The organism is Lutibacter citreus (assembly GCF_003260195.1).
GTDB classification, from domain to species: Bacteria; Bacteroidota; Bacteroidia; order Flavobacteriales; family Flavobacteriaceae; genus Lutibacter; species Lutibacter citreus.
Map to the genome: position 1 here is coordinate 173014 of NZ_QEIH01000005.1, position 57671 is coordinate 230684.

The following is a 57671-nucleotide window of genomic DNA, read 5'->3' on the forward strand; positions in this document are numbered from 1 at the left end:
GTATTGGAGAGTTTATGAAAACTTTAAAAGAAGAAGGTGTTTTAGAAAATACATTAATTGTTTTTTCAAGCGATAATGGACCAGTTTTGCAAGATGGTTATTTTGATGATGCTATTGAAAAATTAGGAAAACATGCACCTGCAGGAAAATTACGTGGAGGTAAATACAGTTTGTTTGATGCTGGTACTCGTGTACCTTTTATGGTATATTGGAAAGGGACTATTAAACCAAAAGAATCAAAAGCTTTAGTTTGTCAGGTTGATTTATTGGCTTCTTTTGCAAAATTGGTTAATGAGAAAGCAGATATGAGTGATAGCGAAAATATGCTACCAGCTTTATTAGGGAAAAGTAAAAAAGGGCGTGAGAATATTGTACTTGAAGCAGGAGGTAAAACTTCTTACAGAAAAGGAGATTGGGTATTAATTCCTCCTTATAAAGGGGAGAAATTGAGCTGGCATTCTTTAGTGGAAACAGGAGTTGACAGAGAATTTCAATTGTATAATTTAAAGAAAGATGTTGGTCAAACTAACAATTTAGCACCATCTAATCCTAAAATGGTGAAAAAATTATTGGCTGAATTTGAAGCAATTAGAGGAAAAGACTATTCAAATATTAAAAAATAAAATTTTCTTCAACCTAAACTTGTTTCAGGTTCTCATAGTGATTAGTAACCAGTATGATGAAATTCTGAAACAAGTTCAGAAAGACGCCTTTTACAGTGATAAGGACTCTAGATTGAATAAAAAACAAGACTTAAATGAAATTTTCAAAAACAATATCATTCATAATATTAACTTCATTTTTAGCGTGTAACACGGTTAAAAATAAAGTTACTGAAATTGCCAAACCAATACCATTTTCTACTTCAGAAATTGATTCTAAAGTAGAATCTATAATGTCTAAAATGACAATGGATGAAAAATTAGCTCAAATACAAGGAACACGTATTAGAGATATTATGGTTGATGGAAAAATTTCATTAGAAAAGTTTAAAGAACATATTCCATATGGAATTGGGCATTTTTGTCAGTTTTCTTCGGGTCAAGATCTAGAACCAAATGAATTAAGAGATTTAGTTCGTGAAATTCAACACTTATTAGTTACAGAAACAAGATTGAAAATTCCTGCAATTTTTCATGAAGAAGCAATTACAGGTTTTGCAACAAAAGGAGCTACTACGTTTCCTCAACAAATTGGTGTTGGTTGTACTTGGAATCCGGATTTGGTTAGTAAAAACACTGCTTCAACTGCTAAAAGTATGAGGGCTGCAGGAGCAACATTTGCGCTATCACCAATGCTTGACATTAGTAGATCTGCACATTTTAATAGACATCAAGAAAGTTATGGGGAAGATGCATATTTAACTTCAATAATGGGGGTGTCTTTTGTTAAAGGATTGCAAGGGAGTGATTTAAAAACGGGTGTGGCAGCAACTGTAAAACATTTTGCAGGTTATGGAACAGCTAACAATAATTCGAAAGAATTATATGAAGAATATTTAATGCCTCATGAAGCTTGTATTAAAATTGGTGGAGCTAAAAGTGTAATGCCGTCTTACGGTGTTTATAAAACAATTCCGGTAGTTGCTAATCAAATTATGTTGGAGCAAATGCTTCGCAGAGAAATTGGTTTTGACGGATTAATTGTTAGTGATTATGGATCAATTAATATGCTTTATAAAAAATATAAAGTTGCAAAAGATTCAGTTATGGCAGGAGCAATGGCTTTAAATGCTGGTGTTGATATTGAATTGTCTTCACCAACCATGTATCCAAAATTAGATATAGCATTAGAGCAAGGACACGTTACGGCAGAGCAGATTAATACAGCTGTAAAACGTTCTTTAATAATGAAAGCACGTTTAGGTTTATTAGATGAAAATCCTATTTTCGGAAAAGATGGGGAATTAGATTTTGATGCTCCTGAGAATAGAAAATTAGCATATCAAACAGCAAGTCAGTCTATTGTTCTTCTTAAAAATAATGGAATTCTACCATTAAAAAAAGATATAAAAAAAATAGCTTTAGTTGGTCCAAATGCTGCTTCTGTTCATGGTTTGTTAGGTGATTATACCTATCAAGGAATGCGTGCTTTTTGGAAACAATCAGAGTTTGACGTTAACAATCCAAAATTAGTTACACTTAAAGAAGGCTTAGAAAGTAAATTGGGTAAAAATGTTCAATTGTCTTATGAGCGCGGATGTGATTGGAGTGCGGAATTGGAAGCAAAAATAGATACCAAGAGTTTTGGTGATAGTAGAATTGAAAAATTAAAACTTTTAACCATTAAAGGACAGCCTCAACCAGATTTACAGAATGCATTAAAAATTACCAAAGAAAGCGATGTAATTATCGCGGCAATGGGTGAAAATTTGTATTTAAATGGAGAAGGAAGATGGAGAAAAGGTATTGCTTTACCTGGTCAACAAGAAGCTTTTGTTGAAAAACTAATTGCAACAGGAAAGCCAGTTATTTTGGTTATGTTAAGTGGAAGACAAGAAGTTATAAGTAAGTTAGAAGGAAGATGTGCAGCTATTATTCAAGCTTGGTTTCCGGGTGAAGAAGGTGGAAATGCAATTACTGATATATTGTTAGGAAATGTAAACCCTTCAGGGAAACTATGTGTTTCTTATCCAAAAACTGAAGAAAAAGTTGAAATCAATTATAAAGATGGCTATCAAAATGAAGAATTGATTCAATATCCGTTTGGATATGGATTGTCATATTCAACTTTTGAATACTCAAATTTTAAAATGAAATCTAAAATTTCAATATTAGATAATCGTTTTTCTATTTCATTAAATGTTAAAAATACAAGTGAAATTGATGGAGATGAAATTGTACAATTGTATATGTCTCCAGTTAATTTAAATTCAGTAATGAAACCAATTCAATTAAAAGGTTTTCAACGAATTTCATTAAAAGCAGGAGAAGTAAAAAGGTTAATCTTTAATTTTTCGCCTCAGCAATTAGCACAATACAAAAACAATAAATGGATTGTTGAAAAGGGTAATTACGAATTTAAAATTGGTGCTTCTTGTACTGATATTAGATTAAAAGGAAACATTGAATTGAAAGGAGAGAATATATTTCTTGAGAATGGAAGACAAGTTTTCTTTACAAAAAATGAAATAGAATAACATCAAAAATAGATTTAAAATGAAACTACCAATTAAACAAATTTCAATTCTAGCACTTATTATAATTGTACTTATAAGTTGTTCCGAAGTTCAAAAAAAGAAAGAAGTAGTTGCTTCAATAAAAAAACATGAACCAATAAAAGTTGATGTAATTGTTCCTGAACATGGTATGGCAGATCCACATGCTTGGGTTGAAAATGATAGAGTTTATATAATATGTGGTCACGATAAATCTTGGGATGCAACCTCTTCATTTCCAATGGATAGATGGGAACTTTGGTCTACTTCAGATTTAGTTAATTGGGAATTTCATAGAAATTTATTGCCTCAAGATACTTATATAGGAGATAAGCCAAATTGTTGGGCTGGTGATATTTGCGAAAGAGATGGGAAATATTATTGGTTCTTTTCTAACAGAAATATTGATACAGGTGTAATGGTTGCCAATGAAATAACGGGAGAATATAAAGATTTATTAGGGAAACCTTTATTACCTAAAGGAATTGTGCCTGTTCATCCTTACGATCCTGAAATATTTATTGAAAATGATGTGTATACTATATGTTTTGGTGTAAATACTTACTATATGGCAACGTTGGCAAAAGACATGAAGTCTTTAGATTCTGAACCAAAGGAAATTATTATAAAAGATAAAAAAGGAAATAAATTAAAAGCTGAAGACAAGCCTACATTGTTTAAGCGTAATGATTGGTATTATTTAGTTTATGGAAGTAGATATTCAATGTCTAAAAATTTATATGGTCCATATGAATTTCAAGGAGCTTTTTTAAGAGGTGGACACACCAGTTTTTTTGATTGGAAAGGACAAAAATATGTTTTACAAGAAAATCATGATATAAGTGCTTTTTATCGTGGAGCTAGTTTAAAACCTGTTGATTTTAATGAAGATGGAACTATTATAATTCCTAATGATGATAGAATGTACCCAGAGCCAGGAAGACCATTTGAGTTTAAAAATAGTACAATGGGCTGGAAAGCTTTAAATGGAACTTCAGCTGAATTTAAAGATGGAAAATTAACAGGAACTATTTCAGCAAAAAATGCTGTTATAAGAAGTGCTCCTTGGTTATATACAGATACTAGATTATGTTCTAAGGTTACTTTTAAAGTTAAAAATAAAAGTGCTGCCAAAGAAATGAAATTCTCAATATATACCAGAGACGAAAAAGAAGATGGTTTTTGGACTGTTGGTACAAAGCCAGTTAATTGGGCAAAACAACAATGGATAACTACTCCTATTTCTTCAAATGATACAGAATTTAAAACATACACTATTGAATTAAATCAGTTTAAAGAAATAAATAATAGATTAATGCAAATTGCATTGGAGCCAGCTTCTGATGTTGCTTCAGGTTCTTGGGAAATAGAAGAAATTAGAGTAGAATAAAAAACAAAGTCATGTTTAGAAACATATTTTTAAGTTGTATTATTTTAGTTCAGTTAACTGCTTGTAAAGCAAAGGAGATTGAAAAAACGGAACAAAAAGCACCCAACGTAATTTTAGTACTTACTGATGATTTAGGAATTGGTGATTTAGGTTGCCACGGAAATCCTTGGTTAAAAACACCAAATATTGATTCTTTTTATAATGAATCCGTTCGAATGACTGATTTTCATGTTAGTCCGCTTTGCACACCAACCAGAGGTGCTATTATGACGGGCAGATACCCTATTAATAATGGAGCTTGGTCAACGTTTAAAGGTAGAGATGCTTTAACTAGAAATACACAAACAATGGCCAATGTATTCAAAAATAATGGATACAAAACGGCTTTATTTGGTAAATGGCATTTGGGTGATAATTACCCTGTACGTCCAACGGATTGCGGTTTTGATACTGCAATTCATCATTTAGCTGGAGGTGTTGGTGAACTATCAGATTATTGGGGGAATAGTTATTTTGATGATGTATATTATGTAAATAATGTGCCACAACAATTTGAAGGTTATTGTACAGATGTATGGTTTAAGGAAACAATGAAGTATATTGATAAAAACAAAGATGCTGATCAACCATTTTTTGTTTATTTGCCTACAAATGCACCTCACGATCCATTGATAGTTGCTGAAAAATATGCAGAACCATACAAGCAGTTTGAAGGTAAAGATATAATTAGCGCAAATCTTTATGGTATGATTGCCAATATTGATGAGAATTTCGGGAAACTGAATGCTTTTTTAGAAGAGAAAAATCTATCTAAAAATACCATTGTAATTTTTATGAGTGATAATGGAACTCGTTATGGTTATAGTGCCGATGGAAAGTTAGGATACAATAGAGGTTACAGAGGTATTAAAGGAAGTAAGTTAGAGGGAGGTCATATTGCACCATTTTTTATTCGCTGGCCAAATGGAGAAATTGAAGGAGGAAAAGATATAAATACGCTAGCTGCTCATGTTGATTTAGTTCCAACATTGGCAAAGTTATGTGGACTTACAATTCCTGAACAAATGAAATTAGATGGTGTTGATTTTTCTTCATTATTAAAATCTCAAAAAGGAGGAATTGATGAGCGTACAGTTTTTGTACATAACCGTCAAGATTGGAGACCACCAATGGATGAAGATGAAACGTGTATTTTAAAAAATCAATGGCGTTTGGTTAATGGTAAACAATTGTATGATATTATAAAAGATCCAAAACAAAAACATAATATTGCTTCTGAACATCAAGAATTAGTAAAGAAATTACTTGCTGATAATTCAGAATTTTTAAAATCAACAAAACTAAGTCCAATTTATAAAGAATTCCCTGTTTATGTTGTTGGAAATAAGGCTCAAGAAGAAATTAAATTAACTATTCAACATGCAATTGGAGAAGGTGGAGGAATTTGGAAACCAGAGCAAGTTTCCGAAGGGATGAAAAATATAAATAATATGCACTCTTTGGAAATTGAAAAAGCAGGTATTTATGAAATTTCTTGTAGAAGATGGCCAAAAGAATGTCCAGGTCCAATTTGGGGAATTCCTCAAAAAAATCCTAAAAATTTATATAATTACAAATCCATCCATCCAACAAAAGCAAAAATTAAAATTGCAAATCAGATTCTTGAAAAAGAAATAAATGAGAATGATGAAGAAGTTCTTTTTAAAGTAAAATTAGAAAAAGGAAAAACCTTATTGGTAAACGATTTTATAGAAGGTAATGAAACGTATGGAGTTTACTATTCATATATAAAACCAATAAAAAATTAGAGAAATGAAAAAAAGACTAGAACTACTATTGTTTACATTGGTATTTACGTTTACATTTTATGCGCAAAACCAACCTAATGTATTATGGATTATTACAGATGACCATCGCCCAGATGCATTAGAGTGTTATAACCAAGCTACATTGGGAAAGAGTGAGAGCACACTTGGTTATGTGTCTTCACCCAACATAGATAAATTGGCAAGTGAAGGAGTTATGTTTGTAAATGCATACAATAATTCACCTGCTTGTGGACCTTCAAGAGGTTCATTAATTAGTGGTAGATATCCTTTTAGAAATGGACATTATGCTTTTGAATTAAGCCATCAAGAACCAGATTTTGTAAAACCTTCATTTCTTCAAACACTTCAAAAAGAAGGATATGTTACAGCGTTGTTTGGAAAAGGAGATTCTTATATTTTTAAATGGGGACCTGGTCAAGGATATATTGATGCGGGACACTATAATTATAAAGTTCATTTTAAGCATGATTTACAAAAAAATGATGTTGGTGATATGTGGAAGCAACCTTTTTATGAAAAAGGAAATTGGAAAACTGCAGGTGATGAAGAAAGAGTTAGGTTACCAGATGGAACTATTGAGAAGTACATTGTAAAAAAGAAAAAAGGTGAAATAAGCGATGCTGACATTAAGAAAAAGAAAGAAATAGAGGATAGGTTTGATATTTTAAGAGCTTATACTAGATATAATAAAACTTTAATTTTTGGAGGTGAAAACCCAATGCCTGCAGGACAAACTGTTGATGGTAAAATTGTAGAAGAGTTTAAGTTATATTTAGCGAATCAGAATGTAGATTTTAAAACAACTTGGGGCGCAAAACATAAAGGAGCAAATTCAAATAAACCTTTACTAATTAATTTAGGTTTTCATTTGCCACATACTCCGGTATTACCTCCAAAAGAATTTAGAGATAAGTTTAAAACTAAAAAATACAAAGTTCCAGAGTTTGGTAAAGAGAACTTAGATAAACTTCCTCCTCAATTGGTTAAGTTATACAATAATTTAAATATGAGTAGAATGAATGATGCTGATAAGCAACAAGCTATTCAAGATTATTATGCTTTTTGTGCTTATGGAGACTCATTAATTGGTGATGCAGTAAAGGCTTTTAAAGATTATTGTAACAAAAACAAACAAGAGTATTTAATAATTTTTGCAGTTGGAGATCACGGTTGGCATTTAGGGGAACAAGGAATTGAAGCTAAATTCGGTCCATGGCAACAATCTTTAAACAATGCTGTAATTTTAGTTTCTTCAGATAAAAATAAAGTACCTGTAAATAAAATTAAGCGTCAAATGATTGAGTATGTAGATATTGCACCTACAATTCTTTCAGCAAGTGGTGTTGATATTAATAATGAGAAATATAACTACTTAGATGGAATGAACCTTTTTGATTTTTTGAAAAATGATAAAGAAAAAAGAGAATATATAGTTGGTGAAATTAGTTTAGTTGCTGGTCCAAGAGCATATTTAAGATCAAAGGAATTTTCATTTTCTATGAGAACTAGATCTATTAAAAAAGGTTTACCAAATGAAAATATTAAATGGGCATTGGAATGTCCTGTTGAGAAAGCTGAATTGGCCTTATATGATTTAAGAAATGATCCGTTTGAATTAAACAATTTGGCTAATGAAAAGCAATATAAAGATTTAGCTCAGTGGTTTAGAGAAAAACTTGGAAATATAGTTTTAGGAGATGGGCGTGTAGAATGCGATTGGTCTAAGGCAAACACTTATAAAATTAGCAATTTTGCGAAAGGAGCGCATGATGGTAAGTTAAATATTCCATCACGGATTATTCCTAAAGTTTAATAAACATTACAATTAAAAAATATATTTATGAAATGTAGAAGTCAGCTATTTTACGTATTGATAATTCTAATTTGTAATACAGTTTTTGCGCAACCCAGTGCTCCAAAAGGATATAAGTGGGAAGTGGTTGAAGCATTAACAGATGAGTTTAAAGAGTTTGACACTTCAAAATGGAGTTATTCTCTTTGGAATTATCCACCACCAAATATTATGATGAAAAGTCAGGTTTCAGTAAAAAATGGAAAACTAACTATTAAAGCTGAAAAAAATTCAGATTCGGTTAGATGGATGAGAACGGGTAGAATAATGTCTAAAGCACAAATTGGCTATCCAATGTATACTGAATGTAGCATGAAAGCATCCGATATTTCGGCATACAATACCTATTGGTTAAATAATGGAAATTCTGAAAATAGGAATGAGATAGATATTTGTGAGAACAATGCAAACCCTACCAACCCGAAAACAAAACAAACCATTGAAGATTTTCCGTTTATAATGCAATCTAATATTCATCATGCAGTAAATGGAAAAAACTTGCGTAGTCCTAGTTATGCTTCAACAAAATTTCTTTCAGAAAAAAATAAAAATAGAAACAAAAATTTTACAGAAACCTACCACACAATGGGATTGTATTGGGAAGATGATCGTAAATGTCATTGGTTTTTAGATGGTGAATATGTTGGGTTTTCATCAGCTCAAAGAAAATTTACGTTGGAGTTGAATCTATATTTCGGATTATGGTCAAACACTTGGGATGGATTTGCAACAAAAGAAAGTTTAAACGATGATTCTAGAAATACAATGTACGTAGATTGGATTCACACATATAAATTGGTTAAAAATTAATAGCACATATTTCAAAATAATAAAACAATGAAAAAAATAGTATTCTTTACAGTTATAGTTGCGCTACTAAGTTGTAACGTTATTAAAGCACAGGCTATAAAAACTAAAAAACCAAATGTTCTTATCATTTTAGCAGATGATTTAGGTTGGGGAGATGTTGGTTTTAATGGTTGTACAGATATTCCAACCCCTACGTTAGACGATCTGGCAAACCAAGGAGTTGTTTTTAGCGCAGGTTACAGTTCTCACCCATATTGTGGTCCAAGCCGTTCTGGTTTGATGGCTGGTAGATATCAACAAAGATTTGGCTGTGAGAATAATATAGGCAAAGATTTTGATGGTCCGGTACCAGGTGTTCCTTTAGGTGAAAAAATGATTTCAGAAGTTTTAAAAGATAATGGTTATCAAACTTGTGCAATTGGGAAGTGGCATTTAGGAAATGTAGCTGAGTATTGGCCAAATAATAGAGGATTTGATGATTGGTTTGGGTTTTCTGGTGGTTCTCGTAACTATTGGGGTAAATCTTGGGAGGAAAACTTTTCAAACTGGCATAGAATTATGCGAGATGGAAAACCAGAACCTCGTGAGAATTTAAGCTACCTAACTGATGATTTTACAGATGCTGCAGTAGAATATATTAATGAATATAGCAAAAACGATAAACCATTTTTCATGTATTTGGCGTACAACGCTCCTCACGCACCTATTCAAGCTACAAGTGAATACTTGAAATTAACTGACCATATTGAGGACGGTAAAAGAGCTGCTTATGGAGCAATGGTTGCAGGAATGGATGTTGGTATTGGGAAAGTAATTGAAAAATTAAAACAAAGTGGAGAGTATGAAAATACGCTAATCTTTTTTTATAGCGATAATGGAGGACATGGAAATGGTACTTCGCAAGAACCTTATAGAGGACAAAAAGGAATGTTGTTTGAAGGTGGTATTCGTGTTCCTTTCTTAATGTCTTGGCCAAATAAACTTAAAAATGGTGTGCAATATGATGAGCCAGTAATTGCTTATGATATTTTTACTACCATTTTAAAAGCGGCAGATGTTAGTTGTGAAAAAGAAAATTTATTGGACGGGGTTAATTTACTTCCTTTTGTGAAAGAGGAAAAATCAAATAAAGTTCCGCATGAAAAACTTTTTTGGAGATATAGCGATGGTGAGGGTTATGCAGTGCGTAAAGGAGATTACAAATTGATAAAAGAAGTTGTTAGAGATGACCTTTTTCTATTTAATATAAAAAATGATTCATTGGAACATCATAATTTAGTTGAAGCGATGCCAGTAAAAGTAAAGGAGTTGCAAGCTGAATATGATAAATGGAATAAAGACAATGTAGAAAACCATTGGCCAGATAAGCATATTCCTAATGTTTTAAAAACTAAGAAAACACGAGAAGAAATCATTTCTAAAACAAGCGGAGGAGAAAGGAACTATAAATAAATTATTTAAAGAACAAAAATAAAAGATAAACAGATGATTAAAAGACTATTAGTTATACTCGTAATAATACTGAGTTATAGCGGATACGCACAGACTGAAAGAAGCCAAGATTTTAACTTTGATTGGAAATTTACCTTAGTTGAAGAAACAGAGAAGCCAACTCAATTACCGTTAAATGATGCTGATTGGCGAGATGTTAGATTACCACATGATTGGAGTGTTGAAGCTTCTTTTGGAGAAAATTTAGAAGGTTGTACTGGTTATTTACCTGGTGGAGTTGGTGTTTACCAAAAACACTTTAAAACACCTTCAAATACTTCAGAAAAAAACATTTTTGTGTTATTTGATGGAGTTTATAACAATGCTACTTTTTGGTTAAATGGTAAATTGTTAGGTGAAAATCCTTATGGATATTCACCAACATATTTTGAATTAACAAAATATTTAAAAACTGATGGTTCAGAAAATATTATTACAGTTCATGTAGATCATTCTCGTTATGCAGATAGCCGTTGGTATACGGGTAGTGGTATTTATAGAAATGTAAAATTAATTTCTGTAAATAAATTACACATTCCTATTTGGGGAACTTTTGTAACTACTCCTGAAATTACAAATGAAAAAGCAGTAGTTAGTATTGAAACTAAAGTTAAAAATAGTGATAGAAAAACAAAGAAATTTGTGTTAACAAATGAAATTTTAGACGGTAAAGGAAGTAGTGTTTCAATTCAGAAAAAAGAATTAAAAGTTTCTGCAGGTAAAAATTTGGTTAACACGCAATTATTATCTGTTTCTAACCCTAAATTATGGAATACTGATACACCTAATATGTATACTGTAGTTTCAACAATTACTTTAAAAGGAAAGGTTGTTGATACGTATACAACTCCGTTTGGTATTCGCAGTTTAGAAACAAATGATCAAGGGTTCTTTTTAAATGGAAAATCTACCTATGTAAAAGGTGTTTGTATTCATCATGATGGTGGTTTAGTAGGTTCAGCTGTTCCAAAAGGAGTTTGGAGACGCAGATTAGCTTCATTAAAAGAAGGTGGTTGTAATGCTATTAGAACTTCACATAATCCATTTTCTAAAGAATTTTTAGACTTATGTGATGAAATGGGATTCTTGGTTCAAAATGAAATTTTTGACGAAATGGATAACCCAAAAGACAAACAATTTAATTTAAATGAAAGAAGTGTAAAATATATAACTCGCGGTTATACGGAGCATTTTCAAAAGTGGGGAGAAAGTGATTTAACAAGAACCATTTTAAGAGATAGAAATCACCCTTCTGTATTTCAGTGGAGTATTGGTAATGAAATTGAATGGACTTATCCAGATTATAAACATGTAAGTGGTTTATGGGATCCAGAGGTAAAAGGAGGTTATTGGAATAAGATTCCCCAATTAACAGCAGCTGAAATGCAGGCTCGTTACAAAGCATTACCAGATAGAAAATACAAACTTGCTGAAACTGCAAAAAGACTTTCCAGATGGGTGAAAAAATTAGATACAACTCGACCGGTAACTGCAAATTTAATTATTCCTGTAGCAAGTTTAGCTTCTGGTTATGCGGATGCTTTAGATGTGGTTGGGTTTAGCTACCAAACAAATCAGTACAATTGGAGCAAAAAGAATTATCCTAATAAATTATTCACAGGTTCAGAAAATTCTGGTAGTTGGCAAGATTGGAATTCAATTATAGAAAATCCAATGGTGTTTAGTATGTATATGTGGACCGGAATTGATTATTTGGGTGAAGCAAATGAGAAATGGCCACAAAAAGGTTGGGATGGAGATATGTTAGATTTTGCTGGGTTTAAAAAAACTGGGTGGAATTATTTTAAAAGTATTTGGGTGAATAAGCCTCATGTTTCTATAGCTACATTACCTATAAATGAAACGGATTTTACAGTAGATGCATTAAGCGGAAAACCAGTTGCTAAATCTAAGAAAGCGTTAAGTTGGAACACTTTTACTTCAAAGGAACATTGGAATTATAAAAAAGGTGATACCGTTTTAGTTGAAGTTTCTTCAAATCATCACATTGTTGAATTATTCTTAAATGGAAAATCTTTAGGAAGTAAAAGTATGAGCGAATGCCAGGATAGAGTTTTCCGTTGGGCTGTTCCTTTTGAAGTAGGAGTTTTAACTGCTAAAGCAGGTTTTGATGGTGCTGAGGTTATTTCAGAATTAAAAACAACTTCTGAGCCAGTAAGTATTAAATTAACTACAGATAAAACAACATTAACTGCAGATGGTTATGATGTTGCTCATATTATAGCACAACTAGTAGATAAAGATGGGAATGCTGTAAAAACATCAGAAGCTAATTTAACTTTTGAAGTTGAAGGTAATGCTAAAGTTTTGGGTGTAGATAACGGCTCAAATAAGAGCATACAAGATTTTCAATCTAATAAATTAAAAACTTCTCAAGGTAGAGGGTTACTATTAATACAATCGTTACAAAAAGGAGGGGAAGTATTGGTTAAAGCCACTTCAGCTTCATTGTATAGTAAAAGTATACATATAAAAATTCAATAAACTGTATAGATTAAATATGGTAAGAATAAATATAAACTTGCCATATTTTTTCAAATTTCAAACACAAATATTATAACATTAAAATAATCTAAAACAAGAAAGCAAGTTAGGAAAACATATCTTGCTTCAGTTAAAATACAGTAATTATGAGAACAAAAAGACTAATTTTATTTTTCGCATTAAGTTTCGTTTTTTCATCTGTGTTATTCGCGCAGAAGAAAACAAATATTGTATTCCTATTTGCAGATGATGCAGGTTACCACGATTTTGGTTTCCAAGGAAGTAAAACATTTAAAACACCAAATTTAGACAAGTTAGCTACTGAAGGAGTTGTAATGAAGCAAGCCTATACAACTGCAGCTGTTTGTGGACCTTCAAGAGCAGGTTTGTTAACAGGAATGTACCAACAACGTTTTGGAATTGAAGAAAACAATGTTCCTGGTTATATGAGCCATTCTTCAAAATTAATGGGTGATGAAATGGGGTTGCCATTACATTTAAAAACCATTGCCGATTATTTAAAACCATTAGGTTATAAGTCGCAAATATTAGGAAAATGGCATTTAGGAAACGCAGATAGATACCATCCTTTAAAAAGAGGATTTGATGAGTTTTATGGTTTTAGAGGAGGAGCAAGAAGTTTTTGGCCATTAACACAAACAGAAGCTGCTGAAAGACCTGAAAATAGATTGGAAATTGGGTATCAAAAATATGAAGAACCATCTAAATATTTAACAGATGCTATTGCGGATGAAGCTTGTAACTTTATGGAGAGAAATAAAAAGAAACCATTTTTCATGTATGTTTCTTTTAATGCCGTTCACACCCCAATGCAAGCTACAAAAGAAGATTTGGCTAAAGTAAAGGGTTTAACAGGGAAACGTAAAACATTGGCTGCTATGACAATTGCCTTAGATAGAGCTTGTGGTCAAATATTAGAAAAATTGAAAGAATTAGGTTTAGAAGAAAACACACTTGTAGTGTTTTCAAATGATAATGGTGGTCCTGATGGTTCTATGACTTGTAATTACCCATTAAGTGGTTGTAAATCTAATAACCTTGAGGGTGGAATTCGTGTTCCTTGTATACTAAAATTACCAAATGTAATTAAACCTGGAACAACTTATAATAAACCTGTAAGTATGTTAGATATGTTACCAACATTTGTAAATGCAGGTGCTGGAGATGCGTCTAAAATTAAAAATATTGATGGAGTTGATTTAATACCTTACATCACTGGTGAAAATAAAGCGGCACCTCACGAAATGTTATTTTGGAAAAAAGAAAATAGAGGTATTATTCGTATGGGAGATTGGAAAATGTTGAGGTTTCCAGATAGACCTGCTGAATTATACAATATAGAAAAGGACCAAGAGGAGAATAACAACTTAGCCTATAAACATCCTGAAAAAGTAAAAGAAATGTTTACTCATTTATGGAATTGGGAATGTGAATTAGAGCGTCCACTTTGGATGTTAAAACGTGTTTATGAAGAAAACGCAATGAAGCGTATGGACGATAAAAGAACTCCAGTTTTAGATTAAAAAATTAAGAAGAGAATACTTCTAATTATAATGCATCCGGGATATTTCAATTATAAAAATTGAATATTTTGGATGCATTTTTATTAGTTAATGGTTTTGAAATTGGAAGATAAAGTAGTTTCTAACTTTTATAATACTCTCTTTTTTATTTAGAAATGATGGTGTTTAAACACTATACAAACAATATACAAATAACTGTTTTTAGAATATATACGCATAAAAAAACATACGTTTTAGTTTTAGACACATATAGCTGTCCACTCAATTTAACTTTGTTTTAAATTGCATAAACAAATTGAAATAGGTTTTATTATGAAAATAAAAAATATAGCTTTAATTTTTTCAAAGCTATTATTAGTGAAAATAAATATTTCTATTGCTCAACAAATACAGCAACCAAATATATTTTGGGTTTCAAGTGAAGACAATTAGAAGAAGTTGTATTGGTTGTTATAGAAATACAATTTATAAATAGACATCAATCAACTATATAAACATATTATGAAAAAAATCATTCTTCTTTTAGGAATTACAATCTTATTTTATTCTTGTAAAACAGCTACTAATTCAAAAAAAGTTGAAAATATCATAACCTATGATACCCCATTAACTTCAGATTTTTCTAAAGTTGAGATGAAGACACCTCCAAACATACCTAATATGTCTGGTGTTTCACCTAAAGGCGATAAAATTACAGTGAATAGTGAATATTTAACGTTAAATGATAAGCCTTGGATTCCTTCTTATGGTGAATTTCACTATCAACGTTACCCAGCTAATCAATGGGAAGATGCTCTTTTGAAGATGAAAGCTCAGGGTTTTGATGGTGTTTCGGCTTATGTTTTATGGATTATGCACGAAGAAATTGAAGGTGAATGGAATTTTTCTGGAAATAATGATTTAAGACGTTTTATTAAATTGTGTCAAAAACACGATCTTAAATTTTTTGCACGAATTGGTCCTTGGGTAAATGGAGAATGTAGAAATGGAGGTCACCCAGATTGGCTAGTATCTAGATTAGGAGATCCTAAAAATCCATTTGGGAACAGTGGTAGAGGAGGAAAATTACGTACAATGGATCCAGAATATTTAGCTTCGGTTGATATTTTATACCAAAAGTTAGCAGAACAAATGGAGGGTTTGTATTGGAAAGATGGAGGTCCAATTTATGCTATTCAATTAGATAATGAGTTTTCGCATCACGTTTCAAAAGGAAGTCCTGCTTTAATGGACTGGGAAAAAGAAACGGCAATAAAATACGGAATGGATGTTCCATTATATTCTGTAACAGGATGGGCAGACGCTCCTTTCACACAAGACAACACCATTCCTTCATATGGTTCATATACCGACTATTTTTGGATTCCTGCAGATGCAAAACATGTAACTGAGGCATTTAGTTTTAGTATTTATAGGGCCTCAAATGATGTTAATACTGAATTAAGTGATGGAGCCAAAGAAACTGAAGGTGTCCAAACTTCTTATAATTCAAATCCATATTTAACCTGTGAAACTGGAATTGGAATGGATATGGCATATCACAGAAGAACGAATCTTAATTATTTAGATAACGGAGCACTTTCACTAGTAGAGTTTGGAAGTGGAGCGAATGGCATAGGATATTTTATGAATGTTGGAGGGAACAATCCTAAAGGAAAATTAACCTATATGAATCGTGATATTGAACAAGGAGCAAATGATAACGGTGTTATTAGCCGTGATTTTCAGGCTGCTATTGGGGAATTTGGACAAGTGCGTAAAAGTTTTCACGAATTTCCTGTTCAATTAAATTTTATGACAGATTTTGGGCAGTATGTAGCTCCTTGTAAAACATTTGTTCCTAGTGAGTTAGATGAACTGAAAGGACATAAAATTAGCGATACCAAAAAGCTTCAAAGAGCAATTAGAACTGATGGTAAAACAGGATTTATTTTTGTGAATAACCATGTGAAATTAGACACGGCTTATCAATTTAACAATATTCAATTTGAAATAAAGTTAAAAAATGAAACATTGAAAATTCCAGAAAAAGCAATCAATATTCCTATTGACTCCTACTTTTATTGGCCTTTTAATTTAACACTTCAAGAAACTACTATAAAATATGCTTCAGCACAACCAGTACTTTCATTAAAAGAAAGTAATACCTATGTTTTCTTTGAAAATGAAGGAATTGACGCTGAATTTTTATTAGATAATACAAATCTTGAAGCTGTAACAGCTAACAATGCTAAAGTTTCAAAATTAAAAGAAACAATTAAAATTTCAATTACTGAGGCTGGATTGAATTGCTACTTTGATGTAAAACAAAAAAATGGAGAATTAATTCGTTTTATAGTTTTATCGCAAAAACAAGCAAAGCAGCTTTATAAAAATGAAGATAAACTATACTTGTCTAATGCAGAGGTGATTACATTTAACAATGTGAATAATACCATTAAAGTGATAAGTGAGAATACTAATAATTCAGTTTGGGTATATTCTTCAAACAATATTGAAAATGTAACCACTACAAAAGATGGCTTATTTGATAAAATTGAAGTAAATTTTGAAAAACAAGAAGTTCCAATTACCATTAAAGAAACTCAAAATGGTAAGAATTTGAGTTTTAAAAATCGTTCAAATAATCAGAAGAAAAACAACAAAATTGCACGTCCTTTAGATTCAGTTTGGCATAAAGGAACTGTTGTTGAATTTAGCTTTCCTAAAGGTATACCTTCAAACCTAAATGATGTTAGAGTTCTTGTTGATTATGAAGCAAGTGCTTTACGTTTTTACAAAAACGGAGAATTTAAATACGATAATTATTATAACGGTAATGTATGGGATTTTAGCACTAAACATTTATTGTCTGATTATTCTTCTGATATGAAATTGGAATTAAAGTTCATTCCACTTCAACCTAATGATGCAATTTATATTGATGGGGTTTATTGGCCAGAACTAAATAAAAATGAGAATGTTTTAAAAATTAATAGTATAAAAACAAAACCGATATATAATAAAAGTTTTAAATTAAAATAATCAAAATGAAAAAATTAAAGTATTTAATCTTAATTATTATAACTGTACTTATTTCAAGTAAATCTGTTCTAGCACAGCAAAAAAAACAACCAAATGTACTTTGGGTTTTAACAGATGATCATCGTTATGATGCTGTTCGTTCATTCAATAAAATGTTAACAGGAAAAGAAGAAAGTGCATTAGGTTATGTAGAATCTCCAAATATTGACCGTTTAGCCAGTATGGGTACAACATTTGTAAATACCTATTGTCAGGCTCAAGGTTGTGCGCCTTCAAGAGCATCAATGCACTATGGACGTTATCCTTTCCGCTCCGGAGTATATGAGTTTGAGTATCATAATAATAACACAGAAAATTCATATCCACATTTACCAGAACAGATGGAAAAATTGGGATATCAAACACTTCACATAGGAAAGTTAGGCGTAAGATTAAGAACAATTAAAAATGGTAAGGCAGTCTCTCCTAATATGTACCAAATAGATATTGATTCAAAAACACTTGCAAATGAAGGTTTTGCAGAATGGGGTAAGATATCTTTATTGAAAGAAATTGATGGTCAGAAATTGGTAAAACCTTTTAAAAATATTAAGTACTTAAAAACTGAAGATGGCAAATACTATTTTTTCAGTAAAGAGTTGGAAAAACAAAACCCTCAATTTGCGGGTATGGCAAAAGAAATTTATGATAAGTTAGATTTGTTGCGTAAGCACACTAACAAAAAACCAGAAACTGAATTTAATGATGGTATATTGGGAGGTATAAGTCCAAGACCAGCAGGTAAAACACGTGATGGATATTATACTACTTCTTTTAAAGAATTTTTAACTAGCGAAAACAAGGAATTTAAATTAGGTAAATTATCATTCAATGGTGTAGATACTTCTAAGCCTTTGTTTTGTCATATTGGTTACGATTTTCCTCATACTCCAGTACTTCCACCATTAGAATATCGTGAGCGTTTTCAAAAACACACCTACAAATTACCTGAATTAAGTAAGGAAGAATGGGCTAAAATGCCAAAGCAACTTAAAAAGCAGGTAAACAATGCTTATTCTAATGATTTTACAGATGAGCAAAAACAAAAAATGATTCAAGATTATTATGCTTTTTGTGCATATGGAGATGATTTAGTTGGACAATCTGTAGATGCTTTTATTGATTACAGTAAAAAGAAAAAACAACCTTGGTTAGTTGTTTATGTGAATGGAGATCACGGTTGGAAATTGAATGAACATGGTGCATATTCAAAATTTACACCTTGGGACATTGATGCTCATAACCCAATAGTAGTAGTTTCTTCGGATAAAAATAAATTCCCAGAAGGTAAAGTGGTAAAGGATTATACTGAATTTATGGACATTGCTCCTACAATTATTGCTGCAGCAGGAGCCAATATTGAAACTGAAAAATTTAATTATTTAGACGGAATGAACTTAGCGAATGTAGTTTCAGGAAAAGCAGTAAAAAGAGATTATGTAGTTGGTGAAAGTCATGCCGTTACAGGCCCAAGAGCATTTATAAGAACTAAAGACTATGCATTTTCTATGCAAACAAGACCCAATAAAAAACGAGGAGAAAATATGAACTGGGCATTAAATACTTCTTATAAAGATTTAGATCCTGCATTGTATGATATGGAAAAAGACCCACATGAGATTAACAATTTGGCTTTCAATAAAAAGTATGAAAAAGTAGCAAAAGCTATGAAGGAAAAGTTGATAAATATTGTTTTAGGAGATAATAGAGCAGAAATAAATTGGGGTAAAGGAATGAAAGCTATTAATACCAAGGTGTATCATAGTAATTTTGCTCCTGGAGCACACGATTATAAGTTAAAATTAGAAAAAATTAAGTAAAATGAAAATTAAAATATTTTTTGCATTATTTCTTTTAGCAACAACAATTAAATTTGGTTTTGCTCAAACACAACAACCAAACATTCTTTGGGTGTTAACAGATGATTATCGATATGATGCGGTTCGTTCATTCAATAAAATGCTTACAGGTAATGAAATGAGTGAATTAGGTTATGTTGAATCTCCAAATATTGATCGTTTGGCCAGTATGGGAACAACATTTATAAATACCTATTGTCAGGCTCAAGGTTGCGCACCTTCTCGTGCGTCAATGCATATGGGAAGATATCCATTTCGTTCTGGTGTTTATGAATTTGAATATTTCAATAATACAGCAAAACATTTTAAACCAACGTTACCAGAGCAATTAGCAGATTTAGGTTACCAAACATTACGTATTGGAAAATTAGGTGTTCGAATAAAAACTGTTAAAAATGGTAAAGTAAGACCTTATAATATTTATCAAAACAATCTTGATTTTAAGGCGTTAAGAAAGGATGGATTTACAGGTTGGGGTAAAGATTGGTTTTATGAGTTAGATGGTAAAAAGTTAGCGAAGCCTATTAAAAATATGGAGTATTTTGTAACTCAAGAAGGTAAATTTGAATATATTTCAAAAGAGCTGGAAGAGATGAATCCTAAATATGCAGGAACAGCTGCAAAGGCCGTAAAAAAATATGATTTATTAAGACATTATAATAAAAAGAAAGGAAAACTAACACCATTTACATCTGGAATTTTAGGAGGCGTAAGTTCAAGAAAAGCGGGAGAAACTAGAGATGGTTACTACGCTTCAATTTTTGAAGATTATTTAAAAAATGAACAAAATAAATTTACAGTTGGTTCACAAACAATAAACGGAATTGATGCTTCAAAACCACAATTCTTTTATATAGGTTTCGATTTCCCTCACACGCCAGTATTGCCACCAGCAAGTTATAGAGAGCGTTTTCAAAAGCATTCTTATAAAGTTCCTGAATTTGATGAAAAGGAATTAAAAACAATGGCAAAGCAAATGAAAAAGCAAGTTGAAGCTGGTTATACCGATCATTTTAAGGATTCAGATAAACAAAAAATGATTCAAGATTATTTTGCATTTTGTGCTTATGGAGATGGTTTAATTGGACAATCTGTTGATGCTTTTATTGAGTACAATAAAAAAGAAAACAAACCATGGATGATTGTTTATGTAAATGGTGACCACGGCTGGAAATTAAACGATCACGGTTCGGTATCTAAATTTTCACCTTGGGATATTGATGCTCACAATCCAATAGTAGTAGTTTCTTCAGATAAAAAGAAATTTCCTGCAGGAAAAGTTGTTAAAGATTATGCCGAATTTGTAGATATTGCTCCAACAATTCTTTCTGCAGCTGGTGCTAATATTAAATCTGATAAATTTAAGTATTTAGATGGTTTAGATATGGCAAAAGTAGTATCCAAAAAAGCACCTAAAAGAGATTATGTTGTTGGTGAAAGTCATGCAGTTACTGGTCCAAGAGCATTTATTAGAACTAAAGAATATGTGTTTTCAATGCAAACTCGTCCAACCAAAAATAGGGGTGAAGATATGAATTGGGCGTTAAACGCAACTTATAAAGAGTTAGACCCAGCACTTTATAATATGAAAAAGGATCCGCATGAGATTAATAATTTAGCTTTCAATAAAAAATATCAAAAAGTAGCAGAGCAGATGAAAGAGAAGTTAGTCAATATTGTACTTGGCGATAATAGAATTGAAGTTGGATGGGGTAAAAAAGCGGATGGAACAAAAATTTACAGAAGTAATTTCGCTCCTGGAGCACACGATTATAAATTAAAAATTAAAAAATAACAAGGTGATTGTCTGAAAAGTAAAATTAACGTCATTCTGAATTAAATTGAGAATGACGAATTTCAAAACTTTTTAGGTAATCGAATTAAATAAATACATATGAAATTATTAAAACTTTATTCAGTTTTATTGTTAGGCATTATTTTACTTCCACAAGTATCAAATGCACAAAAAGCAAAACCTAATTTAATTATTATTCACACAGATGAACACAATTTTAGAACGTTAGGTTGTTACCGAAATATTTTAAGTGAAGACCAAGCATTTGTTTGGGGAAAAGGTGTAGAAGTGAAAACACCAAATATTGATAGATTAGCAAATGAAGGTGCCATTTGTAATAATTTTTATTCATCTTCTCCGGTTTGTACACCTTCTAGAGCATCACTAGTTTCTGGGAATTATCCTATTGCAACAGGGTCTTATAGAAATGATATTCCAATGAAAGATGAGGTTATAACATTTGCTGAAGTATTAAAGCAAGATGGTTATGCAACATCATATTTAGGAAAATGGCATTTAGATGGAGATGCAAAACCTGGATTTACACCAAAAAGAAAATTTGGATTTACAGACAATCAATATATGTTTAATCGGGGGCATTGGAAAGCTTTAGATGATGAGAATGGAGAGCCTATAATTTATGGTAAATATGATCCTAAAACACAAAGACAAAGTGTAAATTTAAAAACGATAACTGATGAAAATTTCACAACGGATTATTTAGTAACAAAAACGTTGGAAGTTTTAGAACGTGATAAAAACAAACCATTTTGTTTAATGGTTTCTATACCAGATCCGCATACACCAAATACAGTCCGTCCTCCGTATGATACAATGTATTCAAATTTACATTTTGAAAAACCTAAAACTTTAAAAACTCCACTTTCAGAAATGCCAGATTGGGCAGGTGCTAAGGGGAAAAATCTTGTAAATGATTTAGAGCAAGATAAAATGCAACGTTATTTTGGAATGGTAAAATGTATTGATGATAATGTTGGTCGTATTCTAAAATTCTTGGATGAAAACAATTTATCGGAAAATACAATTGTTGTTTTTACCTCAGATCACGGAGATTTAATGGGTGAGCACCATAAACATAATAAAGGAAATCCTTATGAAGGATCTGCTAAAATTCCTTTTGTATTGCGTTACCCTAGTAAAGTAAAAGCGGGTAAAATTATACGTAAAGCATATACAACTGTTGATTTCGCACCAACTATTCTTGGGTTAATGGGAGCTAATCAAATTAAAAATGCTGTAGGAATGAATGGATCTGAAGATTTTACTTCAAACAAAAAAGAAGTTGTAAATGATAGAATTACTTACATGACATCTTCTAGTCAGAATTGGATTGCGGCTATTACAAATAGATATAAGTTAGTATTATCTCAAAAAGAAAAACCTTGGTTAATTGATTTAGATGAAAATCCAGATGAGGATATTAATTTTTATAATAATGCTAAATACAAGAAAATAGCTAGTGAATTACAAGTTGAACTTTTAAAACAAGCTAAAAAGTATAACGATCCTGTTTTTACTAAAGGGAAAAAAGAATTACTTTATAAGTAAACATTTCAAAACAAATGAAACCAACTACAGTAAATTCTTTTAGAAATATTTTAGCACTCATATTTTTATGTTTCGGATTGTCAAACATAAATAGTATTGCTCAGAATTTAAAAAGTGATAGTGATTTTGAAACAACTGAAGAGTTGCGAATGAGATCTGGTCTTTCAAATTTTTTTGCTAAAGTTAATTCAAGTAAAAAGGTAGTAGTTGGTTATGTTGGTGGAAGTATTACAAATCAAGAAGGTTGGAGACCAAAATCTTTTAATTGGTTAGAAAAACATTATTCTAAAGCTTCTTTTGAAATGATAAACGCTGCAGTACCAGGAACTGGTGCTGAATTTGGCAATTGTCGTTTAGAAGAAGCTTTATTAGTTCATCAACCAGATTTAGTTTTTATTGAATACCGTGTAAACGGTTCAGGAGGATTTGGTGTTCGTGCTTATGAAGGTTTGGTTCGTCAAATATGGTTAGCAAACCCGAAAACGGATATCTGTTTTGTGTATACCATTGGAGAAAATATGATATCAAATATTAGAAAAGGTTTACAGCACGGAGAAGGTAAAAAATTGGAGAGAGTTGCAATTCATTATAACATTCCTTCTATAGATTTTGGAATAGAAGTTGTTAAACAATTAGATGTAGGGAATTTTATTTATAGAAGTAAAAAACCTGTGAATGGAAAAGTAATATTTGCTAAAGATGCAGTTCATCCAAAAGATGCCGGACATCAATTATATAGCCAAATAGTTAGTCGTTCGTTTTTGAAAATGGAAAATATAGGCGAAACGGGAAATCATAATTTACCAGTTTCAATTGAAAAAAATCACTTTGTAAATTCAAAGCTAGTTCCAATTTCAAAGGCTATTTTAAGTAAAGGATGGAAAGAAGTTTCTAAAAATGATGAAACTTATAAAAATGATATTTTTAGAACAAGTCAAATGTTGGGAGATGCTTTAAAGTGTTCTTCTGAAGGAGAAACATTGCGTATTGAATGGGAAGGGAAAATTATTGGATTTTCAACAATTCCTTTAGGTGAAGGAACAGAAGTTGAGGTTAGTATTGATGGAGGAATCTCTAAAGTGTTCAAATTCAAGCAAAAAGCAAGTAAATTTAAAAATAAACCAGCACGAAAATTTGCAAATTTCTTTTATGCTCCTGAATTAAATGAAGGAAAGCATAAAGCAACATTAAAAGTTACTAAACTAGCAAAAGGAAATAATTTTTACGTTGGTCAGTTTTTAGTTTTTGGAACTCCTAAAAATTAAAAATATTCTATTAAAATTAAAAATATCTTAATTCAAAATAAAGTAAATGAATAAATTATTTAAAATATGTTTAGCCATTTTTTCTGTAATGCTTTTAACTACTTCAGTAAAAGCTCAAAAAAAACCAAATATTATTGTTGTTTTTGCAGATGATATAAGTGCAAGGGAAATACCTGTTTATAATTCTTCAAAATGGAGTGTTCCGCCTCAAGGAGGTGATACTTCAAACCCAAAATATAGAGCAGAAACTCCAGTTATGGATAAGCTAGCAAAAGATGGAATTTATATAAAATCGGCTTGGGGTGCAACAATTTGTTCGCCTAGTAGAGCTATGATGATGACAGGGAGATATGCTCATATACATAAATGGTGGCATTTAAAAGATAGAGGTTCTTTTATTGATAAAAAAGGGAAAAAAGTAAATACCTATCCGCTTTATGAAAGTTCACCATATACAATTGGTCAAGTTGCAAAATTTGGTGGTTATGCAACATATTGGGCTGGTAAAACACAAATTGATGGTGTAGATAAATTTGGCTTTGATGAAGGTTGTTTTACGCCTGGAGTAAATGATAAAAAAAATCCTAATACAGATTTTAAAATTGTACAAAAGAAAATAAATGGAAAAAGAGTGTTAATTAATGAAGATACTGGAGGCGAAGTTGAATATTATCAACAATTTGGATGGTATTGGAAACCTCATGTAGAATTAATGAATCACCCAAGTGCAAAGAGTCATTTTGAATATTGGCCAAATACTCCAGAATCAAAAGCTTCTTATGGTTTAAATACTTTTGGACCAGATGTTGAATTAGATTTTATTCTCGATTTTATGGAACGTAAACATAAAGAAGATAAACCATTTTTTGTGTATCATACAACTCATTTAGGTCACGATGGTTGGGATTTTTTAAGTAACGATATTAATAAAAAAACAAGACAAAAATGGCCAGGAACTCCAAAAGTTGAATGGAAAAACGGTAAGTATAAAAGAACAGAACCAAATGTAACAGGAAATAAAGGAAATTATGATACACACGGAACTGTAACTGAAGGAGGAATTCATAATCATGTAAAATATTTAGATTATCAATTATGGCAATATGTTGAAAAATTAAAAGAGTTAGGTGTTGAAGATAATACCATTTTAATTTTTTGCGCTGATAATGGTACAAGTGGTTATGGAAAAGGAAGTACAATTGCACAGCGTGGTCCACATATTCCAATGATTATTTATGCTCCTTGTTTAAATATGACTAAAAAAGGAGAACAAGATGTATTGGTAAATGTTTCTGATATATTACCAACAATAGCTGAAATTGCTGGTGTGATAATTCCTGAAAGTTATGAACTGAACGGAACTAGTTTAATACCGTTTTTAACTACAGATAAAGCTGAACATCGTGATTGGATTTACACGTATCATATGGAAAAACAATTGATTAGAAGTAAAAATATTTTAATTGATGGGCAAGGGAAAACTTATGATGTTTCTAAATATCCAGATGATTTAATCAGTTTTCAAGTTATTAATGATATGAAAAAAGCTTCTAAAGAAGATCAAAAGGAGTATAAGGAATTAAAAGATATTTTACCAAGATTTGATTTGCACGCTACAGAACATGATGCTCCAGTTAATGGAATTGGTAAAGTAGCACCCTTAAAAGTAAAAAAATAAACCTACAGTTTAATTAGAATGAATAAAATAACACCTTTAATTATAATTTTTTTATTGAGTTTAACAGCAAACGCTCAACTTGATAAAAAGTATTTCAAGAAATTAAATTCAAAAAAAGTTGAATCAACTGATTTGGTTGAATGGCAACAAGTAGGACCAGGAATGTCTGGTTATTGTGAAGAGTTTTGGTGTCATCCAACAGATAAAAATGTAATGATGATGTCTCCAGATATGTACAATACATATGGTTCTTGGGATGCTGGAAAATCTTGGAGTACAATTAAAGATGTTGATGGTAGTGGTAAAGATTTAGGTAGAATTAGAAAATTCACCTTTTCATATCAAAATCCTGCTTTTGGTTTTGCCATTACTGGTGGAGGAAAATTATATAAAACAACTGACACTGGTAGAAGTTGGAAAGAAATAAATACTTTTAAAGGTCGCCATTCTGAAATAACTGTTGACCCTTCAAATGATAATAATTGGTATATAGGTCCTGGAGATTTTTGGAATGTTAAAAAGAATTGGCGATATAAAAATGGACAAGTTGGCAAACTATCTAATAATGCTATTTATAGAAGCACCGACAAAGGTGAAACTTGGCAAAATTTTAAAGTTGGTGATTTTAATAAAATTGATATTGGTAGAATTATTGTTGATCCAAAAAATTCAAAAGTATTAATTACAATTACTAATGAAGGTGTTTTTAGAAGTGAAAATCAAGGGGAAACTTGGAGGTCTAGCAGTAAAGGTCTTCCTGTAAATAGACCTAGAGATTTAGATTCTTATTTCAATAAAAAAACAAATGAATTTATTCTATATTTAGTTGAACAAACAGCTTTTGAGGCTGATGGTAAAACAGTTACTTCTAAAGGTGGAGTTTATAAAAGCACTGATTCAGGAAAAAACTGGATAAATATTACAGGAAATTTAGGTGTAAACTTAAATCAGATTACGAGCAATGCTCTACAGAATAGATATTGGAAATCTTTAGCATATTGGTTTCAAACAAACGTAAAATCAGTAAGAACTAAATATCCGGATTTACCAAGTGATGTTTTAGATATATGGCATAGAATTCAGGTAAACCCTTTGAATAAAAATGAAATCTATTTATCTCATAATACAAAACATGACAAAGCTTTTTTAACAGGTGATGCTTGGAAAACTAATGATGGTGGAAAAACGTGGAAAGCAGTTGCAAGAGTGGGTAAATATTGGATTGACGGTAAGGACAAATCCTATTGGAAATCACGTGGAAATGAATTAGGAACTAACACAGAGTTTGCGCATTTACAACCAGAAATGGACACAAGAGAAGATTCTTGGGGAAATCGTTTTTTAGAGTTAAGCGCAGACGGAACCGCATATATCTGTTTAGACCAACAAGTTTTAGAATCAAAAGATGGAGGAAAAAGCTGGCAACAAATAGATGATAACGAAACTTATAAAGGAAGTAAACGTTGGGTTGGCCGCGGAGGAAGTAATTTACCGGGTCGTTTTATGTTATTAGAAACTGGAATTAAAGACAGATATTTATTAACTAGTGGAGAACACGGTTTATGGCAAACAGCTCCATTAGGAGATTATCCAGATAAAATGGCAGTTGCTGTAGAACAATTAGAAGGACAAATAAATCATGGTGGAGCACATTCTGCGGGAACAGTTGCAGTTCACCCAAACAATACAGATATTATCTACTTTTTATCGTATAGACAAAATCATAGAGGTAAATTACGTAGATCAATTGATGGAGGAAAAACGTGGGAAAACATTTCAACCATATTTGCTGCTGACACTCCTTCGCACGAACGTTTGGTATTTTTAAATTCTTTGATAATTGATCCAAAGAACCCAAATAATATGTATTTCTGTGCAACTAAAAAACCTATTTCACAAGTTGCAGGACCATATGCAAAATCATTAACCAAAGGAGATTACGGGTTTTATCGTTCAACAGATGGAGGTTATAATTGGGAGTTAAGTAATAATGGATTTGAAGAAAACTCAAGTGTAAGAAGAATTGTTTTTGACCCTAAAAATTCGAACACTTTATTTGCTGCAGTGAATGATAGCAATGGAGGTTTGTATAAGTCTACAGATAAAGGTAGTAATTGGAATAAGATTGAAATTCCTTCAGTAATTCAAAATGTAAACAATGTTTTTATTGATAGAAATACACAAGATATGTTTATTTCCGCAGGAAATGAAAACGCTACAGATTTAGGAGGTGGTGTTTGGAAAAGTAAAAACAAAGGGAAGTCTTGGGAACGGATTTTTAAATTACCATATGTTTGGCAATGTGAAACTTCACCCATAAACCCTAATATTATTACAGTAAGTGCGCCGTTACCTCCAAAATCAAAAAATGCAACTGCAAAATTAAATCCAGGAGCTTATGTTTCTATGGATGGCGGGAAAACTTGGAATAAAATTAACAGAGGTTTAGGTCAGCAAGATAGAATTGTAGATTTAAAACCAGACCCGTATAGAGAAGACGTTTTTTGGGCTTCACAAAAAGGAAGTGGATGGGCAATTGGCTATTTAAAAGGAACCAAAAAAGGTTGGTCTAAAAAGTAATAGAAAAATTCAATTAAATATTTTATAAAAATGAAATCAATATTCACACTTTTAATCAGTTTATCGTTATTTACTTCAACTACGATATGGGCACAAAACAACTACAATTTTGACACTTCTAAAACAGAAGAATTAAGAAAAAGAGATGGTTTACCAAACTTCTTTCAAAAATTAAAAGCAGGTAAAGATGTAAAAGTTGGTTATATTGGAGGAAGTATTACAAATGGAGGTTTATGGAGAACTAAATCTATAGAATGGCTTAAAGAAGCATATCCAAAAGCAAATATTACTCAGGTTAACGCTGCAATTGGAGGAACAGGTCCAGAATATGGAGCTTGTAGAATTCAAAATCATTTGTTGGTTCATAACCCAGATATGGTGTTTATCGAATATAGAGTGAATAATGGAGGTGCTTATCAAGGAAGAGCATTGGCCGGACTAATACCTCAAATATGGAAAAACAATCCGAATACTGAAATTTGTATTGTTTATACTATTTCTAAAGGAATGATTGAAGATATTTCTAATGGAAACCAAACGAGAGCTGGTGTTTTTATGGAGCCTGTTGCTAATCATTATGGAGTAACTTCAATAGAATTTGGATTGGAGGTTGTAAAATTATTAAATGAAGATCAATTAGTTTTTCAAAAAGGAGATAAACCTGCAGAAGGTAGAATTGTATTTTCTAATGATGGAACGCATCCAGTTGATGCTGGGCATAATATTTATAGAGATGTTTTGGTAAGATCATTAAAAGCTATTGAAAATCACGGCAAACAAGGACCAAATGTAATACCTGAACCTATAACGGAAAATATATTTTCAAATGCTTCTTTAGTTCCTATTACAAATGCCAAGTTTAGCTCTAAATGGAAAGATGTTGATTTAGGAAATCAAGTTGTTATTAATGATGATTTAACAGATAAAAATAATGGAACAAAAACACTTTTCGCTAAAGCTAAAAAAACTTCAAAAATAGGTGAAACGTTTACGTTGAAATGGGATGGATTCTTATTAGGGTTTACATCAATATTAGAGGCTAAAGGAGATATTCAAGTTGAAGTAACTACCGATGGAGTTAGCAAAATATTTGATATGAAATCTAGAAATGGTAAAACACAAACAAAATATATTTTTTTAGATGAAATAACTGGTGGTTCTCACACCACAACAGTAAAATTAATAAAATTGGCTCCAGAAAAAATTTTTCAAATAGGGCAGTTTTTGGTAGTGGATAATTAAGTGAAAGACTTATATATTAACACATATTGAAAATTAAAAGTAAAACAAAAAATGAATAAAAACAATCTGAAATATCTATTAGGGCTTTTTATTGTTTGTGTTGGATTCTCTAGTTTGAATGCACAAACGAAATTAGCAACTATTTTTAATAATCATATGGTTTTGCAACGTAATGCTGAAGTTTCTATTTGGGGAAAAGACTCACCTAATAAAACCATAGAATTACAAGCCAGTTGGGGAAAACAAGCTAAAACCAAAACAAATTCAAAAGGAGTTTGGAAAACTACTATTCAAACTATAAATGCAGGCGGTCCTTATACATTAGAGGTTAAAGGTTCTGAAACTATAATTTTAGAAGATATTTTGTTGGGTGAAGTTTGGCTGTGTGGAGGTCAATCTAATATGGCAATGCGTTTAAAAGGGAATACTGGTCAACATATTGAAGGAAGTAATAGAGTAATTTTAAATAGTTCAAATTCACAATTAAGATTTTTTACTGTATCAACAGCAGTAAGTGAAGTTCCTTTAGATAATTGTAAAGGGAATTGGGAGGTTTCCACCCCCAAAACAGCAGCAGAATTTAGTGCTGTAGGTTATTTCTTCGGAAAAATGATTCAAGAATATTTAGGCATTCCTGTTGGATTAATTTCGAGTAATGTTGGTGGTACACCTGCGCAAGCTTGGACTTCAAAAGAAATTATTTCTTCAGAATTCCCTGAATTTAATAAAGATTTTTCTGAAAAATTGACTACAAAATCGGCAACAGTTCTTTATAACGGAATGATAAACCCTTTAATTCCTTATGGAATAAAAGGAGCTATTTGGTATCAAGGAGAGGGAAATAGATGGGATGCAGAACAATACTCACGGTTATTCCCTGCAATGATTAAAAATTGGCGAGATGAATGGAATCAAGGAAGTTTTCCGTTTTATTTTGTTCAATTAGCACCTTACGGAAATAAAAATCTTGAAGGTTGGGTACAATTACAACAATCTCAATTAAAAACAATGCTTACTGTTCCAAACACAGGTATGGCAGTAATTAATGATATTGGTTACAAAACAAGAATTCATCCACCAAAAAAGAGAGAAGTAGGTGAGCGGTTGGCTTTTTGGGCATTGGCAAAAAGTTATGATGTAGAGGGGATTGCACATTCAGGACCTATTTATAAATCTATAAAAATAGATGGTAACAAAGCTGAAATTAGCTTTAAAGAAGCTGATTTAGGAATTACAAGTTTAGGGAAACCATTAACAGATTTTGAAATTTCAGGTGAAGATGGCATATATCACCCAGCAGAAGCTAAAATTATAATAAAGGAAAAAACAGTACAAGTTTGGAGCGATAAAGTATCAAAACGAAAAAATGTTCGTTACGGTTGGAATAGTTATATAGAAGGTTGTTTGTTTAATACAGCCGGTTTACCAGCTTCAGCTTTTAGTACTGAAAGTTGGGAAATTAAATTTAAAAATTAAGATTATGAATAAACTAAAAATAGTTGGTTTAATAGTATTGTATAGCATTTGTTCATTCGCTCAAAAGAATGAAAAACCAAATATTATTTGGATTGTTACGGATGAGCATAACTTTAGAACATTAGGTTGTTATAGAGATTTAATGGAACCTGAACAAGCAAAACAATGGGGAGACAAAGTTGTAGAAACACCAAATATTGATTGGATTGCAGATAATGGAGCATTGTTTACAAGTATGTATGCGTCATCTCCTGTTTGTTCACCATCAAGAGCAAGTATGTTTACAGGGCAATATCCACAAACTGTAAATATGGCTGTTAATAACAAAATAATGGATTTGAGCTATCCTACAATTGCTTCAGTTTTAAAAAAGAATGGTTATAAAACAGGTTATGGAGGAAAATGGCATTTAAGTGGTGATTCTAAACCAGGTTGGGCTCCTGAAAGTTATGGTTTTACAGATAATAAATATATGTATAATCGTGGGCATTGGAAGAAATTTGGAATGAAAGCAGACGGAACTCCGTTTATAGATGCTAAAGATAAAAAAGGAGAACCTTCATATAATATGAATGGTGCAGATGAAAAATCATATTCTACAGACTGGATTATGGATAGAGCTATAGAGTTTGTAGATAAAAATAAAAAAGATCCGTTTTTCTATGTTGTAAGTTTGCCAGAACCACACGGACCTGATGCTGTTAGAGCTCCATATGATACAATGTATTCAGGTTTTAAATTTGATATGCCAAGAACTTTTATGGAAGCTAGAAATGAGGATTCTCCAGCCTGGAGAAAGTTTGATAAAAGAGTGAAAGAGCCACAAAAAATGCAAGATATGATTGCAACTTATTTTGGATCTGTAAAATGTATTGATGATAATGTAGGGAAATTGATAAAATCATTAAAAGAACAACATCTTTTAGATAATACAATTATTCTATTTGCTTCTGATCACGGAGATTTACTAGGTGAACACAATCAAATTAATAAAGGAGCGCCATTTGAAGGTTCAGCTTTAATACCTTTTGTTGTTTACTATGGTAAATCAATTAAACCAGGAACTGTAATTGATAAAGCTGCAAACACGACGGATTGGATGAAAACCTTTTTGAGTATGGCAGGCATTAAAAATCAACCAAAAAGTGCAGGTAGAGATTTAACAACTTTATTGAATACTTCAAACTCAAAAACTTGGGATGATGTTACTTTTAGTAGAATTCATAAAAGATGGTTAGCAGCAATTGATGACAGATATAAGTTAGCCATTGATGTTTCTAAATCAAAACCTTGGTTAATTGATACTAAAAATGATCCAGATGAATTGATAAATCATTATGGAGAACCAGCTTATAAAAACATAGCTGTTGAACTTGCTGAGAAAATGAAGCAGTATATGAAATCTGAAAATGAACCATTTAAGGATGATGTTAAGTTTATGGAAAAGTTAGATAATGTATTATTATATAAATAAAAGAATACTTAAGAATGAAAAATAGCAAGAAATTTAGTGTAATTTATTTACTACTATTAGTAGTAACTTTTCAATCGTTTTCTCAAAACAAATTAAAAAATCAGAAGCCAAATATTATTATATTTATGGCAGATGATATGGGATATGCTGATACCGGATTTACCGGTGCAACGGATATTTTAACTCCAAATTTGGATAAACTTGCTGAAAGCGGAGTTGTATTTGAACAAGGTTATGCAAACCATTCATTTTGTGCTCCAAGTCGTGCGGCTTTACTTTCAGGTAAATATCCATATCGTTTCGGATTTGAAACTAATCCGGCTTATGACCCTGCAAATCCATTAATGGGTATAGATTCTACTGTTAAACTATTTCCAAAAAGACTTCAAGAAGTAGGGTATAAAACAGGAGTTATAGGGAAATGGCATTTAGGAGCTTCAGAAAAACATCATCCAAATAATAGAGGTTTTGATTATTTCTACGGGTTTTTAGGTGGTGGTCACGATTACTTTAAAATTGATACTACAAAACCAGTTTGGGAAGCTTATTTACAAGGTTTAATTCGAAATAAAAAAACAGCAAATTTTGAAGGTTATTTAACAACGGCATTAAGTAATGATGCAGCTAATTTTGTTGAAGAAAATAAAGAGAATCCGTTCTTTTTATTTGTGTCTTATAATGCTCCACATATGCCTTTACAAGCTCCAGCAGAAGATATTGAGAGATATAGCCATATAAAAAATAAAAAACGAAGAGTTTATGCAGCAATGGTAGATGTAATGGATAGAGGAATTGGTACTGTGGTTTCAACTTTAAAGAAAAATAATATTTATGAAAATACATTAATCTTTTTCTTAAGTGACAATGGAGGTCCGCAATCATCTAAAAAAAGCCCAACGAAAGGAAATGGTTCAAGTAACAAACCTTTTAGAGGTGGTAAAGGAAACTTTTATGATGGAGGAGTTCACGTTCCATTTATGGCATCTTGGCCTGCGAAATTTAAATCGGGCTCTCGATATAAATTTCCAGTAAATTCATTAGATATTGGTAGAACAGCTGTTGCTGTTGCAGGAGTAGAAGCTAATTCGGTAAATGATATGGAAGGAGTAAATTTAATTCCTTTTGTAACTGGTAAAGATATAAAAGCCCCTCACGATGCTATTTATTGGCGAGGTGGAAGTAATTGGTCTGTACTTGCATCAGATGGAATGAAGCACGTTAAGGACAAAGATAGTAAGAAACCTGAACTATTTTATTTGCCAAATGACGTTTCAGAATCGGAAAATATAATAGATAAGAAATCTAAAAGAGCTAAAGAATTACAAGCTAAATGGATTGAATGGAATAAGAAAAATATTAACGGAAATATGATGGGGTATAAGGCTTACCATAAATTGCGTGAAGAGTTCTTTAAAGAATCAGTTCCGAAGAATAAAAAGAATTAAAAATAACATTCAATAATGAAAAGTATTACGAGAATTTATTTAGTAATCGCAATTTTAATAGTTAGTTTTTCTGCTGTTGCACAAGTTAGCGTATCTAACATTTTTAGTAGCCATATGGTGTTGCAAAGAAATCAGCAAAATCCAATTTGGGGGACAGCAAGTGTTGGTGAAAAAGTAACCATAACTATTGATACCCAAAAACATAAAACAATTACAGACAAAAACGGTAATTGGAAAGTGAAATTGAACCCATTAAAAGTTGGAGGTCCATATAAATTGACAGTTAAAGGGAAGAATAAAATTACTTTTGATGATATATTGGTTGGTGAAGTGTGGATTTGTACAGGTCAATCTAATATGCAATGGAGTGTAATAAATTCTAATCATTCAGATTTAGAAATAGCATCAGCCAATTATCCAAATATACGCTTGTTTAGTGTTCCTTTAACTGGGAATCCTGAAATTCAAACTAAAATTGCAGATACTTCTTGGGTTGCGTGTACACCAAAAAACATTCCTGAATTTTCTGCGGCAGGTTATTTCTTCGGAAGAAAATTACATCAAACTTTAGGAGTACCTATTGGATTAATTAATGCTTCTTGGGGAGCATCATCATTAGAAACTTGGATTTCTCGTGAAGCATTAGAAGCTTCAGGGAAGCACAATGAATTATTAGAAGATTGGGATATAGCAGCTAGTGAATTCACCGATGAAAAATTAGTTGAAGTAACTAAAGCTTATGAAGAATGGGAAGCCGCAGGGAAACCTGGAGCAAAAATGCGTCCACCTCGTGATATTAGAATTGCTCAAAACAGACCTGCAAACGCTTTTAATGGAGTTATAAATCCAATTGTTGGATTTGGAATAAAAGGTGCAATATGGTGTCAAGGAGAAAGTAATTTAGGAAGAGGTTACCAATATAGAAGTTTATTTCCTTTACTTATAAATTCTTGGAGAACGTTATGGAATCAAGGGGATTTCCCATTTTATTGGATTCAGTTAGCTAGTATGAAAGAACCAGACAAAGAACCAACTTCAAGTAGTTGGGCAGAGTTAAGAGAATCACAAACCAAAACACTTTCATTACCAAATACAGGGGAAGTTGTTACTATGGATTTAGGAGAAGGTCGTGATATTCATTATAGAAATAAACAACCAGTTGGAAACCGCTTAGCACGTTTGGCACTAACAAAAGAGTATGGTTATAAATTTGCAAGTGAAAGCCCTAGATATGAGTCTATTAAAATTAAAGGCAATACGATTATCATTACTTTTAATCATATTGATGAAGGTTTGTATGCTGCTGACTTTGAAACTGTAAAAGGTTTTGCAATTGCAGGATTTGATAAAAAGTTTGTTTGGGCAAAAGCAAAAATTATAGATAAAAACAAAATTGAAATTTCATCAGAAAAAATAATAAATCCAATTGCTGTAAGATATGCTTGGTCTAACAATCCTAAAGCAAATTTATTTGATAGAAATGGATTACCAGTAACAGGTTTTAGAACAGATAAGTGGAAATTACAATCTCAAGATAGAAAAAAAGCATATAGACGTTATAAATAATCAATTATAAAAAAAACACTAACCATTATTTTAGTTTTAGCTATAAACCTTTTTTATGCTCAAAAAAAAGATGTTTTAGCTATTTCAGAAAAAAAGGCAGCAAAAAATAAAATTTGTTTTGCGTTGTACACCGTAAACGATAATACGATGAAAATGACAGCTCAGTTTTATCCTATTAAAAATTATGATCCATTTAGAGCAACACTTCAAATTAAAAAGAATTTAAAATGGGAAAATGTTCAAGAGGCTGAAATTAATTATCCAGGGTATACTGCTCATTTCAGAATTGAGGGTTGGGATGATTCTAAAGAAACGGAGTACAGAGTTGTATATAAAAAGAATCAATTTTACACAGGGATAATTCGTCAAAATCCTATAAATAAGGATGAATTGGTAATGGCAGCTTTTTCGTGTTGGTCTATTTATGAAAGACACGGAGGTCAAGAACCAGAAACTGATATTGTAGATAATTTAAAAAAGTTAAAACCAGATGTATTGTTTTTTGCAGGAGATCAGGTTTATGACCATAGTGAACATTACAAGTATTGGTTAAAATTTGGAGAGTCGTTTGGTGAGATTATTAGTAATACACCTACAATTACAATTCCAGATGATCATGATGTTGGTCACGGAAATCTTTGGGGAGATGGTGGTAGAAAATCAGAAACTAGAGATGGTAATTATGGCGGTTATTATATGCCAGTTTCTTATCTTAAAGAAATTGAACGTGCACAAACTTGGCATTTACCAGACCCTTATGATCCAACACCAATAGAACAGGGAATAGGAGTTTATTATACCAATTTAACTTGGGGTGGGGTAAGTTTTGCTATTGTTGAAGATAGAAAATTTAAGTCTGGGCCAAAAAGAGTTTTAGAAGGTAAACGATATAAGGATACGCATAATATGGATGTTTTAGAAGCAACCTTATTAGGAAAACGTCAACTTGATTTTTTAGAAGATTGGACAACAAATTGGAAAGGTGCTGAAATGAAAGCGGTGTTATCTCAAACTATTTTTACAAATTTAGCTACACATTCACCAACAATAGAGAAAAAACAAAAATACAGTGTAGATTCTAATGGATGGCCACAAGCAGGAAGAAATAAAGCCTTAAATGTTATTAGAAAAAGTTTTTCGTGTATGATTGCAGGAGACCAACATTTAGGTTCAGTAGTACATCACGGTATTGAAGATTGGAACAATGCAGGTTATTCATTTGCTGTGCCAGCTGCGGCTAATTATTGGATGCGTTGGTGGAACCCTGATAAACCTGGTAAAAACCATATAAAAGGGACACCAAATTATACGGGTGAGTATAAGGACGCTTTTCATAATAAGATTACAGTACACGCAGTTGCAAATCCTACACACAAAGATAATAATCCTAAAAATGATTTGTTAAAAGGAAGAGCTGCAGGTTACGGAATTATTAAATTTAACAAACCAAAACGTGCCATTACTTTTGAATGTTGGGAGCGAAATGTAGATATGTTTGCTGAAGGAAGTAAACCTTATAATGGATGGCCAATAACTTTTTCTCAATTGGATAACTTCAAGTTAAAGGATGCATATGAATTACCAACATTGAAAATTTCAGAAGTAAATCAAGTTGTTACCGTTAGAAACGATTACACCAAAGAGGTTATTTCTTCATTAAGAATTAATGGAAATGAATATAAGCCTAACGTAATGTATCCGGGTTCTTACACTATTGAAGTTGGAGAAGGTAAAAACTTAAAACGCTTTTTTGAAGTTGAAGCAGTAAAATATAATAAGAAGAAGTTAATAATAAATTAGGTCATAATATTATTTTAGGTATAATATATAAATTCGTAAAAATGTCACATTCTTTTCTATAATAAATGATGGTTTGTTTTATGGTACTGAAGTTGGAAATCAGGGTTATGGTACTTGTACCCACGTTTGGGGATATGTTCAGGCTATGTGTCAAAATGGTTATGAATATGCAGCATCTTCGTTAATGATGTGGCAAGATATGCCATATCATTCATTGTCTCATATTTGGTATATGCACAATAATAGATATATAGGATCTAAAAGAAATCCTTGGTGTATAATTGAATGGGGTTTACATTATTCAAGATCAATGGCAAGTTATGGTCATTTTATTGAAGCAAGTGGATTTGAATACCATGGTCCTAAAGGTTATATGGCATTTTCACCTAAAATTACTCCTTGGAATTTCAAAGCTCCATTTACCGCTGCAGAAGGTTGGGGTACTTTTGAGCAAATTCAGAAGAAAGGAAAACAGCGTAATAACATTCAGGTTAATTATGGAAAATTAAGTTTAAAAACTTGTGCTTTTGATGCAGTGAATGAGAGAAAAATAACAAAACTGAATGTATCTATTAATGGTGGAGAAGCGAAAAATGTTTCATTCATTCAAAATAAAAATCGACTAACTATAGTGTTTAAAGATAAAATAATAATCCCAGAAGAATCATTATTAATGGTTGAATTAAAATAAATAAATTATGAAAAATAAAATTGGTTTTAGTATTTCAACTTTTTATAAAACTGCATTCTTAATTTTGTTTGTATCTATTCAATGTTATTGTCAAGAAAAAAAAGGAGAACCTTATATTCCATTAGATAAAAATCTTAGCGAAGAGTATGTTCAATCTTTAACAAAAAGAGGAGAGCGTAAGGTATATTCAGGAAAAGAACTAAAATATATAGGGATGCCTTGTGGTGGTATTGGAGCTGGACAGGTTGAAATTACAGGGCAGGGAGTATTAAATTTCACAGAGTCTATTTATAATAAAATGCAACAGCCTAATGGAGGGCATGGTCTTTCTACGGGATATCAATATTTGAATCCAACAATACCTGTTTCCAAAATTGAAAATGGATTTGAAATAACTATCAAAGCTAAAAACAAAAAAGCTATTCATAACAAGTTAAATAGTGATGATTTTGATGACATTCAATTTATTGGTGAATATCCTATGGCTCAAATTTATTATCAAAAAAAGCAGTCAAAACTTCCTATATCTATACAAGGAAAGGTTTTTTCTCCTTTTATACCTCTTTCAGTAAGAAAATCAACCAATCCTATTGTAGTGTTTCATTATTCTTTGAAGAATACTAGCAATACCAATCAAGAAGTAACTTTAAGCAACAATCTTAAGAATATAAAATTTAATAGTGAAGGAAACATAGAATATGTAAATAAAGCATTTAAATATAAGGAGTTAAGTGGAGTTTCTATGGGTATGGTGACAACAGACACTACTATGGCTGTATTAAAACATCCTCAGTTAGGTGGATTTTCAATAGCTGTTTTAGATAAGAATGCTAATTTATTTTTAAATGAATCCAATATAAAAGCAAAGGATGGAGTTTCAGAAAAAACATTAGAACCTATAAAAGGGAGCATAAGTTCCACAATTAATTTAAAACCTGGCCAAACAAAAGAATTAACGTTTATGGTTTCGTGGTATTTTCCTAATTATTATGAAAATGGTAGGCGCTATAAAATTGCTAAAAGTTTAGCTCCTGGTTGGGTTGGACACGTTTATAATAATTGGTATAGTAATTCTTTTGATGTAGTGAAATATGTTGGCATGAATTTTAATGAATTATATACAGAAACAGAAGAATTTAGAAATACATTTCACGATTCTTCATTGCCATATTGGTTATTAAATAGAGTTTCTATGCCTCTTTCTACACTTGCAGCAGGTAATATTGCAATATGGAAGAATGGTAGGTTGTTTGGTTATGAAGGTGTTGGTTTTTGTCAAGGTACTTGTGGGCACGTTTATAATTTTGTAACAACTTTTGCATATTTATTTCCAGAATTAGAAAGGTCAGTTCGTTTAAAACAAGATTTTAGTAGTGAAGGAGCATACAGTGCTTATAGTAAAAGTGGACGAATTAATTTTAGAGGGTACGGAGCGAATCATCCGGAATATAAACATAGTTACGCTTCTGATGCACAGAGCGGATATATATTAAAAGCCTACCGCGAACATTTAATGTCTTCGGATAATACATTTTTAGATGCTGTTTGGGAGCAGGTAAAAGGTGCGATAGGTTATCATATTTATAAAGATGGGGCCGAAATAGGACTTGAACCTAATGGTGTTTTAGAAGGAATACAAACTTTTTGGGACCCAATGTGGTATGGGCCAAACCCTTATAATAATACCTTGTATTTAGCAGCTTTAAGAGCATCTGAGGAAATGGCAAAAATTAAGGGAGAATATAAATTAGCAAAAAGTTATAGAAATTTATTTGAAAAAGGCCAAGCTTATATGAATGATAAATTATGGAATGGAGAATTCTATTTTCATTTATATCCAAATGGTTTTAAAGCAAAACAAGCTTCAAATGGTTTTATTCCAATAGAGAACGCAGAGATCAATGCACAAAATTTCATTGAAAATTTTAATAATGGTGGGGAGCTATATTATGAAGGTGGTGCTTGCGATGCACAGCAGTTATTCGGTCAAAACTGGGCAAATCAATTAGGTTTAGGATATATTCTTCCAAAAGAAAATTGTAGTAAGGCTGTAAAAAGCATATTTAAGTATAATTGGACACCAGATATTTCAACAGTTTATAATTATCAGAAACCACATGCCCGAACTTTAGCTACTAAAGGTGAAGCAGCTATGGTAAATGGGAGTTGGCCCCATAAAAAAGCACAATCATTTGAAAATAACCATGATAAATTTAATATTTGGTCTGGTTTAGAATATGAGGCTGCTTGTGATATGATTAATGAAGGTGATGTTAAGAATGGGCTTATTGTTATCCGCTCTATTCATGATAGATATGATGGGGTTAAAAGGAATCCTTGGAACGAAGTAGAAGGGTCGGATCATTATTCTAGAGCTATGCAATCTTGGAATGTGCTTCGTTCTTTAAGTGGTTTTGAATATAATGGTCCAAAAGGTAAATTGGGGTATAATCCACGTATTACACCAGAAAATTTTAAAAGTTTTTTCTCTTCAGCTGAAGGTTGGGGAAGTATTATTCAAAAAAGGAATGGAGTATCCCAAACCAATAATATTGAAATTAAATATGGAAATTTGGATTTGAAAGAACTTTATCTAAATACGGGTGATAATACAATTATTAAAGAGATAGTTATTAATTTGGATGGTAGAAGTCAAGAATTTAAATTTATCCAAGTTGAAAATAAAATTTCAATATCTTTTAATAAAAGAATAAAATTAGAAAAGAATCAAAAGTTGAACATAACCATTAATTAAGAATAAAACTGATGAGAGAAATATTATTAAAAGTATTAAGTATGAAAGCAAAAATATTACTGTTATTTGTATTGTCTGTTCTATTAGTTCAATGTAAACATAAGACAGCTATAAAAGTATTAATTCCAAAGCAGGAAAATAAATTTGTGGAGGTGTACCAACCAAAGGGAGATAATTTTTTTGGTCCAGATACAAAGTTTCTCAAAGAAGGACAATGGTATGAAAGATGGGTGCCAAATGATCATACTTTTGTGAAAGCAGAAGATGGTAAATGGCATATATTTGGAATAACGCATCCGTATGTTGATCCAAAACTTGGAAATGTTCATGATGGTGAATATGCTTCTTTTCATGCAATATCCTCTAGTACAAATTTTAAAGAAACATTAAAAGAAGACCATTATTTAGACTTGCCCAAGATTCTTACGCCTAAACAACGCCCTGGAGAAATTACGGCAAATCACGCTCCATATATTGTAAAAAAAGATGGTTTATATAATATGGTTTATGGTCATAGTCCAATACGATTAGCAACTTCACCAGATTTATATAATTGGACTCCTAAAGGAAATTTATTTGAAGAAGAAAAAGGAGCAAGAGATCCAAATTTGTTATTTCATAAAGGAACTTATTACATCACTTATTGTTCAGAAAAGTGTGTAAGAATGAGAACTTCTAAAGATTTAATAAATTGGAGTGAAGCAAAAACGATTCTTGTAACTAATGAATTCGACCCAGAATCACCTTCAATAATTTTTTATAATGATTCTTTTTATCTTTTTGTTTGTGCCTGGGAAAAAGGATCCTGGGATGGAATAATATTACAGGGTGCTTATACTCATAAAGCATACGTTTATCTATCAGATGATTTAAATGATTTTGGGACGGATAATGAAAAAGAAATTACCATATTAAATGCACATGCTCCTGAAATTTTTAAAGATGAAAATGGGCAATGGTATATTTCAAGTGTAGTATATCCAAATGAAGGTGTAAATGTAGATAAATTGGAATGGGTTGAAAAAATAAAATAATATTTATAATTCTAAAAATAAAACGGTTAAGTTCAATTAAATATGAAAATAATTAAAAAATACTTATTTCTTTTAGGCTTTTTAACAACGCTAATGGCTGTTGGGCAAGTAAAAACAACAAATGCTTTTCCTTATAATTTCCCTGAAGAAAAACCAAATATGCCGTTAAGTGCAGCAATGCAAAGAAACTATGATAATTATATGGGTATTAGGCCAGAAACTAATGAATTATATACTCAATTTAAATACACTAAACTTAAAGGTTTTGATTATAATGGGGGTGACGGAACCATATCACGTCGTGACCCTTCAAAAGTGATTTTTGCGAATGGTAAATATTACATTTGGTATACACACCGTAAAACTCCTGTTCCTCCTATAGGTCTTCATAGAGCCAAAGAGAGTAGTGAAACAATTCCTTCAGCAGATTGGGATTTATCTGATATTTATTATGCTACATCTGAAGATGGGTTTACTTGGAAAGAACAAGGAGTTGCCGTTCCTCGTCCTCCAAAACCTCATGTTGGGCATCGTTCAGTTACAACAACTGATATTTTAGTATTTAAAGGTAAATATTATTTGTATTATCAAGGTTTTACAGAAGCTCCAGGTTTAAATGGAGGAGATTATTGTCCTGTTGCAGTTTCATATGCAAATTCTCCTGATGGACCTTGGACTGCAACAAATAAAATAGTTATTCCTAACGGGAAACCTGGAGAGTGGGATCAACATTCTATACACGATCCATTTCCAATGGTTCATAATGGAAAAATTTATTTGTATTATAAATCTGATTTTGGAAAAAGCAAAACTACCGGAATGGTACGTATGCATGGGTTGGCGATTGCAGATGATCCATTAGGACCTTTTGAAAAACACCCTTTAAATCCAATTTTAAATTCAGGACATGAAACTACATTGTTCCCATTTAAGGAAGGTGTTGCGGCTTTTGCTATTAGAGATGGCAATGAAAGTAATACTATTCAATACGCAAAGGATTGGGTAAATTTTGAAATAGCATCAACTGTTGAAATGATGCCAGATGCAGCAGGGCCATTTATTCCTGATGCATTTACAAATACAAAAAAAGGAAGAGGAATTACTTGGGGAATATCACACTTTGCAAGACCTCATGGAGATTGGAATAGAAATCATATTATACTGCTACGTTTCGATTGCGATTTAAGTTTGGATGTTGAAGATAAAGCAATGAAAAAGCATCATATTATCCGTGAGTTTGAGACTATATTAAAACATGGTTTGTCTGGAAATCAAAAAAAGAGAATAGCTAAAGAAAATGAAAAATTAATGAGACAATAAACCCTTTTAAAAGAAGATTAAAACTTTCTTCTCTTTTCATTTAATATTCTATCTGAAATAATATTATTTAAGGCAGAGTATTCATTCTAAGATTTAAAATTTTATTTGATTAAATGTTTCAACAGTCTATCATTTTTTTATGGTAGGCTGTTGTTGTTTACATCAATTTAAAATGATTATTCAGTAGCCTTTTATTCTAATTTAATAAACTAACAATTAATCCCGTTACGGTTAAATTTCTTAAATTTAAATAGCACAGTAAAAAGTTATTATAGGCCAAGTAGATTTTTAAAAATAAAAGTTAATTAGTTGGAAGTTGGTTTTTAATAAAGAGCTTATTTTAGCTGTCAATTAAATTTGAGTTATTGTGGCACTACAATTTTATTATTAACAATTAAAAATATTTAATTTACTATGTTGTTTTCTATACTTTTTGAATTATTTATTTTAACATTGTTATTTAGATTTAACTGAATTATAGGAATTGTTAATTGAAAATTAGAACCTTTTCCTTCAATAGAAGTAACACTTAAATCACCATTAAGCATTTTTGCGTAATGTTTTGATATTGAAAGACCTAATCCTGAACCTTCAAAAACATTTACATCTTCAATATCAGCTTGTACAAAACGTTCAAAAATATGTTGTTGTTTATTAAGAGGTACACCAATACCTGTATCTGTTATATTAAAAATTAAGCTTTCATTTATAATTTCATAACCAAAAACAATACTTCCTTTAAATGTAAATTTAATAGCGTTTTTAATTAGGTTTTGTAAAATACTATAAATTTTATCATGGTCTGATTTAAAAATTAAATCACTTGAAAATTCATTTAAATTAGTTAAAATAATACCTTTTTTTACCGCTTGTGGAAGAAAGAATAAATAGAGATCATTTAATGTTTTATTTATGGTTATTTCTGTAGTAGTTACTTTAACTAGGTTGGCTTCTATTTTAGATATATCAATAATATCATTTATGGTGTTTAGCATTCGTAATCCACTTTTTTCAATAATTTCAATATATTTATGCTGTTTTTCAGGTGTTAAATTTGGTGTTTTTAATAATTCAGAAAAACCTAGAATTCCGTTCATTGGAGTTCGTATTTCATGGCTCATATTTGCAAGAAATGCAGATTTTAAGCGATCACTTTCTTCTGCTTTATTTTTTGCAATAGTTAATTGACGTAAAATTTCTTTTTGTTCTGTAATATCTTCTTTAATAGCAATGTAGTGTGTAATGGTTCCTTTAGAATCATAAACAGGAGAAATAGAAGCTTTTTCCCAGAAAAACTCCCCATTTTTTTTCTTATTATGAAATTCACCATGCCAATTTTTTCCACTTTTAATAGTTTCCCAAAGTTCTTTGTATTCTTCTTCTTTTTTTTCTTTTGAGCTTAAAATACTAGGATTTTCACCTATTAATTCATTGTATGAATAGCCAGTTACATTACTAACTTTAGGGTTGCAATACTCTAAAATTCCATTTCTATTTGTTATCATTACAGAAACAGGACTTTGTTCAATAGCGTGTGATAATTTTAATAATTCATTTTCGAATTTCTTTTTATCCGTAATGTCTAAAATCATACCAACTAATTTATTTTCAGTAGTGATTTTTACATTTATTAAACAATGTTTAAGTTTATCATTTTTGGTAATGAAATCTACTTCATAATTTGTTACAAAGCCTTTACTTTTTACTTTTTTAATTAATTGTTCTCTTTGAGATTTATTGGAGTATCTATCATTAATAAATATATTATCAGATTTAGTCAATTCATTATATCCGCTTTCTTCTTGTAAAAATTTGTTAGAAAATAATAATTTACCATTTAAATCAGTTTCAAACACACCAATAAAGGCATTGTTTACAATGTTTCTGTATTTTTCTTCTGAATCTTTTAATTTTTGTTCTTGTAAATATTTTTGGGTGATATTAGACATTGAGCCAATTACTTTAATTGGATTGCCATTAGAATCATTTAATTTATAGGCGCGATCATAAACCCAGGCATAAGTTCCATCTTTTTGAAGTATTCTATATTCGTCTTCCCAATGGTTTTCTTTTGATTCAAAATAATCATAAATTTTACTAGAAACTCTTTTTAAATCATCAGGATGAATTCCTTTTTTTATGTCTTCATCTGAATATCCAAATTCCTTGTTCTTCCATCCAAAAATAGTTGCAAAATTGTTACTTCTCCAATATGTTTTATTAATTAAATCTCTTTCCCAGATAACTTCATTTGTAGCTAAAGAAGCCAATCTAAATCTTTCATCACTAAGTTTTAATTTTTCTAAAGTATTTTTAAAATTGGTAATGTTTTCAATTACACCATCATACCTAATAATTTCTCCATTAATATCTTTTACGGCTTTTGCACCCTCAAGAACTGTAATTATTTTTTGGTTTTTAGTGTACCGTTCTGATCGATAATCGGCTATTTCGCCATTTTTTTTCATTATTGAATCAAATTCTATTTTTTTTGAAACATCTACATAACTACCAGTTGATAAATCACTTTTTAAAAGGTCTTCTAAACAGTTGTACTCAAACATTTTTATTAATGTTGGATTGGCTGAAATTACTTTTCCTTTTGGTGTAGTCTGGTATAAACCAACAGTACTGTTGTTAAATAAACGTTGGTATAAGGTTTTACTTTCATTTAGTTCGTTTCCTATTTTTCTTGAAATAAAGGCATAAATTACAATGATTGTTATTATAATAATTAAGAAAAAAATAGAATTATTAATTGTACCTGAAGGTTTATTTGTTAAAATATGAGACTCAATATAGTTAACCGTTAGAATAAAAATAAGTATAAAAGGTAAAAAAGATTTTAATAATTTAGTTTGAATTGTAGATGAATGAAAAAGTTTTTTTAACGGCCAAATCTTAAATTCCATTATATTTAATTGAACAAGGCTTATTAAAAAAAAAGCAAATGCGGTAGGAATTGATAATGAAAGAATATCAAATGTATAAATAAACATGCTGTTCTTTACATAGCCCAATAAAAATATTGCACTTGAGAATGCTTGTAAATAGAAGAAAATAGAATTTATAGAGTGAGTTATTTTATGTTTTTTATTTTTAATAGTTAAAAAGAAGATATTTGAAAAAATAAATAAACTAGCAGCTAAAGGAGAAATTTCTCCAACAGGATTCTCTCCAAATAAATAAGATTTGTTAAAAAGATGTTCTTCGAAATCCCAATTTAAAATAAAAAAATAATCAATTAAACAAAAAACAGATATAAGAAGACTTATAATTGGAAGAATCAGATTTATTCTTTTAACTACTTTAGATGGCTTTTTTAAAAAATATAATAAATAATTAAAGCTTAATACAATAAACAAAATGGCTGTTAAAGGTGCTATCGGAAAGTATTTTGAAGAAATACTTGTTAATATTACCCAATTTTTGAACCAACCTAAAAGACCTAAAGAAGCAACAAGAAGCACTAATAAAATTAAATTGATTTTGAATTTTTTCATAGGTCATTTTAGATAACTAATTGAGAGGAGAATTAATTAACTATTTAAAATGTTAGAGGTTAATAATTATTTTAAAGATATATCAATAATATAAATTGAAATATGATAATTGTTAGGTTTAAATAATTTTAAGAAAGCAAAACTATTTTCTTAATTTGTTTAGTTTAAAATATAGATAATGAGTGGTTTGCGTTCTTTTTTATTTGGTGTTTATTAGTGAATAATGATAAATATTAGGGTATTTTCAGTAATTAAGAAACAAAAAAGATGCTTCCACCGTCATATAAATAATCATTTCCTAAACAAATTACGTCTTTTCCTTGGTTAGAAATAAATTTATAAAGAGCTTCACCATCATGGTGTTTTAAAATATTTCCTAAGAAAAACACCTTGTTATTTATTGAGCCCATTGTACCGCCAATAAAACCATTTTTGTGATCTTTTATTTTAATTTCTGAAGGATCAAAGTAAAAATAATCTATCACGTTTTTTTTAAGCACATTAAGAATTCCTTTGTCTGAAGTAACAACTTTATCTTTTATAACAAACATGCTACATCTGGCAAATGCTTGTGGAAGGTTTATTAATGTTTTTTGAGAACTTCTTTGTTGAATTGAAACATCAGGTTTGTTTTTTTTACAAAAAAAATGCTTTTCAGAAGTTAAACAGTTGTACAATACACTATCGTCTAAATTTTCTCCAACATTTTTAATGCCAAAGGAATAATTGATAGCTTTATTATTTAAAAATTCAATTAAACTTTTAGGAGTGTTAGGAGCTAAAACGAGTCCTTTTTCATCTTGAAATATAAATATATCGGGATGACCAGAAATAGAATTGTATGTAATCCCCTTGCTTGAAAATTCAAAAATATCATTTGTATATTTTGCAAGATTATTTTTTACATCTAAAGGAGTTCTTTTATCAATTATGGCATACATTTAATTCAAAATCTTTAAGGTTTTTATCAGCTACAAATTTAACGTCATACCCTTTGGTTTGAAGCAAATTTCTATTTCTTCCCTTGTAACCAATCGCATAATTTAATTGATTTTGTGCAACATGAATAATAGATTTTCCTTTTTCTAGTTGCTTTTCATTTAAAACATCATTCCATAATTCAGATAAAACCATTTCTTTAAATGATGGGTGAATTGGTCCTGCAACTAAGGATTTTTCAGGTTCTAATTCTTCTGAAGGATGCAATCCAACTCTTAAAACTTTAATATTAGCTTCATTAAATATTTTTAAAATTTCTTTACTCCAACTTACAGCTTCTTCTAATGAAAGTACATTATAATCTCCTTTTTTGTACATTTTTTCCAAAACGGTACCTTTTACTACAACAGTAGGATAAATTCTAGTGGTATCTGCTTTTAATCTAACAATATCTTTTGCGGTTTGTATGGATAATTCTAAGTTGTCATATGGTAAACCTAGCATCATTTGAAGTCCTAATTCAAAATTTCTATTATTAATTAAATTGGCTGCTTTTTCTATCGCGTCAAATTTATGACCTCTACCAGATTTTACTAAAACTTTATCATTAGTAGATTGTGCACCTAGCTCAATAGCTATAACGCCATACTTTTCTAAAATATCTAAAATGGGGTTGGTAATATAATCGGGTTTTGTTGAAATTCGGATTCCCTGTACTTTACCTTCTACAACATATTTATAAGCTACTTTTAAATAACTGATCATTTTTTGTTGAGGAATTCCAGTAAAACTTCCACCAAAAAATGCGATGTTAATTTCAGCGCTTTTAGGAATAGTTTCAAGGTAACTATCTATTATTACTCCTATTTCATTTGGGGTAGGTACTGAAAAAGTATTACTAATTTTTTCTTGATTACAAAAAACACATTGATGTGGACACGCAAGTTCAGGTATAAAAATAGGAATATTACAGTGTTTTTTTTTACTCATTTTTTATATGCTTATAAGTAACTACAATAATCATAAAAAGGTAGATTATTTTATTAAAGTCGCAAATTTAAACATATAAATTAATGAAGTATATGATATAAATCAATGGAATTTATTTATTCTCACCTAAATAAACCCAATGCTTATTTTCTATATAAAACTTAGAGTTTTCATGGATTACATTAATAATACCATTTTCCATAAAAAAAGCTTTAAATTCAACAGTATCTCTAGTAGATTTTAAAACTTCTAATTTTACCCAACTTACAGATTTTGTCCATTTTTCAATTTCCTTTTTTTCTTTGTTGCTAGGTCTTGAACTGCTATGATGACTTTTTTGTAAATAATTAATATTTGCCAAAACAAAAGCGCTATATCTTGAGCGCATTAAAGCTTCTGCACTGGTTGCATTTTCTATGTTTTTATGTGCTTTTTCACAACAATCACTATATTTTTTATTAGGGTTACAAGGACAATTCATTGAGGGTTTTTAATTTAAAATTTCACTTTCTTTGTTAATTTTATAACATCGTTCAATGCCCAAATAATTTTGGTCTGCATATTTTTCGCTCCAAAAACCATCCAACACATCTTTAGTTAAGATTTGGTAAACAACAACACCTTTAAATTTTTTTTGATTCTCACCTAAATAGTAAAAGTTAATTACCAAAATATTATTCTTAAAAAAACCAGTACCAAATTGATCTTGACTATCATTTATGAGCCAATGTGCATCAATTTTAGAATGATCATTAAGTGTTAAAGTTAAAATTCCATTGTATTTCGAATGATCTTCATTTTGGTTTTTACCCTTTACATTGTATTTGCCTACCAACTCAGTTATAATCATAAAAATAAATATTTAAACAAATGTAAATATTTTGTAGTCAAATTTTTATAAGTGAACTTAAAAAAAAGAGTTATTAAATTTACTTAGAATAGAATGCTAAAAGCCGGAGGTTTAACTAAATTATTTCCAATGAGCTTACAAGATTTCATTTTTCAGATGGAAAATGTTTTTCAATTGTAATATCAAAAAAACAAGATAAAATATTAAAAAAACGTTTTAGTCAATTCTTCTATATAAAGGATAAAATAATCGAACAATATTATAATTTCGCGGTACTATATATTTTTCAAAAAAACAAGCTGTTAAAAGCTAATTCTTGAAAAAAAGAAACCAGTTTTTAAATTTTTATTTTGATATTATGAATAAACATGATACAAAAGAACTTTCTCAATTTCTTTTGGAAACCGGAGCTTTATTAATGAGTTCAGGAGCAAATACTAACAGAATTAGAATTACAACATTAAGAATTGCAAATGCTTATGGTCATTCAGCAGAATTATTAATTATGCACAGAGCATTAATGCTTACTTTAAATAGTGAAAATGACGATAATTTTTACAGTAGCATAAAAAAAACATTACCACATGGCGCTAATTTTAGGATTGTAAGTGGTATTAGTAAGTTAAGTTGGCAAATTGCCGAAGAGAAATTAGCCTTAAATAAGGCTGTAGAAGAATTGAATCGTTTACAAGGATTACCTCATTATCCGCGCATTTTAATATTAATATTTGTAGCCTTAGCAGGAGCTTCCTTTTGTAGACTGTTTGGAGGTGGACCAATTGAAATGTCTGTAGCTTTTACTGCTACATTTATAGGATTGTTTGTTCGTCAAGAGGCAATTAAAAAGAAGTTTAATTCGTACTTATGTGTGTTTTTTGGAGCTTTTACTTCATCACTTATAGCAGGATTAACTGTAAAATTAAATATAGGTGATCATCCAGATTTAGCTTTTGCAACAAGTGTTCTTTACTTAATTCCAGGGATACCGCTTATTAATTCCTTAACGGACTTGCTAGATGGGAATATTATGAACGGAATTGTAAGAGGTGTAAATGGTTTAATTTTAGCTTTTGCAATTGCTTTAGGTTTGTTAGGTGCTATAATAATTTATAATATTGGGTAATATGGATTTATTCGCTTTTTTTGAAAAATGGATTTGGCTTGGTTTTGCAGCTGTTGGTTTTGCTATGTTATTTAATGTACCAAAACGTACATTAATAACCATTTTTATACTGGGAGCCATTGGTGGTGCTGTTAAACTATTAACTATTCAGTATGAAGGAAATATTGTTATTGGTAGCTTTTTTGGAGCTGTAGTTGTTGGTTTTTTAAGTGTTTGGGTGGCACACATAAAACATGCGCCTCCATTTGTATTTGCCATTCCTGCTGTAATACCAATGGTTCCCGGGGCTTTTTCATATAAAATGATGCTAGGTATTATTAAACTTACCAGTAATACTGATGAAACCCTTTTTATAAAAATTTTAAATGACACAATTAGTAATGGTTTAAAAGCTTTTTTTATACTTTTATTATTAGCTGTAGGCGTTTCTGCGCCAATGATTTTAACAAGAAGAGAGTCAGCTAAAGACATAAAAGTAAAACTACAATTAACACATGAAAAGTCTATAAAAAAATAGATTTAATGTTAAAGATAGAAGCATATTATTTTACTTTTAAAAGTATTAAACTTGGTAGTTTCAATTATTATCTCATTTATAGTAAACAAAAACAGATTAATAGTTAGATATTTGATGTTCTTTTGAATCATAATAAATAAAAATTTAAAAGATTGTAAAGACGTTGATATAAAAATATAGAATACTTAACAATAGAATATTATTGAATTATTAAATAATACTAAATTATATTTTATTGATTTGTATATTTGGCGACTTATTAGAAAATTGAGATATGAAGTTAAGTCCCATAATGTTTGTTGGTACCGGATCTGATGTTGGCAAAAGTATTATTGCAGCAGGAATTTGTAGAGTTTTAAAACAAGATGGCTATAATCCAGCGCCTTTTAAAGCACAAAATATGTCGCTAAATAGTTTTGTAACTCCAGAGGGTTTAGAGATAGGTAGAGCGCAAGCGGTACAGGCTGAAGCTTGTGGAATTCCTTGTAAAAGTAGTATGAATCCGGTGTTGTTAAAACCAACGTCTCATAAATCTTCACAAATAATATTACACGGTAAACCTATTGGAAACCAAACGGCAAACGAATATTTTTTAGGGAATAATAAAGAGAATTTATTTAAGGAAGCTCAAAACGCTTTCGATTCTTTGGCTGAAGAATACCATCCAATTGTAATGGAAGGTGCCGGAAGTATTTCTGAATTAAACCTAAAACACAGAGACATTGTAAATATGAGAATGGCACAATATGCCAAAGCTTCTGTTTATTTAATTGCAGATATTGATAAAGGAGGTGTTTTTGCAAGTGTTTACGGAACTATTGAATTGTTAGAAAAATGGGAGCGAGATCTAATTAAGGGAATTATTATAAATAAATTTAGAGGTGATATTAATTTATTTGAAACTGGTAGAACCAAAATTGAAGAGCTTACAGGTATTCCCGTAATTGGGGTAGTGCCTTATGCATCGGATATTTATATTGAAGATGAAGATTCTGTTGCTTTAAGTCAGAAAAATGAAATAGCTTCTTTAGAAAAAATAAATATTGCAGTTATTTTATTACCGCATATTTCAAATTATACCGATTTTAATTTATTGGAACGTGATGAACGTGTAAATTTATTTTATTCAAAAAATGCTGAAGAAATAGGTAAAGCGGATATCATTATACTTCCAGGAACGAAGAATACTATAGCCGACTTGCAATTTTTACGCACAAATGGTATAGCTCAAACGGTTTTAAAAGCTTTTGATGCAGATAAAAAAGTGATAGGTATTTGTGGTGGTTATCAAATGATGGGTGAAGAAATTAGTGATCCTTTTGGAGTTGAAAGCGATGCTACTATTATTCCTGGTTTAGGAATATTACCTTTAAAAACAGCATTAACGAAAGAAAAAACTACTATTCAACGAGATTTTAAGTTTAAAAACTTTGATGAAAAATGTAGTGGTTATGAAATTCATATGGGAACTTCAATAACAGATAAACCTTCACCATTATTACAAATAAATGATACTAAAGAAGGTTATTTATTGAATGATAATTGCTGGGGATCTTATATGCACGGAATTTTTGACAATCAAGTGGTTATTGATGATTTATTAGGAAGTGTTTCTAAAAATGAAGTTAAAAGCTATGAAGCATTTAAAAATGAAAATTTCGATAAATTAGCAGATTTATTAAGAGATTGTCTTGATATTGAAAAAATATACTCTCAAATAACAATTGCAAAATGATTAATGGGCACGGTGATGATTTGCATCAATTTAATTGTGAAATAAAATACAATTTTAGTTCAAATGTGTACTATAAAGGTTGTTCTCCTTTACTTTTAAAAGAGTTGGAAAGTAAGGTGGCTCAAATTCAAAATTATCCTTCACCTGCAGCTAAAGAACTAAATGTTTTGGCTGCCAACTATTTTGATTTAGATGAAAATCAGTTTTTATTTTCTAATGGAGCAACGGAAGCTTTTTATTTAATAGCTCAGTGTTTTCAACATAAAAAGGCAATTATTGTAGGGCCTACTTTTGCAGAATATGAAGATGCGTGTAAAATTAATAAGTTAGAACACCGTTTTATTTCAAGAAAGCAAATATTTGAAACTAATTATGAAGATAGCTTGGTTTTTATATGTAACCCCAATAATCCTGATGGAAAAATTTTAACAACTGCTGAAATTGAAAATCTACTAAAATCTTATCCAAAAGCACATTTTATAATTGATGAAGCTTATTATGAGTTTACAAATGCTGTAAATTCGGTATTGCCATTAATAAAAAAATATTCAAATATTTCAATAGTTCGTTCTTTAACAAAAACTTTTGCAATGCCAGGTTTACGTTTGGGGTATGTAATTTCAAATTCTAATTTTATTAGTAATTTATTTGCGTTAAAAATGCCTTGGAGTGTAAATAGTTTGGCTATTGCTTCGGGTGTGTTTATTTTTAATAATTATAAAAAATTAACCTTTAATATTAACGAGTTATTAGCCGAAACTTCTATTTTTAAAGCTCAAGTAAATAGCATTCCTTATTTAAATGTAATTGAGGGTTATACTACCTATTTTTTAGTTGAACTTCAAAAAGGAACAGCTTCAGAATTAAAAAAATATTTGATTGAAAACCATCAAATTTTAGTGCGTGATGCTACTAATTTTACAGGATTAAAAGGAGAGTGTATTCGTTTAGCGGTACAATCTGAAAAAGAAAATTTAGCATTAATAAAAGCCTTAAAAGAATGGAATTAACATTCGTTTATATATTAGTTTCTGGGTTTTTATTAGACCTTTTATTTGGTGATCCAAAATGGTTGCCACATTTAATTGTAGGTTATGGAAATTTAATTTCAAAAGGAGAAAAGCTATTAAATAAGGGAAAATCTCAATTTGTAAAGGGGATGTTTTTAACAATAGTTTTGGTTGGAAGTGTTTTTTTATTGCCATTTTTCTTTATTAATTTTTTGCGAAATAGCCATTATTATATTGTTGAAATAGCTTTTTCAGTTTTAATGGTATTTTACTGTTTAGCCAATAAAACATTGGTTATAGAAGGTAAAGCTGTTTTTAATGTTTTGAAAAACGAAGGTTTAGAAGCAGGGAGAAAAAGATTATCGTGGATAGTTGGTAGAGATACTTCAGCCTTGAATGAGCAACAAATTAGAATTGCTACTTTAGAAACAATGTCTGAAAATTTAAGTGATGGTATTATTGCTCCATTATTTTATTTTGTTTGCTTTGGTGTGCCAGGAATTATGGCGTATAAAATGATTAATACGCTAGATTCTATGATTGGTTATAAAAATGATCGTTACGAACAATTTGGTAAGTTTGCAGCAATTTTAGATGATGTTGCAAATTATATTCCATCAAGAATTACAGCCATTTTAATTTTAGTAGTTCAATTTAAAATTAAAGGTCTTTTCTTTGTATTTAAAGAAGGTAAAAAACATAGCAGTCCAAATGCTGGTTATCCAGAAGCGGCATTAGCATACGTGTTAGATTGTCAATTTGGGGGTCCAAATTTTTATGGAGGTAAAATTTATAAAAAACCATTTATTGGTTCTAATAATAGATTAATTCAACATCAAGAAATTAATAAAGTAGCCAAAATAAATTATGCTGCTAGTGTATTGTTTGTAACTGTTTCAGTACTTGTTTATCTATGGCTCAAATAAAAAAGAAATACATTATATCGGGTCCTCCAGGATCAGGAAAATCTACATTGATAAATGCTTTAGAAAAAAAAGGAATTAAGTGTTTAAACGAAGTTTCCAGAGATATAATTATTGATGAACAAAAATCAGGAAATGACGGAATGCCTTGGCAAAATATTGAACGTTTTACACAGTTGGTTTTTAATGAAACAAAATTAAGGCTTCATAAAGAACCAGATAGTGTTTTTTGTGATAGAAGTTTAATAGATAATATTGCTTATTTAGAACACGCAAATAAAAAAGTTGAAGCACATTATAAAAATTTCAATTTTAATAAATACTACCATAAAACTATTTTTTTTGCAAAACCTTGGAAACAAATTTATGTTCAAGACGAACAGCGACCTCAACGCTTTGAAGATCAATTATCCTTGTCTAAAATAATTAAAGATATTTATAAAAAATACAACTATAACATCATTTTTTTACCCTTTACTACTGTTGAATTAAGAGCAGAGTTTGTTTTAAAGGAACTTGATAGAATGAAGTTTTAAATTATACAAGACTGAAATATCTTTTATTAATTTTGGATGGAATTGTAAATAGTATTACTTTCGCAAAGCTTTTGGTTTCTTGTTTTGTAAAGAAATGGAATTAAAAAGGGAATCTCGTTTAAATCGAGAACTGTACCCGCAGCTGTAAGCTCTAAAAAAGCTTTTAACATTTTGTCACTGTCAATATTTTGATGGGAAGACGTTAAAAGTAGAGTAAGTCAGAAAACCTGCCAAAAAGCAAAATTTTATACAAAACTTTCGGGAATAGAAGTTGAAGTGTTTGAAAACTACCTTTAGGTTTAGTTCTTACTCTTTGTTTTATTCTTGATGAAACAAAAGTAGAATGAAAAAATCAATTTTTTTTAAACTATTTTATGCAATAAACGGAGTATTTTTTGCGCAAAAAATAGCTTTTCTAACAGTTAATATCCATCTTAATTTATTAAAGAATGGGTAAAAACTTAGCAACATCAACTACTACTTTTTTCTTTTGCGATGGAGGTTCTTGTCAAAAAGCAGGAAGTGAAATTGTAACTAGAAATGCAAGGGCTTATATTAGAAATAATAACCTTTGGAACAAAACCCATACCATTAAAACTAGATGTAACGGTAGGTGCGAAGATGCACCAACTTGTATTGTACAGTCTGGTAATTATTGGTATAAACACTTAACAGCTTCTAAAATTCAAGAAATTATAGAGTCTCATGTTAATGAACAAAAAGGAGTAACTCCTTATTTATTGTATCAAGATAATTGGGATAAAGTAATTTCAGAAAAAGAAATAAAACCATTTAAACCAAAAGGTTTTCAGCATAAAAATGATGTTGATTTGGGGATGTGTTGTATAACAAAAGGATTTAGTTCAGATCAATATTTATATCCTTTATTTCTATTTCTACTTCAAACAAAAAGTGGCGCTGTATTACAATTAAACAACGGTGAATTATTAGATTTTAAAGACTTGGTTGCCGTAAAATATGAAGATCCGTATGCTATAACTTTAGAATTTACACATAATAAAACAGTTCAATTAATTATTGGTTTTGTTCCCAAAACGGAACCTATTGAACTAGTGCAACAAAAAATATCGAGTACAGAATATTTTAGGTTAACAAGTAGTGGTGAAAAGGGAATACGATTTAAAAATAAAATAGGAAAAACAGTAGCAATAATTAAATTGGATTCAACAAAAAATACAATTTGGAATTATTGTTTAAATATTCAATTGGGGGGAATTTTAGAACCTCATATAAATGAAACAAATGGCTAAAAAAATAGCAATATTAGGCATAGGATGGTTGGGTGAATCATTAGCGATTAATTTACACCAAAAAGGGAATATAATTTCAGGAAGTTCGTCTTCTATATCTAAAACAAAAGAGCTGGCAAAGCATCCTTTTTATGTTAGTAGAATTGAAGTTTTACCAAATGAAATTAAAGGAGATTGGGATAGTTTTATTGATGATACAGCATATTTAATTATAAATATTCCTCCAAGAAGAATAGAAAATATAGCAACTATTTATCCAAGCTTAATAACACAAATTGCGGATAAAACACCGAAAAGTGTAAAAGTGATTTTTGTAAGTTCTACCGCTGTTTACGGACCTAGTGATATTCCTATTTCTGAGAATGTTGAAGCGATTCCAATAAAAGAATCAGGAGTTGCAGTTTTGGCAGCTGAAAAAGTAATTCAAAACCATTTTGGGGAAAATGCTACAATTTTACGTTTAGCAGGATTAATTGGTCCCGACAGACATCCAGGAAAGTTTTTAGCAGGAAAAAGAGTATTGAAAAATGCTGCAGCTCAGGTTAATTTAATTCACAGAGAAGATTGTATAGGTTTAATTAATGCAATAATTGAGCAAGATTGTTTTGGTGAGGTTATTAATGGTTGCGCTTCAAAACATCCTGTAAGAGAAAATTATTATAAAAATGCAGCTAAAATTTTAGAGTTAGATCAGCCTATTTTTGAGGTAACAGAAAAAATTGCTGAAAAGAAAATAATTGATAATTCTAAATCTAAAGAATTATTGAATTATACCTATAAATTTGACAATCCAGAGCAAATTTTCACAAGTGAATTTACAGGAAAGATTTCTATTATTGGAGCTGGTCCTGGAACCATAAAACTATTAACACTTCAAGCGTTTGATTTAATAAAAGATGCCGAAATTATTTTACATGATAATTTAATTAGTGAAGAAATTTTAGAGATAAATACAACTGCAGAAAGAATTTATGTGGGACGAAAATTTGGAGATAAATTCTGTCAAATGAAACGTCAAGAAAACATCAACAATTTATTTAGTAAGTATTATTATTTAGGGAAAAAAGTTGTCCGTATTAAATCT

Annotated in this window: 39 protein-coding genes and 1 riboswitch (2 of these 40 only partly in view); of the genes, 34 read left to right on the forward strand and 5 right to left on the reverse strand. The window is 30.5% G+C overall.

Annotation, left to right across the window (positions count from 1 at the left end; translation table 11 throughout):
• The 26 genes from DAD81_RS11885 to DAD81_RS12010 all read left to right on the forward strand — a co-directional run.
• On the forward strand, positions 1-623 hold the 3' portion of the coding sequence (locus tag DAD81_RS11885) for a sulfatase family protein (RefSeq protein ID WP_111708738.1). It extends 913 nt beyond the left edge of the window; only the last 623 of its 1536 coding nucleotides appear in the window; its start codon lies off the left edge, out of view; it ends in the stop codon at positions 621-623.
• A gap of 134 nt (positions 624-757) precedes the next feature.
• Positions 758-3139, forward strand: a complete 2382-nt coding sequence (locus DAD81_RS11890) for a glycoside hydrolase family 3 N-terminal domain-containing protein (protein WP_111708488.1) — start codon at positions 758-760, stop codon at positions 3137-3139.
• Between the two features lie 19 nt (positions 3140-3158).
• The gene (locus DAD81_RS11895; protein ID WP_111708489.1) at positions 3159-4547 is read left to right on the forward strand and encodes a family 43 glycosylhydrolase; all 1389 of its coding nucleotides are present in this window, start codon (positions 3159-3161) and stop codon (positions 4545-4547) included.
• 11 nt (positions 4548-4558) lie between these two features.
• Positions 4559-6355 (forward strand): arylsulfatase, encoded by a 1797-nt coding sequence (locus DAD81_RS11900; protein WP_111708490.1) that lies wholly within the window; start codon positions 4559-4561, stop codon positions 6353-6355.
• Positions 6356-6359: 4 nt separating this feature from the next.
• The gene (locus DAD81_RS11905) at positions 6360-8189 is read left to right on the forward strand and encodes a sulfatase-like hydrolase/transferase (RefSeq protein WP_111708491.1); all 1830 of its coding nucleotides are present in this window, start codon (positions 6360-6362) and stop codon (positions 8187-8189) included.
• 27 nt (positions 8190-8216) lie between these two features.
• Positions 8217-9038 (forward strand): family 16 glycosylhydrolase, encoded by an 822-nt coding sequence (locus DAD81_RS11910; protein ID WP_111708492.1) that lies wholly within the window; start codon positions 8217-8219, stop codon positions 9036-9038.
• 27 nt (positions 9039-9065) lie between these two features.
• Positions 9066-10490 (forward strand): sulfatase family protein, encoded by a 1425-nt coding sequence (locus DAD81_RS11915; protein WP_111708493.1) that lies wholly within the window; start codon positions 9066-9068, stop codon positions 10488-10490.
• A gap of 33 nt (positions 10491-10523) precedes the next feature.
• A complete protein-coding gene (locus tag DAD81_RS11920; RefSeq protein WP_179950053.1) occupies positions 10524-13034 on the forward strand; it encodes a glycoside hydrolase family 2 TIM barrel-domain containing protein in 2511 nt (836 codons plus the stop codon).
• Between the two features lie 146 nt (positions 13035-13180).
• Positions 13181-14578 (forward strand): sulfatase-like hydrolase/transferase, encoded by a 1398-nt coding sequence (locus DAD81_RS11925; protein WP_111708494.1) that lies wholly within the window; start codon positions 13181-13183, stop codon positions 14576-14578.
• A 501-nt stretch (positions 14579-15079) separates the two neighbouring features.
• On the forward strand, positions 15080-17602 hold the full coding sequence (locus DAD81_RS11930; protein ID WP_111708495.1) for a beta-galactosidase: 2523 nt from the start codon (positions 15080-15082) through the stop codon (positions 17600-17602).
• 5 nt (positions 17603-17607) lie between these two features.
• Complete coding sequence (locus DAD81_RS11935) at positions 17608-19461, forward strand: sulfatase-like hydrolase/transferase (protein WP_111708496.1); 1854 nt, start codon at positions 17608-17610, stop codon at positions 19459-19461.
• A gap of 1 nt (position 19462) precedes the next feature.
• Positions 19463-21295: a sulfatase-like hydrolase/transferase gene (locus DAD81_RS11940; protein WP_111708497.1), complete on the forward strand. Its 1833-nt coding sequence runs from the start codon at positions 19463-19465 to the stop codon at positions 21293-21295.
• Between the two features lie 99 nt (positions 21296-21394).
• Positions 21395-22864 carry a sulfatase family protein gene (locus tag DAD81_RS11945; protein WP_111708498.1) on the forward strand — a complete coding sequence of 490 codons (1470 nt, stop codon included), beginning with the start codon at positions 21395-21397 and terminating at the stop codon, positions 22862-22864.
• Between the two features lie 14 nt (positions 22865-22878).
• Complete coding sequence (locus DAD81_RS11950) at positions 22879-24129, forward strand: SGNH/GDSL hydrolase family protein (RefSeq protein ID WP_111708499.1); 1251 nt, start codon at positions 22879-22881, stop codon at positions 24127-24129.
• Positions 24130-24175: 46 nt separating this feature from the next.
• Positions 24176-25807: a sulfatase-like hydrolase/transferase gene (locus DAD81_RS11955; RefSeq protein ID WP_111708500.1), complete on the forward strand. Its 1632-nt coding sequence runs from the start codon at positions 24176-24178 to the stop codon at positions 25805-25807.
• Positions 25808-25825: 18 nt separating this feature from the next.
• On the forward strand, positions 25826-28387 hold the full coding sequence (locus tag DAD81_RS11960; RefSeq protein WP_111708501.1) for a WD40/YVTN/BNR-like repeat-containing protein: 2562 nt from the start codon (positions 25826-25828) through the stop codon (positions 28385-28387).
• A 30-nt stretch (positions 28388-28417) separates the two neighbouring features.
• Positions 28418-29629 carry an SGNH/GDSL hydrolase family protein gene (locus DAD81_RS11965; RefSeq protein ID WP_111708502.1) on the forward strand — a complete coding sequence of 404 codons (1212 nt, stop codon included), beginning with the start codon at positions 28418-28420 and terminating at the stop codon, positions 29627-29629.
• A 51-nt stretch (positions 29630-29680) separates the two neighbouring features.
• Complete coding sequence (locus DAD81_RS11970; protein WP_111708503.1) at positions 29681-31105, forward strand: sialate O-acetylesterase; 1425 nt, start codon at positions 29681-29683, stop codon at positions 31103-31105.
• A 4-nt stretch (positions 31106-31109) separates the two neighbouring features.
• Complete coding sequence (locus DAD81_RS11975) at positions 31110-32579, forward strand: sulfatase-like hydrolase/transferase (RefSeq protein WP_111708504.1); 1470 nt, start codon at positions 31110-31112, stop codon at positions 32577-32579.
• Positions 32580-32593: 14 nt separating this feature from the next.
• Positions 32594-34024: a sulfatase-like hydrolase/transferase gene (locus DAD81_RS11980; protein ID WP_111708505.1), complete on the forward strand. Its 1431-nt coding sequence runs from the start codon at positions 32594-32596 to the stop codon at positions 34022-34024.
• Positions 34025-34039: 15 nt separating this feature from the next.
• On the forward strand, positions 34040-35590 hold the full coding sequence (locus DAD81_RS11985; protein WP_111708506.1) for a sialate O-acetylesterase: 1551 nt from the start codon (positions 34040-34042) through the stop codon (positions 35588-35590).
• A gap of 147 nt (positions 35591-35737) precedes the next feature.
• Positions 35738-37390 carry an alkaline phosphatase D family protein gene (locus DAD81_RS11990; RefSeq protein ID WP_111708507.1) on the forward strand — a complete coding sequence of 551 codons (1653 nt, stop codon included), beginning with the start codon at positions 35738-35740 and terminating at the stop codon, positions 37388-37390.
• Positions 37391-37463: 73 nt separating this feature from the next.
• Positions 37464-38081, forward strand: a complete 618-nt coding sequence (locus DAD81_RS11995; RefSeq protein ID WP_111708508.1) for a hypothetical protein — start codon at positions 37464-37466, stop codon at positions 38079-38081.
• A gap of 7 nt (positions 38082-38088) precedes the next feature.
• Positions 38089-40836, forward strand: coding sequence for a GH116 family glycosyl hydrolase (locus DAD81_RS12000; protein WP_111708509.1), 2748 nt, complete (start codon positions 38089-38091; stop codon positions 40834-40836).
• A gap of 41 nt (positions 40837-40877) precedes the next feature.
• Positions 40878-41870 carry a family 43 glycosylhydrolase gene (locus DAD81_RS12005; protein WP_157961122.1) on the forward strand — a complete coding sequence of 331 codons (993 nt, stop codon included), beginning with the start codon at positions 40878-40880 and terminating at the stop codon, positions 41868-41870.
• 93 nt (positions 41871-41963) lie between these two features.
• Positions 41964-43190, forward strand: a complete 1227-nt coding sequence (locus DAD81_RS12010; RefSeq protein ID WP_245949270.1) for a glycoside hydrolase family 117 protein — start codon at positions 41964-41966, stop codon at positions 43188-43190.
• A 404-nt stretch (positions 43191-43594) separates the two neighbouring features.
• Here the strand turns inward: DAD81_RS12010 and DAD81_RS12015 are convergent, their stop codons facing one another.
• The 5 genes from DAD81_RS12015 to DAD81_RS12035 form a co-directional block, all read right to left on the reverse strand.
• The gene (locus DAD81_RS12015; protein ID WP_111708512.1) at positions 43595-46693 is read right to left on the reverse strand and encodes a PAS domain S-box protein; all 3099 of its coding nucleotides are present in this window, start codon (positions 46691-46693) and stop codon (positions 43595-43597) included.
• Positions 46694-46944: 251 nt separating this feature from the next.
• On the reverse strand, positions 46945-47634 hold the full coding sequence (locus tag DAD81_RS12020) for a DUF6873 family GME fold protein (protein ID WP_111708513.1): 690 nt from the start codon (positions 47632-47634) through the stop codon (positions 46945-46947).
• A complete protein-coding gene (locus DAD81_RS12025) occupies positions 47618-48622 on the reverse strand; it encodes an elongator complex protein 3 (RefSeq protein WP_111708514.1) in 1005 nt (334 codons plus the stop codon). The genes DAD81_RS12020 and DAD81_RS12025 overlap by 17 nt, the downstream gene beginning before the upstream one ends.
• 112 nt (positions 48623-48734) lie before the next feature.
• On the reverse strand, positions 48735-49103 hold the full coding sequence (locus tag DAD81_RS12030; RefSeq protein WP_111708515.1) for a YchJ family protein: 369 nt from the start codon (positions 49101-49103) through the stop codon (positions 48735-48737).
• A 9-nt stretch (positions 49104-49112) separates the two neighbouring features.
• Entirely contained in the window at positions 49113-49472 is a 360-nt protein-coding gene (locus DAD81_RS12035; protein ID WP_111708516.1) for a hypothetical protein, read from the reverse strand.
• Positions 49473-49788: 316 nt separating this feature from the next.
• Between DAD81_RS12035 and DAD81_RS12040 the strand changes: the two genes are divergently transcribed.
• From DAD81_RS12040 to cobA, 8 genes are all read left to right on the forward strand, one after another.
• The gene (locus DAD81_RS12040) at positions 49789-50595 is read left to right on the forward strand and encodes a threonine/serine exporter family protein (protein ID WP_218939705.1); all 807 of its coding nucleotides are present in this window, start codon (positions 49789-49791) and stop codon (positions 50593-50595) included.
• A 1-nt stretch (position 50596) separates the two neighbouring features.
• Positions 50597-51112 carry a threonine/serine exporter family protein gene (locus DAD81_RS12045; protein WP_111708517.1) on the forward strand — a complete coding sequence of 172 codons (516 nt, stop codon included), beginning with the start codon at positions 50597-50599 and terminating at the stop codon, positions 51110-51112.
• A 274-nt stretch (positions 51113-51386) separates the two neighbouring features.
• Positions 51387-52847, forward strand: coding sequence for a cobyric acid synthase (locus DAD81_RS12050; protein WP_111708518.1), 1461 nt, complete (start codon positions 51387-51389; stop codon positions 52845-52847).
• Positions 52844-53857 (forward strand): pyridoxal phosphate-dependent aminotransferase, encoded by a 1014-nt coding sequence (locus DAD81_RS12055; RefSeq protein WP_111708519.1) that lies wholly within the window; start codon positions 52844-52846, stop codon positions 53855-53857. Before DAD81_RS12050 ends, DAD81_RS12055 begins: the two co-directional genes overlap by 4 nt.
• Entirely contained in the window at positions 53848-54783 is a 936-nt protein-coding gene (gene cbiB, locus DAD81_RS12060; protein ID WP_111708520.1) for an adenosylcobinamide-phosphate synthase CbiB, read from the forward strand. The genes DAD81_RS12055 and cbiB overlap by 10 nt, the downstream gene beginning before the upstream one ends.
• The gene (locus DAD81_RS12065; protein ID WP_111708521.1) at positions 54771-55316 is read left to right on the forward strand and encodes an AAA family ATPase; all 546 of its coding nucleotides are present in this window, start codon (positions 54771-54773) and stop codon (positions 55314-55316) included. Before cbiB ends, DAD81_RS12065 begins: the two co-directional genes overlap by 13 nt.
• A gap of 62 nt (positions 55317-55378) precedes the next feature.
• A riboswitch (cobalamin riboswitch) is annotated at positions 55379-55565 on the forward strand.
• Between the two features lie 200 nt (positions 55566-55765).
• The gene (locus DAD81_RS12070) at positions 55766-56587 is read left to right on the forward strand and encodes a (2Fe-2S) ferredoxin domain-containing protein (protein WP_111708522.1); all 822 of its coding nucleotides are present in this window, start codon (positions 55766-55768) and stop codon (positions 56585-56587) included.
• Positions 56580-57671 carry the 5' portion of a uroporphyrinogen-III C-methyltransferase gene (gene cobA, locus DAD81_RS12075; RefSeq protein WP_179950054.1) on the forward strand. The gene runs 456 nt beyond the window's last position, so 1092 of the gene's 1548 nt are visible here — the first part of the coding sequence; its start codon is at positions 56580-56582; its stop codon lies beyond the right edge, outside the window. Before DAD81_RS12070 ends, cobA begins: the two co-directional genes overlap by 8 nt.

Bases quoted from the DNA above. Each gene is read 5' to 3' on its own strand.
- DAD81_RS12025 (WP_111708514.1), bottom strand. From the start codon at position 48,622: ATGAGTAAAAAAAAACACTGTAATATTCCTATTTTTATACCTGAACTT.
- DAD81_RS11960 (WP_111708501.1), top strand. From the start codon at position 25,826: ATGAATAAAATAACACCTTTAATTATAATTTTTTTATTGAGTTTAACA.
- DAD81_RS11955 (WP_111708500.1), top strand. From the start codon at position 24,176: ATGAATAAATTATTTAAAATATGTTTAGCCATTTTTTCTGTAATGCTT.
- DAD81_RS12065 (WP_111708521.1), top strand. From the start codon at position 54,771: ATGGCTCAAATAAAAAAGAAATACATTATATCGGGTCCTCCAGGATCA.
- DAD81_RS11910 (WP_111708492.1), top strand. From the start codon at position 8,217: ATGAAATGTAGAAGTCAGCTATTTTACGTATTGATAATTCTAATTTGT.
- cbiB (WP_111708520.1), top strand. From the start codon at position 53,848: ATGGAATTAACATTCGTTTATATATTAGTTTCTGGGTTTTTATTAGAC.
- DAD81_RS12030 (WP_111708515.1), bottom strand. From the start codon at position 49,103: ATGAATTGTCCTTGTAACCCTAATAAAAAATATAGTGATTGTTGTGAA.
- DAD81_RS11945 (WP_111708498.1), top strand. From the start codon at position 21,395: ATGAAATTATTAAAACTTTATTCAGTTTTATTGTTAGGCATTATTTTA.
- DAD81_RS11965 (WP_111708502.1), top strand. From the start codon at position 28,418: ATGAAATCAATATTCACACTTTTAATCAGTTTATCGTTATTTACTTCA.
- DAD81_RS11905 (WP_111708491.1), top strand. From the start codon at position 6,360: ATGAAAAAAAGACTAGAACTACTATTGTTTACATTGGTATTTACGTTT.
- DAD81_RS12055 (WP_111708519.1), top strand. From the start codon at position 52,844: ATGATTAATGGGCACGGTGATGATTTGCATCAATTTAATTGTGAAATA.
- DAD81_RS11915 (WP_111708493.1), top strand. From the start codon at position 9,066: ATGAAAAAAATAGTATTCTTTACAGTTATAGTTGCGCTACTAAGTTGT.
- DAD81_RS11890 (WP_111708488.1), top strand. From the start codon at position 758: ATGAAATTTTCAAAAACAATATCATTCATAATATTAACTTCATTTTTA.
- DAD81_RS11975 (WP_111708504.1), top strand. From the start codon at position 31,110: ATGAATAAACTAAAAATAGTTGGTTTAATAGTATTGTATAGCATTTGT.
- DAD81_RS11895 (WP_111708489.1), top strand. From the start codon at position 3,159: ATGAAACTACCAATTAAACAAATTTCAATTCTAGCACTTATTATAATT.
- DAD81_RS11930 (WP_111708495.1), top strand. From the start codon at position 15,080: ATGAAAAAAATCATTCTTCTTTTAGGAATTACAATCTTATTTTATTCT.
- DAD81_RS12010 (WP_245949270.1), top strand. From the start codon at position 41,964: ATGGCTGTTGGGCAAGTAAAAACAACAAATGCTTTTCCTTATAATTTC.
- DAD81_RS12045 (WP_111708517.1), top strand. From the start codon at position 50,597: ATGGATTTATTCGCTTTTTTTGAAAAATGGATTTGGCTTGGTTTTGCA.
- DAD81_RS11970 (WP_111708503.1), top strand. From the start codon at position 29,681: ATGAATAAAAACAATCTGAAATATCTATTAGGGCTTTTTATTGTTTGT.
- DAD81_RS12035 (WP_111708516.1), bottom strand. From the start codon at position 49,472: ATGATTATAACTGAGTTGGTAGGCAAATACAATGTAAAGGGTAAAAAC.
- DAD81_RS11950 (WP_111708499.1), top strand. From the start codon at position 22,879: ATGAAACCAACTACAGTAAATTCTTTTAGAAATATTTTAGCACTCATA.
- DAD81_RS11925 (WP_111708494.1), top strand. From the start codon at position 13,181: ATGAGAACAAAAAGACTAATTTTATTTTTCGCATTAAGTTTCGTTTTT.
- DAD81_RS12005 (WP_157961122.1), top strand. From the start codon at position 40,878: ATGAAAGCAAAAATATTACTGTTATTTGTATTGTCTGTTCTATTAGTT.
- DAD81_RS12050 (WP_111708518.1), top strand. From the start codon at position 51,387: ATGAAGTTAAGTCCCATAATGTTTGTTGGTACCGGATCTGATGTTGGC.
- DAD81_RS12070 (WP_111708522.1), top strand. From the start codon at position 55,766: ATGGGTAAAAACTTAGCAACATCAACTACTACTTTTTTCTTTTGCGAT.
- DAD81_RS12020 (WP_111708513.1), bottom strand. From the start codon at position 47,634: ATGTATGCCATAATTGATAAAAGAACTCCTTTAGATGTAAAAAATAAT.
- DAD81_RS11985 (WP_111708506.1), top strand. From the start codon at position 34,040: ATGAAAAGTATTACGAGAATTTATTTAGTAATCGCAATTTTAATAGTT.
- DAD81_RS12015 (WP_111708512.1), bottom strand. From the start codon at position 46,693: ATGAAAAAATTCAAAATCAATTTAATTTTATTAGTGCTTCTTGTTGCT.
- DAD81_RS11900 (WP_111708490.1), top strand. From the start codon at position 4,559: ATGTTTAGAAACATATTTTTAAGTTGTATTATTTTAGTTCAGTTAACT.
- DAD81_RS12000 (WP_111708509.1), top strand. From the start codon at position 38,089: ATGAAAAATAAAATTGGTTTTAGTATTTCAACTTTTTATAAAACTGCA.
- DAD81_RS11990 (WP_111708507.1), top strand. From the start codon at position 35,738: ATGAAAATGACAGCTCAGTTTTATCCTATTAAAAATTATGATCCATTT.
- DAD81_RS11940 (WP_111708497.1), top strand. From the start codon at position 19,463: ATGAAAATTAAAATATTTTTTGCATTATTTCTTTTAGCAACAACAATT.
- DAD81_RS11980 (WP_111708505.1), top strand. From the start codon at position 32,594: ATGAAAAATAGCAAGAAATTTAGTGTAATTTATTTACTACTATTAGTA.
- DAD81_RS11920 (WP_179950053.1), top strand. From the start codon at position 10,524: ATGATTAAAAGACTATTAGTTATACTCGTAATAATACTGAGTTATAGC.
- DAD81_RS11935 (WP_111708496.1), top strand. From the start codon at position 17,608: ATGAAAAAATTAAAGTATTTAATCTTAATTATTATAACTGTACTTATT.